This is a genomic window from Cupriavidus sp. DL-D2, assembly GCF_039710735.1.
Classification (GTDB): domain Bacteria; phylum Pseudomonadota; class Gammaproteobacteria; order Burkholderiales; family Burkholderiaceae; genus Cupriavidus.
In genome coordinates this window covers 115,344-169,578 of record NZ_JBDKXK010000015.1, presented here as the reverse complement: position 1 = coordinate 169,578, position 54,235 = coordinate 115,344, and the positions used below count along the sequence as shown (strand labels likewise).

Here is a 54,235-nt window from a genome sequence, read left to right as displayed (position 1 = left end):
CCCCCCCCGCGGTTCTAATTGCGTTATCGGCAAGCAGAGCTGCCCGCCCTCTCCCCCAGCCCCTCTCCCACTTTGTGGGAGAGGGGAGCAAACCAGCGGGAAAGCAAACCTGCTTCATGCCGCCTCCGCCAACTTCACCAGCTTCGCCTCAGCATCCCGCAGCGCGGTGCGCAAACCCTCTTCCACCACCGGGTGGTAGAACGGCATCGCCAGCATTTGCGCGATGGTGAGGTCCTGCTGATACGCCCAGGCCAACAGGTGGGCGATGTTCTCGGCGCGCGGGCCGAGCCATTCGGCGCCGAGGAAGCGGCCCGTGGCGCGGTCTGCGTACACATGCATCAGCCCCTTGTTCTTGAGCATGACGCGGCTGCGGCCCTGGTCCTCGAAGCTGACTTCGCCAGTGACGAAGCTGCCGGGGGTCAGATCGGCGAAACGCTTGCCGACCATCGCGATCTGCGGGTCCGAGAACACCACGGCAATCGGGGCGCGTCGGGTCAGGTTTCGCACGTCCGGCCAGCGCGCCGCGTTCTCGCCCGCGATGCGGCCTTCGTCGGATGCTTCATGCAGCAGCGGCAGCACGTTGTTGGCATCGCCGGCGATGAACACCGGGGCATCGCCACACTGCAGCGTGATGGGGTCGAACACCGGCACGCCGCGCGCATCGAGTTTCAAGGCTGTGTTCTCGAGTGCGAGCTTGTCGACGTTCGGACGACGACCTGTAGCGGCCAGCACGTAGTCGAAGCGCTCCGTCGCTACATTGCCACTCGGCGTTTCGAACGCGATGACGGCTTCGTTGCCTTCGCGGCGCATGTCGGTCACACGGGCATCCGGCAACAACGGGAATTCCGCATTGAACGCTTCGGCTGCGTAGGCGCGGATCGCCGGATCGGACAACGGACCCACGCCGCCACCTACACCAAATACACGGACCCGCACGCCCAGCCGCGACAGCGCCTGACCCAGTTCGAGACCGATCACGCCAGGACCGAACACGGCCACGCTACGCGGCAGGTCTTCCCACGAGAACACATCGTCATTGATGATCAGGCGGTCGCCGAACACGTTGAACGACGGCGGCACGGCGGGACGCGAACCCGTGGCAATCACCACGCGGCTGGCGCGCACCACAGTGTCATCGCCCACTTGCAGGACCGTGTTGTCGATGAACTGCGCGAAGCCTCGCAGACGATCCGCCTCCGGAATGCTCTCGGTGCCGCGCACCACGAATCCGACAAAGCGGTCGCGCTCGTTGCGCACACGCTGCATGACCTCGCGGCCTTCGATACGCACCGGACCATCCACGTGCACGCCGAACGCTGCAGTGTGGCGCGCTTCGTGCGCGGCTTCGGCGGCAGCGATCAACAGCTTCGACGGCATGCAGCCCACACGGGCACACGTGGTGCCGTACTCGCCGCCCTCGATGATCACGGCGCGCTTGCCGGCGGCGCTGGCCGCGCGATACGCGGCCAGCCCTGCGGTGCCTGCGCCAATCACTGCCACGTCGGTCTGAATCGTTTTCATGATGCGTTTCCTGAATCGGGTGATGCTGCCTGCTACGGCTTGAAAAATTTCAATCGGCGGATGGGATGGCACCGGACCGCCTTGCAGCGTGCGGTGCCATCGGGTCCGGCGACTGCCGGGACGTTGCGGGGGAATAAGTGCCCAGGACACCGGTCGGGGGAACCGGGCCCGGGCGGGGGGAGGATCGTTGCGATCAGGCGATCAGGCGGCCAGATGCTGTTCGAGCGCTTCGGCGCCACCGATCAGCTTGCCGTTGATGAACACCTGCGGTGCAGTCATGCTGCCGGCCATGGCGCCCAGCACCTTGCCGCGGATCTTGTTGTCGAGCGGTACGTCGATGTACTCGAAGCCCTTGTCCGACAGCAGTTGCTTGGCCTTGGCACAGTGCGAGCAGCCCACCTTCGAGAACACCACCACCTGGTCCGGACGCTTGGCGTTCGGGGCGATGTAGTTCAGCATCGTGTCGGCGTCCGACACCTTGAACGGGTCGCCCGGCTCTTCCGGCTCGATGAACATCTTGTCCACGACGCCGTCGCGAACCACCATCGAATAGCGCCAGCTGCGCTTGCCAAAGCCCAGGTCGGCCTTGTCCACCAGCATGCCCATGCCGTCGGTGAATTCACCGTTGCCGTCGGGGATCATGACGATGTTCTCGGACTCCTGATCCTTGGCCCATTCGTTCATCACAAAAGTGTCGTTAACCGACACGCACAGGATGGTGTCCACGCCAGCGGCACGGAAGGCCGGGGCCAGTTCGTTGTAGCGCGGCAGGTGCGTCGACGAGCAGGTAGGGGTGAAGGCGCCGGGCAGCGAGAACACTGCAACCGTCTTGCCGTTGAACAGATCGGCCGTGGTCACGTCCTTCCACTCGTTGTTTTCACGGACGCGGAAAGTGACGTTGGGAACGCGTTGGCCTTCACGGTGTTGCAGCATGGGTATAGCTCCTTGGGTTGGTTGGGGCGCCACGTGTTGTGGCGATGGAGTGCATTCTCCCGGCGGGCATGTGATTTGTACAATTCATCGTTTCAACCATCCTCATTGGAAATTACTATTATCAATCGTCGAATTACGATTGATTTTGGCTATCGCGATGCCCTTCCACGCACGCGCCCCCATCGCTATCATTCGGGCACATCAAAAACACGAAGGGACAACAACCGATGACCCGCCTGACCGTAGTGCTGCCCGTGGCGACCCTGCTGGCTGCCGCACTGATTGCCACCGGCACCCCCGCCGCAATCGCCGCCCCGCTGGTGAAACCCGAACTGGATCAGATCGTGGCCCGCGCCACCGCCACGCCGCCTGCCAGCTTCGCGGCCTTTCTGGATGCCGCGGTCAAGGCCGATCCGAAACTCGCGCCATCGGTGCGCGCCTACCGCGCGAAGAAGCCGCTGAAGGGCGACGATCTGGTCAACATCGGCCGCTTGCTGGGCGTCTACAACCGCGTTCACAACCACCAGGCGGTGCTGGACAGCATCACGGAGATGGTGGCGCTGCGCACCGTGCGCGACGAGAAAGTGCCGCAGCACGAGAACCCGGCGATCATCGAGTTCGGCAAGGTCGTGGAGCGCATGGCGAAGGACTTCGGCCTGCAGTTCCGCAACGTCGACAACCGCGTGTTCGAGGTAACGCTGCCGGGCCAGGGCAAGGAAACGTTCGGCATCCTGACGCATGCGGACGTGGTGCCTGTGGTGGCCGACGAATGGGTGCTCGACGATGGCACGAAGCTCGACCCGTTCAAGGTCACGCGCGTGGGCGACTACCTCTACGGTCGTGGCACGATCGACGACAAGGGTTCGATTGCCGCTGCACTTTTCGCCATGAAGACGGTGCGCGACAGTGGTGTGCCGCTGGCACGCTCGATCCGCCTGATGATAGAGACCACCGAGGAAACCGGCGGCGACGGCATGAAGTACTACCGCGACAAGACCGCGCTGCCCGAGTACAACATCGTGCTCGACAGCAAGTACCCGGCGGTTGTTGCGGAGAAGGGGTCGGGCGCGCTGACGGTGCGCTTCCCGGTGCAGGCCACCGATGGCAAGCAGCCTGCCATCGTCGCCATGGCAGGCGCGGCATCGGCCAATGCGATTCCGCAGACCGCCACGGCACGCATCACGGGTGGCGATCTCGATGCCACGGCTGCCGCGCTCGATAAGGCGCGCGCCGGTTTCATCGCGCAGTACGCCGCGCAAGGCAAGTTCGCCATCGACATCGCGCGCAACGGCGACGGCATCGACGTGAAGGTGACGGGCTCATCCGCCCACGGCTCGCGCCCGGAAGAAGGCGTGAACCCGGTGCCACGGCTCGCACTGTTCCTGCAGGAATCGGGGGTGAAGTTCGCACAGAACCAGTACGCGCACGCGATTCGCTACCTGACCGACCTGTATGGCACGGGCTACCTCGGCGAGAAGCTCGACGTGGGGTATCGCGATGACTTCATGGGGCCGCTGACGATTTCACCGACGCTGATCCGCGAGCGCAACGGCAAGCTGGAAGTCACGGCCAACGTGCGCATGCCGCGCGGTTCCACACCCGACGCATTGCGCGCGAAGATCGCCGAGCGCGTTCAGGCATGGGCCGGCACGACGCACACCACGCTTGAAATCCAGCATGACCAGGGCGACTGGATGGCTCGCGATCCGAAGGGCGCATGGCTCTCCACGCTGCTGAATGTCTACGGCGATACCACGGGCCTCGAAGCCAAACCCGTTCCTACCGCCGGCAGCACCACGGCCAAGCTGATGCCCAACGCCATCAACTTCGGCCCGGCCATGCCCGGCAAGAAATACACCGCGCACAACGCCAAGGAATACAAGGAAGTCTCCGATCTGAACCTGGATATGCAGATGTTCACGGAGATGCTGGTGCGGGTGGGGAATTTGAAGGCGATGCAGTAGTTTTGCGCAACGCTTCCTTGTTCCCCTCTCCCGCTTGCGGGAGAGGGGTTAGGGGAGAGGGCAAGAGGTTCTGCTTGCCGACGTGTCGCAATTTAGACCGCTGGCCCTCTCCCCCGCCCCTCTCCCGCGCGCGGGAGAGGGGAGCACACCAAGGGTAAGTGAAACGGCTCAAAGCCCCAACTCACTCAACCCCGCATGATCATCCGGCCGGCGTCCCAGCGGCCAATGGAACTTGCGATCCGCCTCCTTGATCGGCGCATCGTTGATGCACGCAAAGCGACGCTGCATCAGGCCGTTCTCGTCGAACTCCCAGTTTTCGTTGCCATACGACCGGTACCAGTTGCCGGAGTCATCGCGCCACTCGTATGCGAAGCGCACCGCGATGCGGTTGCCGTCGTGTGCCCACAATTCCTTGATTAGCCGGTAGTCCAGTTCCTTCTGCCATTTGCGCGCAAGGAACGCTTCGATGTGTTCGCGACCGTTCACGAATTCGGCGCGGTTGCGCCATGCGCTGTCCACGGTGTACGCCAGCGCCACGCGCTTGGGATCGCGGGAATTCCAGCCGTCTTCGGCGGCGCGCACTTTTGCGGTGGCGGTTTCCAGGGTGAACGGCGGGAACGGCGGACGGGCTTCGGCTTGATTCGACATGCGTGATCTCCAGGAATGGATGAGGAACGAGAAACGTAGAACGTGATACAGATCTGTCTCGCCATTATTGGTAGACAGACCTGTCTCGTCAAGCACGAAATATAGGAACAAAAAAGCCGGTTTGGCCCGATGCGTATCAGAGGTGCTGCCGGTCGAAGCCCGATTCCCGCGCCAGCACGATAGCCTGCGAGCGATTCTCGACTTCGAGTTTCGAGAAAATGCTCGTAATGTGATTTCGCACGGTTTTCTCGCACAGGCCGAGCAGTGCCGCGATCTGCGCGTTGTCGCGGCCTTGCGCGATCAACACCACAATGTCGCGTTCTCGACGGGTCAGCGCCCCGAAGGCGGGATCTGCCGACGGCGCTGGCGGCGGGAGGAAGGCCCGCACCTCGTCGATCCAGCGATCCCAGGCGGACTCCGCTTCCAGCAGCAGATGGTTGCCACTGTCGAGCGGGACGAAGTGAGCATTGGGAATCATGCTCGCGATCAGGCGCCCTTCATCGAATGGCACACGCGCATCGCGCACGGCGTGCAGGACAAGCGTGGGACAAGTGACCAGCGGCAACAGCGTCACCACATCGATATCGTTGAAGATCCGCATGAAGCGCGCGGCATTGATCGGAGAGGTGGACACACGCTCCAGCTCGTTGAACCATCGATGCTGCTCCGCCGTACCGCCCGGAATGAACTGCGTGGTAAAAAACTGCCGGAACGCGGGGTTCTCCTGACCCCAGCCAATCTCCGCGAGCCGGATCATCAACTCGGCTTCCTCCTGCATCTCGGGACCGGGATTGCGCTTGAGCCGGCCCCGCGCATAACCGCCATGCAGGATCAGGTGGCTCACCCGTTCGGGATGTGCCACGGCATAGGCCACCGCAATCGATGCGCCCTGCGAGATGCCCAGCAGCGGAAAGCGATCCACGCCCATGGCATCGACAATGGTTTCGAGATCGCGCAGCCATGCATCGAATGACAGGTCATCGACATGGCGATCGGAGAGCCCGCAACCGCGCTCGTCATAGCGGATCAGCGTGTGCTGTTCGGACAGCGCGTAGAGCATGTGGCTCCAGACCGGACTGCCGACATCGAACTCCAGATGGCTCATCCAGTTGGCCGCCTTGACGAGCGGCGGCCCGCTACCCGTGATCGCATACGCCAGACGTACGCGGTCAGGGCTGGTGCATAGGCGAATCTGCTGCTTGAGCATCGGCATGGCGGCGTCGCGCGCGGGGCAGGATACGAGCGGACCGGCGTGCCTGCGGCCCGTATCGTTGCCGATACCGGGCAGAGGTTCACCGCGTGCGGTCGTGCCGGGCGACTCACCTATCTTAGACAACGTTCCCCATCGCGCGGACATCAGCGCCACATGCCGCCCGCGCAAAGTGCGGCAGGCGAAACGCAGTGCGTGCGGTACGCGGCGGATAAGGGACTCCACGTGTATTCACTCGCAAGGAAAAAAAGAAAACTGCCCGGTGCGCAGGGCATCCGGGCAGTGATTCAACGGGGCAATGCTCCGTCAGCGTGATTCACGCCGCGCGCGAGGCACAGGCGCCCTGCTGGCCGATGCTGCGCGCGCCGTCGGTGAACGCATCGCGCGGACCCTGACGATTGCCGCCGTCGCTATAGGCATCGCGCGGCCCGATCCGCATGCCTTCCGAATACGGATCGAATCCGCCGCGCTTGCAAACTGCCGCACTGGCGTGCTGCGTCGATGCCGTCGATGGGATGAATACCTCGCTCCAGGCGCCGGCGTGTGCGGCGGTGCTCAGCCCGAGGGTCAGTGCGGAAGCGGTGAAAAGGGTCTTTGCTGCGTTCAACATCGTGATTACTCCAACTTGAAACTCCGGAAAAAGCGGATGGCGATGGCCAATCCGTAGGAGCCATTGTGGAGATCGATGCCGTGCCTGACATGAGGCGAGAGTCCCGGGTCAATCGGGACAGTTGGGGAAAACGCGGAGGATTGAGCGGGACGGGTGTCCTGTGGAGAGTTGTTTCATTTTGGCAAGACCATACTCCCGCTTCCGGTGTGCTCCCCTCTCCCGCGCGCGGGAGAGGGGAGCAAAACAAGCGCGGGAGAGAGAATCAGCGCTCAACCACGCGCCACAGCCCTCGCCTCCACCTCCGCCAAATACTTATGAATCTGCGACACCACAGCCGCCCCTTCACCCACCGCGGCCGCCACGCGCTTCGTCGATCCCGATCGCACGTCGCCAATCGCAAACACACCCGGCACGCTGGTCTCCAGCGTGTAATCGGCCCGATCCGTGCATGACTGGTGGGCGTCATAGCCCGTCAGGATGAAGCCCTTGTCATCGGTCGCGACATTGCAAGAGCGCAGCCATTCGGTGTTGGGTGCGGCGCCGATGAACAGGAAGACATGGCGCATCGGTATCGCCACGCATTCGGGGCCCCGCGCGCGCTCCTTGTAACGCACGGTCGATAGCCAGCCCTCGCCTTCCATGGCCGTGATCTGTGCGTGCGTATGGAGATGCACGTTGTCCAGGCTCTTCAGGCGATCGATCAGGTAGCGCGACATCGTGGCCTCCAGCCCCTCGCCACGCACCAGCATGTGCACCTCTGCCGCGTGCGAGGCAAGGTACACCGCCGCCTGCCCGGCGGAGTTGCCGCCACCGACCAGCATCGCGTGCTCGTCCTTGCACAGCTTGGCCTCCACCGGCGACGCCCAGTAGTACACGCCACGGCCCTCGTAACGATCCAGCGCGTCGATCTCCGCGCGGCGATATTGCGCGCCGCTGGCCACCACCACGGTGCGCGTGGGAATGCGCCGGCCATCGTCCAGTTCGAGTTCGATAGGGTTCGCGCCGCAATGGAGCTTGCGGGCTTCGAGCGGAATGGCGAGGTGCGCGCCGAATTTGAGCGCCTGCACGAACGCGCGTCCCGCCAGCGCCTGGCCCGAGATTCCCGTGGGAAAGCCCAGATAGTTTTCGATGCGCGCACTCGCACCCGCCTGGCCGCCCGGCGAGCGGCAATCGAGCACCGCGACCGACAGCCCTTCGGACGCCGCATAGACCGCAGTGGCCAACCCGGCTGGGCCTGCGCCGACCACGATCACGTCATAGACGTGGTCCGGGTCGAACTCCGGCACCAACCCGAGGCAACTGGCAAGCTGGCCTTCGTCGGGGGCGCGCAGCACGCTGCCGTCCGGACAGATCACCAGCGGAAAATCACTCTGCGGTGCATGGCTGAAATCGAGCAGACAGGTGCAGTCGCGCTCGGTTTCGATATCGATGACGCGATGGGGATGGCCATTGCGGCGCAGGAACGCCTGCAGCGAGAGCAGCAGCGGCTCCGTACCCTTGCCGACCAGGATCGGGCCACCGCCGCGCTCGATCAGCCCGACGCGGCGCAGGATCAGCGCGCGCATGATGCGCTCGCCCAGATCGGCCTCGGCCACCAGCAGCGCGCGCAGATTGACCGGCGCGATCACCAGGATGGTGCAATCTTCCAGCGCCAGCGCATCGACCAGCGCCGGCTTGCCGGTGAGCTGGCCTACCTCCGCCAGGAACTGCCCCGGACCTTCCTCGGTAATCGGATGGCGATCGCCAAACCCGTCGAGCTGGTCGATGCGCACGCGGCCGGACAACACGACATGCATGCCACGCCCGGTATCGCCAGTCACGAAGATCATCTCGCCTGCCCGCCACGTCTGCACGGTGCCGAAGCGGCGGATCCGATCGATTTCCGCCCCCGTCAGCGTGGGAAACATCTGGTGGCGGCGCGATTCCAGATTCGAGAACGGCGCGTCGAGCGGCGCATCTTGCCCAGGGTCCGGTGCGGCTTCTGGATCGGCTTCGGACATCGACGTCACCTGCGATATTTCCATGCTGCGCTCCCCTTCTCGTGAAATCACTATTCAGGACATCGAACACTGGTCTGGATAGTAATCCCGCCAAGATGAAATGCGCATGAAGTTTTGCTGGATGCGGCCGTTCGCGCCAGCGTGTTGATGGCGTGTTCCTGTTGTGTTAACCGCTTGCGCGGGATCACGACGCGTCTGAATGCGCTTGGGTATGGTGGCGGCACCTTCCGAACGACGCCGCATGGCGCCCTCCTCTATGAAAAAACCGACTGGCACCCAGTGCTTTAAATCATGGTGAGAATATTAAGCGCTGGCTACACTGTGCCTCGCGCCTCCAAGACGCAACGTTCGTCACGGACCCACGAGGCCCCTGGCGGCATATCAGACAGCCCCCAGCAAGGAGACTAGATGTACCGCGATCGCATTCGCCTGGCCGCACTCCAGGACCGGATCATGTCGGCCGACCAGGCTGCAACGCTGATCCAGGACGGCATGACAGTCGGCATGAGCGGCTTCACCCGTGCCGGCGACTGCAAGGCCGTGCCCATGGCCCTGGCGCGCCGCGCGGCCACCGACCCTTTGCAGATCACCCTCATCACCGGCGCCTCGCTGGGGCACGACACCGACAAGATCCTCGCCGAAAGCCATGTGCTGGCGCGTCGCATGCCGTTCCAGTCCGACGCCACGCTGCGCCGCAAGATCAACGCTGGCGAAGTCATGTTCATCGACCAGCATCTCGGCGAGACCGTCGAGCAGCTGCGCGGCGGCCAGATCGCCCCGGTGGATATCGCCGTGATCGAAGCCGCAGCCATCACCGAATCGGGCGGCATCGTGCCGACCACCTCGGTTGGCAACTCGGCCAGTTTTGCGAAGATGGCCCGCAAGATCATCGTCGAGCTGAACCTGAACATGCCCGTGGGTCTGGAAGGGCTGCACGACATCGCCTTTCCGGTGCAGCGCCCGTATCGTCAGCCGATTCCGCTGATCGCCGTGGAGCAGCGCATCGGCCTGCCCTACATTCCGGTCGATCCCTCGCGTATCGCCGCCATCGTGATTACCCAGCGCGACGACAGCCCGTCGAATGCGCTCCCGCCCGATGCCGGGACGCGCCAGATCGCCGGACACCTGAATGCCTTGCTGGAACGCGAAGTCCGCGCCGGGCGCCTGTCGCCGTCGCTGCAGCCGCTGCAGGCCGGCATCGGCACCATCGCCAATGCGGTGCTGCACGGGCTGGCCGATTCGCCGTTCCATGACCTGACGATGTATTCGGAGGTCCTGCAGGACAGCACCATCGAACTGATCGACGCTGGCCGCCTGCGCTTTGCCTCGGCCTCGTCGATGACGCTCTCCGCCCCCGTGTACCGCCGCGTACTGGACGATATCGAGCGCTACAAGCACAAGCTCGTGCTGCGTCCGCAGGAAATCAGCAACCATCCGGAAGTGCTGCGCCGCCTGGGTCTTATCACGATCAACACCGCGCTCGAATGCGACATCTACGGCAACGTGAACTCCACGCACGTGGGCGGCACGCACATGATGAACGGCATCGGCGGCTCGGGCGATTTCGCACGCAACGCGCATCTTTCCGTGTTCGTGACCAAGTCAGTGGCCAAGGACGGCCGGATCTCCAGCATCGTGCCGATGGTGTCGCACGTGGACAATAGCGAGCATGACGTGGACATCCTCGTCACCGAACACGGCCTGGCCGACCTGCGCGGCCTGGCCCCACGCGAGCGCGCATTGCAGGTGATCCGCAACTGCGCCGACCCCGCCTACCGCGACGGACTGATGGACTACTACCGCCGCGCCTGCCTGCGCGGTGGCCAGACGCCACACCTGCTCGAAGAAGCCTTCGCGTGGCACATCAACTACCGTGATCACGGCTCGATGCTGCCCAACACCTCCCCCGCCGCCAACGATGTACTGGCCGCCTGATCTGGCCGCCTTCCTCTCGCTCAAGCGTCACCCCAAAGTCCGTAGCCAACCGCTACGGACTTTTTTTATCGCTCCGCTTCCTGCTGGCCGACAACACTGATGCGCGGAAGGCTTGGCGGTTAATTGCCATTTCCATATCGACAAAAATTGAAGCCTCCGGGTTTCGGCCCTCTTTTTGCCGACGCCAAAGTGGCCTATCCTCTCCGCACGACGACACACAACGAATCTGGCGGGGGACCGGGCCCCGTGACACGACCATGGAAAAGACTGCATTCGTATTCGCCGGCGGCGGCAGCCTGGGCGCGGTTGAGGTTGGCATGCTGCGCGAACTGGTGAAATGGGGCGTCAAGCCCGACTTTGTCATCGGCGCGTCCGCCGGGGCGATCAATGGCGCCTACTTCGCCAACAATCCCGATGTGGAAGGCACGGCCAGACTGGAGAGCCTGTGGCGCAGTATCACGCGTGCCGAGATCCTGCCCTGGTCCTGGCGCAGCATGCTGGGGATGATCGTCGGCAATCGCGGCCATCTTGTCGAGTCATTCGGACTGAAGCGACTACTGACCCGGCATTTCGGCGATGCACGCATCGAGAATTCGTCCATCCCGCTGCATGTGGTGGCAACCGACATGCATACCGGCGCCGAGGTGCTGCTCTCGTCCGGCAACATGGTCAGTGCCGTCCTCGCCAGCGCCGCCATTCCCGGCGTGTTTCCCCCTGTGGATGTCGAGGGACGCAAACTCATCGATGGCGGCGTGGCGAACAACACGCCGGTCTCCACGGCCATCCGCCTCGGCGCCACGCGCGTCGTGGTGCTGCCTGCCGGCTTTGCCTGCGACGAGCGGCGCCCGCCGCGCGGTGCGATGGAGCATGCATTCAACGCCCTATCGCTGCTGGTGGCCCGGCAACTCGTGCACGACCTGGAGCGTTGGGGCGATCAGGCGCACATTGCCGTGGTGCCGCCGCTTTGCCCACTCGATGTCTCGCCGTACGACTACACGCGCTGCGGCGAACTGATCGATCGCGCTGCGGCGGCTACGCTGGCGTGGCTGCGTTCGGGTGGTCTGGAGAGCCGACGCGTACCCGGTGCATTGGAACCACATGAACACGACGAGGAACACCCGACGTGCAGCGCGGATATCCAGATGCCACCGCCCGGCCAAGTGCATGTGGACCATCCCGGCCATCAGCATCCGGGCGCGCATTGATTTGTTGATCATCTGACTCGGCGCAACGTGTTGGGTCAGGCCCAACCGTCTGCCCGACCAGTGTTGGTGGACGCCACGTCTTCCGCCCGTTTTTCCTATTCCGAAGTGCTGCATCCCCCTCGCCCGTCGCCTTCTGACGGGTGGCATGTTCTCTGCGATTAGACGCATCGAGCGCGGCGCCACGCTCGACCCTAACCGGAGCCTCGGGCTCCCTCGGAGAACTGCCATGTTGATCCCGCCACAACTGCGGCCGGGCGTCGTCGCGCCGCCACGTCCGCATCATCCCCCGGTCATTCGCTACCGCATTCGCGGCATCGTGTTGCTGCTGCGCTTGCTGATGCTCTGCCTGCATACGGCCGCGCTGGCCGACAGCGTCTTGCCACCTCCCTCGGTGCAGCGTCCCGGATTCCTGGAGGACACGGCTGCCCATTACGCTCACAGCGATATCTTCAACGCCGTGGAGGGCATCGCGCCTGTGCGGCCGGGGCGGATGGAACGCAGCGAGCCTTCTGCCGCTCAGCCGGTTCGTCCAGCGTCCCCCACGCCTCCCACCGCCACCACGCTTGCCCCGGCACCGGCGAACGTGCGCCGGGTGAAGGCGCCGTAACCCGTACGTAGCCGGACGTTCCCGTTCCTTCGACAGGAAGTCTTTACACGCAACCGCGCAATGGTTGCATGGCGTCTTGTCCACCCATTGCCGCCAACCCACGGTGCGACAAGGGCTGGGAGGCGCGGTACGGAATTTGCGCTGTTTCCGGAATTGCCAGACGTGCAAGGCGTTGCTGCCAAGTGACGCGTGGCAAACCCGCAACCTTCTGGAACAGGAGCGCAACATGGCCGATTACCATTCCGAGCGTGATCGCCGGGGCAACACCTGGCGCGCAACCGAAAACCTTCGTGACGATGATCTGGGTGACCCCTGGGACGACAATGCCGGCACACGCTCGATGGGTCAGGACGACTGGCTGCCCGAATCCTCCGACAACCGCTGGGAGAATGCCCGCCAGCGCCAGCGGCTGGCACCGGGTCAACTCAGCGACGGTGGGCCTGCACCGAGCGGCTACCGTGGCAGCGATGACGGGGATCTGCGATATCAGGGCAGCGACCTGCGATATGGTCTGAACGGCGGCTATGGCAGGCTTCCGGAAGATGACCAGTCGTGGCGCACGCGCCAACAGTACGAGAGCCGCCGCTATGCAAGCGAGTACGGCGACTACGGCGATGTTGGCGATGACCGGCAGCAGTCATACGGCGGGCATCAAGGACGACGCGATAGCGGCTTCGGCAACGCCGACCAGGAATGGCTCCGCCGCGCCGAGCAACGCGGGCCGCAACATGGCTACGCGTCAGGCCAGCGACGGGGCACCTATTTCAACGATTTGCGCAGCGATACCCGCTACTGGACCGAACCTGTCGACGAGTGGGGAGAGGGCCGCCCCTCACGCGCCCAATCGTATGGCCGCGACTATCTCGGCGGGCGCGACAACGGTGACGATCAGCGCGGATATGCCACGCGTGGCGGCACCTGGCGCGAGGCGGGAGACGATCAACGTTACGGCCGGGATGAACGCTATGACCGCGACGACGATGACGACCACGGTGTGCTCTACAACCTCGGCCACCGCATCGGAGAAGTCTTCAACGACTGGTTCGGCACCGATGACGGAGAAAAGCGCACGGGCCCGCGCGGCTACACCCGCACCGACGACCGCATCCGCGACGAGATCTGCGAGCGGCTGACGTTCGCCAGCGGCGTGGATGTGAGCGAGGTGACGGTGGATGTGGCAAACGGCAAGGTGACGCTGGGCGGCACGGTGCATCGCCGCAGCCAGAAGTTCGATATCGAGGATCTTGCTGATAATACGTTCGGCGTGACGGAGGTTGAGAACAACATTCGTGTTGCGCACTAGGCGACGACCGTCGCTATGCGCTCCCCTCTCCCGTGTTAGCGGGAGAGGGGAGCAAAACAAGCGTGACAAGAAACGCTTTGCTGTCGGCTACACCCCCAACCTGAAAACACTCACCGACCTTTCCATCCTTTCCGCCTGCTCTCGCAGCGCCTGCGCGGCTGCCGCGGCTTCTTCCACCAGTGCGGCGTTCTGCTGCGTCACCTGATCCATCTGCGTCACCGCCTGATTGACCTGTGCGATGCCGCTGCTTTGCTCGTGCGAGGCGCGGCTGATGTCGTCCATCACCGATGTCACGCGCTGCACCGCCGTTACCACGTTGCCGATGGTGGAAGCCGCATCGATGGCCAGTGCCGTGCCACTTGCTATGCGATCCGCTGACTGCGAGATCAGCAAACGAATCTCTTTCGCCGAGTTCGCCGCGCGTTGCGCCAGCGTGCGCACTTCCCCCGCCACCACGGCAAAGCCCCGCCCCGCTTCCCCTGCGCGCGCGGCTTCCACAGCAGCATTCAACGCCAGGATATTGGTCTGGAAAGCAATGCTGTCGATGACCGCGATGATGTCGACGATGCGGCGCGAATCGGTCTCGATGTCCGTCATGGTCTCCTGCATGCGGGACACGGCGTGCCCGCCTTCTGTTGCAATGCGCACGGCATCGCCCGCCAGTGCCATGGCTTCCGTAGCATTGCCCGCGTTCTGCTGCACGATCGAGGTCAGCTCCTCCATGCTCGCCGCCGTCTGCTCCAGCGACGATGCCTGTTCCTCGGTGCGCTGCGACAAGTCCGTATTGCCTTGTGCAATCTGTTCGGCTGCCACCAGCACGTTCTCGGCGCCTTCTTTCGTCTCACCGATGAGGCCGCGCCACGACGCCACCAGTGCCATCAGGTGCCGCTTCACATCGCTGAATTCATCGCGCCCGTGCGCATCGATATGCACGCTCAGGTCGCCATCGTGAATACGGGCCACCAGATGCGCCACGTCATGCACGTCGTCGCGCATGCCTCGGCTGAAACCGGCGAACAGGTACAGCGCGCCGCCCACGGTCATCGCCGCCACCACGATCAATGCCGCCAACTTTCGCTTGTGCGCGGCGATCCGTTCTTCGAGCATCTCGCCGGCCAGTGACGTGAATTCCCGATTGACCGCCGAGACGGCATCGATGGCGGCCGTACCTTCTGCGAAATACGTCTTGGCATCGATGTTGATTCCGCTCGACCCCAGCATGTTCACTTTGAGCGTGCGATAGAAGTTGTCCATCGCCGCCAGTTGCTTGCCCGCAGCCTCCACGCGGCCACGATAGGCGGGCGTGTCGACCAGCACGCGCGCGATGTCGCGGCGCACGGTCTCCAGTCCATCCTGGATCTGTTCGGCCAGCGCAGCCAATTCGGCCTGCTGCGCGGCATCGGAGTAGCCACCTTGCGCGATGATGCCCGCGCCACGCCCGCGCGCCAGCGCACCCAACTCCGCCAGCTTGGGCATCGGGCCCACCATGAGGTTGATCAGGTAATAGGAGCCTGCCTCCGGATCGAGCGCGAGTGTCGAGTGGTCGGCCACGTCACCGATAAACAGCCGCGTGTGCTTGACCAGCGTGGTATGGCGCTCGAACAGCGGACCGGCAGGCGTATCGAGTCCGAGCTTGCGGATCTGCTGCCATGCCTCGTCGAGCTTCTTCGCATCGGGCACCACGTCGAACGCGGTCACTGTTGATGCGTCGGCGAGCAGCGCGGAAAGATGCTGCGCGGCCTTGCCATCGGCAGCATCGAACGTAGCCTTGAAGCTGGTGTTGCCGAGCAGCACGCCATTGGCCGCGCCACGACGCACCTGCGTCTCGCGCATGAAATCGAGTGCCTGCGAGACGAGCTTCAATCCGAGTACTTCATTACGCGTATCGCGCATCGACTGCACGGACTGCTGCATCACGGCGAACAGTGCGCCGCACAGTGGAATCAGGAACAGCACGGACAACAGCACCAGCTTGCGCGTGATGGTCAGGCGTGCCATCAACCGTACGGCAGGAGTCAGGAAAGCGGCCACGATGGTCCTTTGGAGAGGTGTCTTTTTTTGCGAGTCTGGTGATAGGTCCCAATGCTCGCTGTATCGACGCCAATCCGCAGAAATAAAGCGGTTTTCCTGGCTATTTCCCGTTATTTTTCATGCCGCACAAAGGCAGTGCGAACGGCGCACGATGACGGTGCGCCGCGCACGTTTTTCGCGCGAGCTTTCACGCGAGTTTCCACCCGTGCCTCAGGCCGTGGCGCCACCATCCACGCCAATCGTCTGCCCGGAGATATAGCGTCCTGCCGGCGAGGCCAGCAGTACTGCAAGGCCCGCTACATCGCTGGCTTCGGCAATGCGTCGCAACGGAATCCCTGCGGACAGCATCTTTTCGCGCTCGGGGTCGCCCCACAGCGCGTCGCGCGAAAAGTCCGTGCGAACCGGCCCCGGGTTGATGCTGTTCACGTTGATGTTGTACGGCCCGAGCGTCTGCGCGAGATTGCGCATGGCCAGATCCGTCGCACCCTTCGAGATGCTGTACAGCGCCAGCATGGCCGAGCCACGTCGGGCGGCAATGCTCGACATGAACAGGATCGAGCCATCGCGCCGCTCGATCATCTGTGGCGCCAGCGCGTTCACGAGCACGAGATTGCCGCGCACGTTACCGGCCATCACTTCATCGAAGGCTTCCGGCCCCTGATCGAGCATCGAGCCGACAGCCGCGGAGCCGGCAGCGTTGAGCACCAGCGCATCCACCCGGCCGAACTTCGCGAGCACGTCTTTCGCAAAGGCGCGCACGCTGTCGGTGTCGACGATATCGCACGCAATGCCTGTGGCGTCGATACCTTCCTCGCCCAGCCGCGCCGCCACCTGCGCAGAGACCGCGGCATCGCGCCCCGACACCACCACGCGAGCGCCGGCTTGCCCCAGTGCGCGCGCCATTTCGAGGCCCATGCCTTTGGTTGAGCCAGTGACAACGGCCACGCGGCCGGACATATCGAACAGTTTGAACATGACAGGTTTTCCTCGAGAGTGATGGAAGTCGTACAGCCACAACATGAATGCCGATCGCCTTATACATGATGACCGTCATTTATTGCTTAAATTATGGTTGTCATCTAAACTGCGGTCAAGGTCAATTTTGCGGATCGCACGGAGCAGGGAGTCAACATGGCGCGCGCATCACGAGTCGTCGCAGAACAGCATAGGACAGCCATCGAGAAGGCATCGGCCCGATTATTCAGGCAGCACGGCCTGCATGGCGTATCGGTGGCGCAGGTCATGGCCGAAGCCGGACTCACGCATGGCGGCTTCTATGGACACTTTGCGTCGAAGGATGAACTCGCAGCCGTAGGATGTGCGCGCGCGTTCACAGATGCGAATGCGCGCTGGCAGGAAACCGTGGCGCAGGCGAGCGATTCGGCCACCGCACGGCATGAACTGGTGAGCCGCTACCTCAGCGAAGCGCATCGCGATGCGGCTGGACACGGCTGTCCCGCCTCCGCACTCGCCATCGATGTCGCGCGCGAACCGGCGGGCAAGCCCGTGCACGAGGCCTATGTCGATGGCATCGGCCAATTGCTCGATACGTGGAAGACGACGGCAGAACACCCCGGCCCCGAAGCCGATCGCATGGCGCTCGTACAGATGGCGACGCTGGTGGGTGCGATCACGCTGGCGCGTGCCACGGCTGGCCATGCGATTTCCGACGACATCCTCGATGCCGCACGCCGTTGGCTGACCGATGTCCCTTCCCACAACACCGTCGCCTGATTTTTCACCTCCCACTTCTCAGATAACGCCCCATGTTCGCGCAAGCCTTCTCCCGCCAGCTGGACCGGCGCGGTATCCACTACGCGTGGATCGTCGCCGCCATCACGTTCTGCGTGATGCTCACTACCTCCGCCGCGCTCGGTCTGCCCGGCGCCTTCCTGAAACCCATGAGTACCGAGATGGGGTGGAGCACGGACAAGGTCTCCTCGATCCTGGCGTTCCGCTTTGCGTTGTTCGGCATCATGGCACCGTTCTCGGCCATCCTGATGGAGCGCTTCGGCGTGCGCAACGTGGTGTGTGCCGCGCTCGCACTGATCGCGGGCGGCATGGCGCTGGCAACAGTCTCCACGGAACTCTGGCAACTGTTTGTGGCGTGGGGCCTGATGCTCGGCGTAGGTTCGGGACTCACCGCACTGGTGCTGGCCGCCGTAGTGGCCAATCGCTGGTTCACCGCGCGGCGCGGGCTGGTGATCGGCGTGCTGACAGCCAGCTCCGCAACAGGACAACTGGCCTTCCTGCCCGTGGCCGCCTGGCTCATCGAACATATGGGATGGCGCGTGGCCGTGCTGCCGGTGCTGGTAGCCTGCGCTGCGCTGGCCTTCGTCGTGTTCGGCTTCATGCGCAGCCGTCCGTCCGATGTAGGTCTGGTGGCGTTTGGCGACCTGCCGGGCACAGTGCCCGCTGCGCCGGCCCCTGCTGCTCCGCTCTCGTGGCGCGGACCGTTCACGGTGCTGCGCGACGCTGCGCGCACGCAGACGTTCTGGATTCTCGCCGGTACGTTCTTCATCTGCGGCCTCTCGACCAACGGCCTGATCCAGACGCACTTCATCTCGCTGTGCGCGGACTACGGCATGTCCGCAGTGCCCGCCGCCTCGGCACTGGCCATGATGGGCGCGTTCGACTTCGTCGGCACCATCCTCTCCGGCTGGCTTTCGGATCGCTACGACAGCCGCAAGCTGCTGTTCTGGTACTACGGGCTGCGCGGCTTGTCGCTGTTCTGGCTGCCGCATTCGGAATTCACGCTCTACGGCCTGTCGATCTTCGCGATGTTCTACGGTCTCGACTGGATCGCGACGGTGCCGCCAACGATCAAGCTGGCGGCCACCACGTTTGGCCGCGAGCGCGCGCCGATGGTCTTTGGCTGGATCTTCGCCGCCCACCAGATCGGCGCGGCAACAGCGGCCTTTGGTGCAGGGATGTCGCGCACGTTCTGGCTCACCTATTCCCCGGCGCTCTACATTGCTGGCACGGCTTGTCTGCTGGCCGCACTGCTGGCGCTGATGGTGCGCCGGCCCGCGCAGCAGCCTGCGCCGCAACCGGCCCAGGCGTGATCCATCGCTAGCGTTCGGCGCTCACCGCCACGAACGCGTCGATCAGTGCGGCAGCAGGTGCGCGTTTAAGCGCCGACTGCCGCACCAGCACCCCGATCTCCCGCACCAGCGGCGCGCCCGGCATCGCGATCTCGACGATGCCAGGCGTCTGCCGCAACGGCACCAGCGCCGAAGGAATGATTGCGCAGCCCAACCCCTCGGCCACCATCTGCAGGATCACGGCGGGTTCGTCCAGTTCCATGCCCTCGCGCACCCAGTAGCGGTGGCGCTTCAGATAGCGGTCCACCAGTTGGCCACCCGTGGAGTGACGGTTGTAGCGGATGAACGGCACGGTCTCCAGCACCGTCTTCAAATCGCCGGTTGTTCCCATTGGCGCCACGGCGACGAACGGTTCCTGAATCAGCGTCACCCACTTCAATTCCTGCGGAATGCCCAGGCGTGGCTTGACCAGCACCGCGATGTCGAGTTCGCGCGCATCCACCTGCGTGAGCAGTTGCGTGGACATGCCCGGCACGATGTTCACGTGCGTATCGGGATGCGCCATGCGGAAGCGCTGCATCGCACGCGGCAACAACGTGGACTGCACCGTGGATACCGCGCCCAGATCCAGCGGCGCCAGGTCCTGTTGCGAGCGCGCGCCCTTCATCGATTCGTAGATCGATACCAGACGGGCCACCTCCGGCAGCCTCTGCCGCCCCTCCTCGCTCAGCGTCACCGATTTACCCGACCGGTCGAACAACGTGCAGCCGAGATCCTCCTCCAACCGGCGGATCTGCGTGCTTACCGCCGATTGGGTCAGGCCCAGACGCGCACCCGCTGCGGAAAACGAACTGGTCTCGGCGGCAGTGAGAAAGGTCTTGAAATAGCGGATCACGGGGAGGAAGGGATGAAAGAACTGCGGAACACGGTCGAAACCAAGCATCGAGATTTTCGATACTCAGCCAAGAAATGATTCGTTTCATATTACGAGTCTTGCTGATTACAATCAACGACACCCAACCCGTACCCCATACAAGAGACCACGCCATGAGCGCCATGCCCCTGTTCCACCTCGCCTTTCCCGTTCACGACCTTGCGGCCGCGCGCCAGTTCTACGGCGATCTGCTTGGCTGTCCGGAAGGCCGCAGTTCCGATGCCTGGGTCGATTTCGATTTCTACGGTCATCAGGTCGTGGCGCATCTCTCGCCCGACGAGTGCGGCCATCGCGCCACCAGCGCCGTGGATGGCGACAACGTTCCGGTGCGGCATTTCGGCGCGATCCTGTCGATGACGCAGTGGGAGCAACTAGCCGAAAAGCTGCGCGCTGCCGGCACGAAGTTCGTGATCGAACCGCATGTGCGCTTCAAGGGACAAGTGGGCGAGCAGGCAACGATGTTCTTCCTCGATCCGTCGGGCAATGCACTGGAATTCAAGGCGTTCGGCGACCTGAGCCAGGTGTTTGCGAAGTAAAGCCCCGCAACCCTGCTCCATCGTTTTTTCTTTAGTTTCAGCAAGTTAGCGCTCTGATCGAGCCAATATCCGGCCGATCTAGAGCGCTTCCTCCACCTTGTACATCGGAATTTCTCCAAATTCTCCTTGCGTATCTATCTAGTAGTAGATAATATTAGAGCCATGGACGACGCACTGCGGTAGCAAAAAAGCCAAAAGCGCGACGCGCCACGCAATACAGGTTGTTTGTTGTCAGTACCGGGAGCCGGTCTTTTTTTAGGAACGCTTCTCTATCTAGCAGTAGATAGCAGTTAGCAGGGACCGACGGATTGCCACACAGAAATCGGCCGCGACGAGCCTCCACACAAACCGGAGCGTCGGGCCAAAGCCAGGAGAGCATCATGACCGCCACCAAGACCCTGATCACCGCCGCCGCCCTCGCCGCCGCTTTCGTTGCAGGCGCTGCGCAAGCCGCCCCCGCCGCCCAGAAGGCTGGCGAAGTCTACGGTTACAGCTATCGCGTACAAGACAGCCGCAGCGCCTTCACCGATGGCGCACGCACCGGCAAGTTCGATTCGTTCACCGAAGGCGCACGCGTTGGCAAGGCTGACCCGTACACCGATGGCGCAAAGATCGGCAAGTTCGACCCGTACACCGATGGTGCCCGCACCGTGGCCGGCCTGGACCGGACCGGTGTCTCGGCTGAACCGTCGCGCACCTTCGACCCGTACACCGACGGTGCCAAGGCTGCTCCGTTCGACCCGTACAGCGGTGGTGCCCGCACCGTCGCCGGCCTGGATCGCACTGGCGTCTCTTCCGAACCGCAACGCAGCGTTGACGTCTACACCGACGGCGCGCTGGCCTGACCCCGCACCGGCGGCCGCCCTCCTGCGCAGTAACCAGGGCGGCCACCGGGCCAGACATACGGAGTTTCCATCATGAACTTGCGTGACGGCGCCCTGATCGTGGGCGGATGGGTGTTGCTGTGCTTCGGGACCGGAGCGTTGTATTCACTCGTCGCGCAGTCGTTGTCCATTTAGCCACGAGGACAGCGGCGAAACTGGAGGGTCCGCGGCTCACGAGGCCAAGGACAGATGTCATGAAAACGCAATCCACGCAAGCCGCGCAGTCCGTGCGCGACCAGTTGCTCGAGCATGCCTCCGTGCTGATCCGGCAACGCGGTTACAACGGATTCAGCTATCGCGACCTGGCGGAACTGGTGGGTGTGAAGACGTCGAGTATTCATTACCACTTTCCCGCCAAGGACGATCTGGTGCAGGAAGTGGTGAAGCTGTACCGCGAACGTTCGCAGGCCCGACTGTCCGCCATCGACCCGGCACTGTCGCTCTGTGAGCAGGCGTGGCAGTACATCCGCCCGCTGCGCAACGACATCGAGCTGAACCAGATCTGCCTGGCTGGCATGCTGTCCGCCGAAGTGCTGGCGTTGCCCGATGCCATCCGCATCCCGCTGCAGGCGCACTACCGCATGCACGAGGAATGGATTGCCCGCCTGCTGCGCCGCGCCGAGATTGAACGTGGCGAGCCGTATCCGGTGCCGCCGATGGCATTGGCCAGTGTGCTGTATGGCGCGATCCAGAACGGGATCATCACGGCGCGGATGTCGGGTTCGACCGATCGGCTGGATGCCGCGGCAGACATGCTGATGGGCGCCGTGGGTGGCTCGATGCATGAAGTGCGCGCACATGAGGCACGCGAGGCATTCGAGGCTGTGCCGGCCTGAAAGGTCGATTAGTGGCCGATTGAACAATTTCTGTGGCCCCTGACCCGTAGTCAGGTTCAGGTGCCCGACGTCCGCCGTCCCGCTCTCGCGGTGGACGTCCCTGTTTTCTCCGACGCCGGGATTTTCCCGGCGGTTTTTTTTGGTGCGGCCTGTTTGGTAGCGACCTTCTTTGCGGCAACCTTCTTTGCTGCGACCTTCTTTGCTGCGACCTTCTTTGCTGCGACCTTCTTTGCCACGCCCCTGCCGGTATCGATCACCACCCACGTCGGTGCATGATCGCTCGCCTTTTCTTCGCCGCGCACCCATCGGTCCACGCCTGCATCGTGCAGTTGCACACCCGGCCCCAGCAGCAGGTGGTCGATACGCAGCCCTGAGTTGGTTTGCCAGTGCTGGCGGAAGTAGTCCCAGAAGGTGTAGATGCGCTCGTCCGGATGCTGCGTGCGCAGCGCATCGACCCATCCTTGTGCCAGCAGACGCCGATAGCACTCTCGGCTCTCGGGTTGCAGCAGCGCGTCCTTGAGCCACGAGCGCGTGTTGTAGATATCGTCATCGGTCGGCACGACGTTGAAATCCCCGGCGATCACTACTGGATGGCCGCTGTCGTACAGCGTCTGCGCATGGGCGATCAATCGCTCGAACCACGCCAGCTTGTAGTCGAACTTGGGACCGGGCTGCGGGTTGCCGTTGGGCAAGTAGAGGCAGGCCACCAGCACGCCTTCGATGGCGGCTTCGAGATAGCGGCTCTGGGTATCGGGATCAGCGCCACCCTCGCCACCCGGCAAACCCCGCCGTACCTCCACAGGATCAACGCCACGCGCCAGGATCGCCACGCCATTCCACGATTTCTGCCCATGCCAGATCGCGCCATAACCGGCCGCGCGGATCTCGTCGATGGGGAAGCCTTCGTCCACGGTCTTGAGTTCCTGCAGGCAGGCCACGTCGGGCTTCTCGCGCTCCAGCCATTTGAGCAACGCGGCCAGGCGCGTGCGCACACCGTTGATGTTGAACGTGGCGATCTTCATCGAAGTCATCGGCGGGGCTCCAGTCCAGTCGAACGTGGTGTTCATCATAAATTCCCGCGTGAAGATTTCCTGTCGGTGTCCGATCACTGTATATTCATACAGTCCTTCGATCCTTCGGCGATTTGCGCCTTGTCCGACACCTCCCCCACTCCTGTCATCGAAACGCCCCGGTATACGGTAGCCGTGCGCACGTTATGCGAATTCACGGCCAAGGCGGGCGATCTCGACTTGCGTTTCACACCCTCGCCCACCTCACAGGAAGGCGTGGCCGGACATGGCGTGGTCACGAGCCGGCGCGGCTCGGGCTATGAGTCCGAGGTATCGCTGGCGGGCGAGTTTGAAGGCTTGCGCGTGCGGGGCCGCGCCGATGGCTACGATCCGGTGGCCAATCGCGTGGAGGAAATCAAGACGGTGCGCGGCGAGAAGATCGAGATCCCGGAGAATCATCAGGCGCTGCACTGGGCGCAGGCCAAGATCTACGGCTGGCTGCTGTGTGAATCGCGCAATCTCGAAAAGATCGAAGTGGCGCTGGTCTATTTCGACATCGTGAGCCAGCGCGAGCGCATGCTGAAGGCGCGATTCGATGCGGCCACGTTGCGCGAATTTTTCGAGGATAGCTGCCGGCGCTTCAAGGTCTGGGCCGAACGCGAACTCGCGCATCGCAGTGCGCGCGATACGGGGTTGCAGGCGCTGGCGTTTCCGCATGGCACGTTTCGCGAAGGGCAGCGGCTGCTGGCCGAATCGGTCTACAAGGCCAACGTCTCCGCGCGCACGCTGCTGGCACAGGCGCCCACTGGCATCGGCAAGTCCATCGGCACCGTGTTCCCGGCGCTCAAGGCCATGCCGACGCAGCGCATCGACAAGCTATTCTTTCTTTCGGCACGTTCTACCGGTCGCGCGGTGGCTTTGCACGCTACGGCGCAATTGCGCCGCAACGCTACCGATACTCCGCTGCGTGTGCTGGAACTGACGGCGCGCGACAAGACTTGCGAGCATCCCGATCTCGCCTGCCATGGGGAATCGTGTCCGCTGGCGCAGGGGTTCTACGATCGGCTGCCCGCCGCACGCGAAGCGGCGAGTCACGCGCCGTTGCTCGATCGTCAGACCACGCGCGACATTGCACGCGCGCATCAGGTGTGTCCGTACTACCTCGCCCAGGAAATGATTCGCTGGAGCGATCTGGTGGTGGCGGACTACAACTACTATTTCGATCGCAGCGCACTGCTGTTCGCGCTGACGGTGATGAACGAATGGCGCGTGAGCGTGCTGGTGGATGAAGCGCACAACCTCGTGGATCGTGGGCGCGCGATGTACACATCCACGCTGGATCATGCGGCGTTTCGTGGCGTGCGACTGTCCGCACCGGCGGTGCTGAAGAAGCCGATGGATCGCGTGTATCGGCAATGGAATGCGCTGGCGAAATCCAGCGAGGCCGAGTACGAGACACGCGACGAGGAGCCCGCAGCGTTCGTCGAGGCGCTGGTGCAGCTTTGCACGGCGATCATCGACGACATGAGCGAGCATCCGCAGCGGCATGATGCCCTGCTTGAGCGCTTCTATTTCGATGCCATGCACTTCCTGCGTCTGGCCGAGCAACTGACCGAGTACGGCGGCAAGCATTCGCTGTTCGATATCACGCGCACACCGCGTCTGCGTGCAGGGGTGGATGCATCGCTATGCGTGCGTAACCTGTTGCCCGCGCCCTACCTCGCCACGCGTTTTGGCGCGGCGCACTCCACCACGTTGTTCTCGGCCACGCTGCAACCCGCTGATTACTACGGGAATCTGCTGGGCCTGCCGGATAGCGCGGTGTGGGTCGAGGTGCCATCGCCGTTTCGTGCGGAGCAGTTGGACGTGCATGTGGCGCGGCATATCTCCACGCGTTATGCACAGCGGCAACGGTCATTGCCTGCCATTGTCGCGTTGATGGCCGCGCAGTTTGCGCAGCGGCCCGGCAACTACCTGGCGTTCTTCAGCAGCCACGACTATCTGCAGCAGGCGGCGGCTCTGCTGGCGGAAGGTCATCCGGATATTCCGACCTGGGCTCAGGCACGCGGCATGAACGAGGCCGGCCAGTCGGCTTTTCTGGATGCATTTGTGGCGGGTGGCCGAGGCATCGGCTTTGCGGTGTTGGGCGGCGTGTTTTCCGAAGGCGTGGACTTGCCCGGCGACCGCCTGATTGGCGCGTTCGTGGCGACGCTGGGCTTGCCGCAGGTGAACCCGATTAACGAGCAATTGCGTGATCGGATGGAGAAAGCGTTCGGGCAGGGATATGACTACGCGTATCTGTATCCGGGGCTGCGCAAGGTGGTGCAGGCCGCGGGGCGGGTGATTCGCACGCAGGAGGATCGCGGGGTCGTGTGGCTGATCGACGATCGGTATGGGAGGTCGGAGGTGAAGGAATTGCTGCCGGGGTGGTGGGAGATTTCGGCGGGGCCGAACTTGCAACGGCATGCAGGTTCTGACACCCGAAGCTATGCGCTCCCCTCTCCCGCCCCGGCGGGAGAGGGGTGGGGGTGAGGGCGGGGCGTCGCTATGTCGAAGCGTTGTTCGCGCTTGAGACGCCGGCCCTCACCCCTAGCCCCTCTCCCGCAAGCGGGAGAGGGGAACAAACCGTGCGGGAGCGATACGTGTTTTCGCCACCACTGGCAAAATGCCCCCAAACACCCAAGGACCCACCCCATGCCCATGACCACCACCTTCGCCGCCACCGAACCCAAGCGTGCCGACATCGATTCCCGTCCCGGTTCGCTCGTCATTGAATTCGGCACGCCGTGGTGCGGTTTCTGCCAACGCGCGCAGCCGCTGATCGAAACCGCGTTCCGCGAGCATGCCGACCTTGATCACATCAAGGTGGAAGATGGCAGTGGACGTCCGCTGGGCCGCTCGTTCCGCGTGAAGCTCTGGCCTACGCTCATCTTCATGCGCGATGGTCAGGAAGTGGCGCGGCTTGTGCGCCCGGAGTCGGCCAGTGACATCGCCGATGCCATGGCGAAACTCGGCTAGATATCCAGCGGCATCGCACTCGTGCATTTGATTTCGTCGAGGCACACGCTCGACTTCACGCCGCTCACGCCGGGGATGCGCATCAACGTATCGAGCAAAAAGTCTGACAGCGACTTCAGATCCTTCGCTACCACCTTCAGCACGTAGTCGATATCGCCGGTCACGGAGAAACACTCCTGGATCTGCGCGAGCTCCGCCACCAGTCCCTTGAACTTGGACAGGTCGCGAATATGGCCGCGCTCCATCGTCACGTGGATGAACGCTGTCACGCCAAACCCCAGCGCCGCGCTATCGAGCCGGGCCTCGTAGCGCTTGATGATGCCGCTTTCCTCCAGGCGGCGATGACGTCGCAATGTCTGGGCCGGCGACAGGTTGATCGCCTCGGCCAGTTCCAGATTGGACACACGGCCATGTTCCTGCAGCATGCCAAGCAAGCGCCGGTCGGTGCGGTCGAGGTCGTTTTGCTGCATTTTCATTTCCTGAGGAGTGAGTGCGGCGAAATTTTATCTCACATCCAAGGGTTTCCCTGCGGCCTTTACGAAATCCTATTTAGCGCGGCGAGTTCTACAATTTCTCCACGTTGCAGCGCGCCGCAAGCGTCGCCCAAAGCACCTGAGAAAGCCGCCTGGCTTTACTACGATTTCACCCCACACTCGCCCCCGAGCGCACCGACCATGGCCGATCTCTTTGAAAACCCGATGCAACTGCAAGGCTTCGAGTTCGTCGAATTCGCCTCGCCCACGCCTAACGTGCTGGAGCCGTTGTTCGAAAAGATGGGCTTCACCCTCGTGGCCCGCCACCGTTCCAAGGACGTGCTGCTGTTCCGCCAGGGCGACATCAACTTCATCGTCAACAACGAGCCGCACAGCGAAGCGGCCTATTTCGCCGCCGAGCACGGCCCGAGCGCCTGCGGCATGGCCTTCCGTGTGAAGGATTCGCACAAGGCGTACAACCGCGCGCTGATGCTGGGCGCCCAGCCGATCGAGATCGCCACGGGTCCGATGGAACTGCGTCTGCCTGCCATCAAGGGCATTGGTGGTGCGCCGCTGTACCTGATCGACCGTTTCGAAGATGGCAAGTCGATCTATGACATCGACTTCGAATTCATCGAAGGTGTGGACCGTCGTCCAAAGGGTCACGGCCTCAAGCTCGTGGATCACCTGACGCACAACGTCTACCGTGGCCGCATGGCGTACTGGGCGAACTTCTACGAACGCCTGTTCAACTTCCGCGAGATCCGCTACTTCGACATCCAGGGCGAGTACACCGGCCTGACCTCCAAGGCGATGACCGCGCCGGACGGCATGATCCGCATTCCGCTGAACGAGGAATCGTCGAAGGGTGCCGGCCAGATCGAAGAATTCCTGATGGCGTTCAATGGCGAAGGCATCCAGCACATCGCCTTCCTGGTGGACGACCTGATCGAAGTCATCGACAGCCTGCAACTGTCGGGCGTGGAACTGATGACCGCGCCGAACGACTACTACTACGAGGCACTGGACACCCGCCTGCCCGGCCACAACCAACCGGTGGATCAACTCAAGGCGCGCGGCATCCTGGTGGATGGCACCACCGAGAACGGCAAGCCCCGTCTGCTGCTGCAGATTTTCTCGAAAGGTGTGCTCGGTCCCGTGTTCTTCGAGTTCATCCAGCGCGCCGGTGACGATGGCTTCGGCGAAGGCAACTTCAAGGCGCTGTTCGAGTCACTCGAACGCGACCAGATCGAACGCGGCACGCTGAAAGTGTGACGCCGGCGCCCGGATTCCCGTCCGGGTCGCCCTAAACCCCTGCTTTTCCAACCGTGTACCGGTATCCTCTCGGGCTGCCGGCGCGGACCCCTGCGCGCCGGCGCTACCCGCGTCGGCGTTTTTTTCAAGCGCCCGTTGATAGAGGCGCGCGCCATTCCACAAGAATGGGTAGAGGAAAGACAACTCCATGCATGCAACCGACAGCCAGGGCACGCTCCAGCGTGGCCTGAAGAATCGCCACATCCAATTGATTGCGCTCGGTGGCGCCATCGGCACCGGCCTGTTCCTGGGCATCGGCCCCGCCATCAAGCTTGCAGGCCCTTCTGTCCTGCTCGGCTACGCCCTCGCCGGCATCGTCGCCTTCTTCATCATGCGCCAGCTGGGCGAGATGGTCGTCGATGAACCCGTGGCCGGATCGTTCAGCCACTTCGCCAACAAGTACTGCGGCCACTTCGCCGGCTTCATGTCTGGCTGGAACTACTGGGTGCTCTACATCCTGGTCAGCATGGCCGAACTGTCCGCCGTGGGCCTCTATGTCCAGTACTGGTGGCCCGATGTCCCCACATGGGTCTCGGCGCTGGGCTTCTTCGTGATCATCAACGCCATCAACCTTGCCAGCGTGAAATCGTTCGGCGAGATGGAATTCTGGTTCTCGATCATCAAGGTCGTGGCCATCGTGGGCATGATCGTCTTCGGCGCCTACCTGCTGGCTACCGGCGGTGCGGGTCCTGAAGCCGGCGTGGCCAACCTGTGGCAGCACAACGGCTTCTTCCCCAATGGACTGGGCGGCATGGTGATGGCGATGGCCGTGATCATGTTCTCCTTCGGCGGACTCGAACTGGTGGGCATTACCGCCGCCGAGGCCGACAACCCGAGCCAGAGCATTCCCAAGGCCACCAACCAGGTGATCTATCGCATCCTGATTTTCTACGTGGGTGCACTGGCCGTGCTGCTGTCGCTCTATCCGTGGCAGAAGGTGGTCACCGGCGGCAGCCCGTTCGTGCTGATCTTCCACGCGCTGAACAGCGATATCGTGGCAACCGTGCTGAACGTGGTGGTGCTCACCGCTGCACTGTCGGTCTATAACAGTGGCGTCTACTGCAACAGCCGCATGCTGCTGGGCCTGGCGCAACAGGGCAACGCCCCGCGCGCCCTGCTGAAAGTAAACCGTCGCGGCATTCCGCTGGCTGCACTGGCTGTGTCCGCCATTGCCACCGGTTTCTGCGTACTGGTCAACTACCTGATGCCCGGCGAAGCATTCGAGCTGCTGATGGGTCTGGTGGTATCGGCACTCATCATCAACTGGGCGATGATCAGCATCATTCACCTGATGTTCCGCCGCGCCAAGCGCAAGGCTGGCGAGACCACGTCGTTCCGCAGCCTCGGCTATCCGCTGACCAACTACCTGACGCTGGCGTTCCTGGCCGGCATCCTGGTGGTGATGTTCATGACGCCGGGCCTGCGCCTGTCTGTGTATCTGATCCCTGTCTGGCTGGCCGTACTTGGCGTAAGCTATCGCCTCCGGCAAAAGAACGCCGGCGCGGCCCTGCCCGTCGCCAGCGCCCAGATCCAGTGATCCGGCGCGGGCGGCATCGCATCGAAGCCGCCCGCCCCCTGAACCAGAAGAAGCCTCCCATGTTCGAACACATCGAGTCATTCCCCGGCGACCCCATCCTCTCGCTGAACGAAGATTTCCAGCAAGATCCGCGCACCAGCAAGGTCAACCTCAGCATCGGCATCTACTTCGACGATCAAGGCCGCCTGCCCGTGATGCAGGCCGTGGCCGAAGCCGAAGCCGCACTGCTGGCCGACATGGGTCCGCGCCCTTACCTGCCGATGGCTGGCATGGCCGCATACCGCCAAGCCGTGCAGGCGCTGGTGTTTGGCGAAGACAGCGCCGCGCGCGCCGAAGGCCGCATCGCCACGCTGCAGACGCTGGGTGGCTCGGGCGCGCTGCGCGTGGGTGCCGATTTCCTGCGCCGCTACTTCCCCACGGCCAAGATGTGGATCAGCGACCCGAGCTGGGAGAACCATCGCGTGGTCTTCGAGCGCGCCGGGTTCAAAGTGGAAAGCTATCCGTACTACGACGCTGAAACCGGCGGCCTGAAGTTCGACGCGATGCTCGCGGCTATCGAAGCCATTCCGCAGGGCGACGTGGTACTGCTGCATGCCTGCTGCCACAACCCGACCGGCGTGGATCTGAACGAAGACCAGTGGCGCCAGGTGATCGGCGTACTGAAGGCGCGCAAGCTGCTGCCGTTCGTCGACATGGCCTACCAGGGCTTCGGCACGGGGCTCGATGACGATGCCTTCGCCGTGCGTGAACTGGCTCGCCAGAACGTGCCGGCACTGGTGGCGAACTCGTTCTCCAAGAATTTCTCGCTGTACGGCGAGCGCTGCGGCGGCCTGAGCGTGATCTGCCAGAGCGCCGACGAAGCCAGCCGCGTGCTGGGTCAGTTGACCGGCGCCGTGCGCGCCAACTACAGCAACCCGCCGACGCACGGCGCCCGCGTGGTGGCGCGTGTGCTGACCACCCCGGCACTGCGCAAGAGCTGGGAAGAAGAACTGGCCGCGATGTGCCAGCGCATCGCCCGCATGCGTCAGGCCATCCACGATCAACTGCGCGAACATGTGAGCGGCGAGAAGCTGTCGCGCTACGTGAAGCAGCGCGGCATGTTCACGTACACGGGGCTCTCGGCCGAGCAAGTCGATCGCCTGCGCAACGAGCACGGCGTCTACATCCTGCGCTCGGGCCGCATGTGCGTGGCCGGGTTGAACGATAGCAATGTCGGCGTGGTAGCCAATGCGATTGGCGTGGTGCTGAAGGGCTGATCGGTCTGGTGTGGATTTGAAGGACAAAAGCCACCCTGCGGGGTGGCTTTTTTTTTGTGTTGCTGCTACCTGTCGCTATGCGCTCCCCTCTCCCGCTTGCGGGAGAGGAGAGTAAAAACAATGGCGGAATCCGCCTTACTTTCCCCCATTCGTCGCCGATTCCACAATCCCCAGCGCTTCCGCCTTCAGCACGAAATCCGCGAGCGACCTGGCGCCCATTTTCTTCATGCCTTGTGCGCGGTGGATCTTGACGGTGATCTCGCTGAGGTCCAGTTCGGCGGCGATCTGCTTGTTCAGCAGGCCGCGGGCCACGTAGCCCATGACTTCCTTCTCGCGTGGCGTCAGTTCGGCGTAGCGCACGCGGAGGTCCGATTCGGTGCGGTCCAGCTCGCGTCGGGCTGCATCGCGGGCCAGGGCGCTTTCCACGGCGTCGAGCATGTCCTGGTCGCGGAAGGGCTTGGCGAGGAAATCCATGGCGCCGGCCTTCATGGCCTTGACCGACATCGCGATATCGCCGTGCGCGGTCATGAAGATGATCGGAATCTGCATCTTGCTGGCGGCGAACTGTTCCTGCACGGCCAGGCCGCTCTGGCCCTTGAGGCGCACGTCGAGAATCAGGCAGCTGGGCACGTCCTGCATGGGCGCGGCCAGGAAGTCCGTAGCCGATGCGTAGGCCTCCACCTGGTAGCCGACGGAGCGCAGCAGCATCATCACGGCCTTGCGCATCGACTCGTCGTCATCGACCACGTAGACCATGGAGGGCCCGTTATCGGTTGAGACTGCTGAATTCATGATTCCCCTTCCCTCCGGAGCGGCAGTTCCACATGGAAGCTGGCCCCGGGATTGCCCGAGGTGGCCCAGATCTGGCCGCCATGCGCTTCCACGATGGACCTGCATATCGACAACCCCATGCCCACCCCGTCTTTTTTTGTTGTATGAAAAGCCCGGAAAATGCGCTCGGCATCGCCGTCCGCAAACCCTGGGCCGGTGTCGCTGACCACGATCCGGACATGCGATGCATCGGCCAGCAAGGTACTCACCCGCAGCACGCGCCGTTCGCTGCCCGCTTCGGACATGGCCTGCATGGCGTTGACCAGCAGATTCACCATGACTTGTTGCAACTGCACCGGATCGCCCGGAACGACCCACGCCTCCTCCGGCAACTGTACATCGAGCTGCACCTGATGCGTGGCACACTCGCGCGCCAGCAGCGACAGGGCTTCGCGCACGAGCGCGTTGACCTGTACCGCCGCCCATTGCGGCTCACGCTTCTGCGCCATGCCGCGAATCTGCTTGATGATCTCGGACGCCCGCTGCGCGTCGCGGATCATCTGCTCCACGGATTGCCTGGCTTCCGGCACGTCGGGGTCGGGCCGATCCATCCACCGCAGCGCCGAATCCCCGCACGTCACGATGGCCGCAATCGGCTGCGTCACTTCGTGGGCCATCGTTGTCGCCAGCCCGCCAAGTGTAGTCAGTCTCGACACATGTGCCAACTCCGTCAGTGATCGTTGCAGCGCCTCCTGTGCGGCCACGGCTGCCGTGATGTCCATGACCGCGCCCACGTATTCCGTCCGCTGGCCGGGCCGTTCGTTGATCCGCGCCACGAAATGCACGTGCTTGACCTCGCCGTCGGGCATCAGCAGGCGGTGCTTGCCGTCGATGTGGGGCTCGCCCCGGCGGATCGCGGCGTCCATGCCCTTCACAACGTCCATGTCGTCCGGATGCGTGCGCGCCAACACACGTTCGAAACGGGGGATTTCCTCCGTGCCGTAGCCGAGGATGCGGAATGCCTCGTCCGACCAGTTCATCTCGGTGGAATCGCGAAACCGCTGGATACTGCCGGTCTTGCTCAGGCGCTGGGCGTCGGCCAGAAAGGCTTCGTTGCGCGCCAGCTCCATCTCCGCACGGCGCCTTTCGGTGATGTCGTTGTTCGTGGCCATCAACGCGATGGCACGCCCCTGGCTGTCGCGCCACAACGCGATACGGCTCGCCACGATCAGGCCGTGTCCATCGCGATGGCGGCGTTCCACCTCGCCCTCCCAGCGGCCCTGGCGGGACAGCATCTCGTAGACCACATCGTGTGGCTGCGGAAAACGCGAATCGGTCAGGGTGTGGAAATCCGTGCCAACCGCCATGTCGGCGGGCCAGCCATACAGTATCTCGGCGCCGCGGTTCCAGAACGTGACCACGCCATGCATGTCATAGATCACGATGGCGTCGTGCGACAAGTTGAGCAGTTCGATCTGCTCGCGCATGCGGCGGTCCGTGCGAAGGTGCCGCATGGACAGCGCCGTGGCCGCGGCAATCGCCAGCAGGCTCACCAGGCAGCGCCCCAGCGCGCCCATCGTACTGGCCGGTTCATGCGTCAGCACGAACGCCGCCAGCGTCAACACCACGCACGCCAGGCTGGCGATCACGGTCAGCCTGGCCGAACCCGACACCGCCACCAGTTGCACCACCAGCACGTACAGCACGGCCACTGCCACCTGGTAGTGCGTAAAGGCATCGAACGAAAACACCGCCAGCGCAATGACCACGGCCAGCACCAGCATCCAGCGAAAGGTGGCGGCCGGATCGGGCACGACGGAGGCACCGAACGGGAGCGGTGAAGCGGAATGAAGGAAATCCGGCATGCGGCGCGTGCTCAGGCTGGTCAGGCAGATCGGAAGACCGCCACGCTAGGCGCGGGGCGGCTGGGAAGCATCGGCGCCCACGGCATGTGCGGCGACGGCATCCAGGTGTCGCTGGATTTCGGCGCCATTCACGGGCTTGCAGAGGAAGGCCAGAGCGCCGGCGCGCAGCGCCTCGCGCCGGATGGATTCGGTACAGAAAGCCGTGATGAAGATCACGGGTACGGTACTGCCCTGCGCCTTCAGCAGGCGCAGCATTTCGATCCCGCTCATCTCCGGCATCTGCACGTCCGAGACGATGCACGTCACGGACGTGGCATCGGCGGCAAGAAACGCTTTGGCGCACGGGTAGGTATGCACTTCCCACCCCAGCGATCGAACCAGTCGGGAAGTGGCAGTGCGGATGGATTCGTCGTCATCGACAATCGCGACGACCTGTTTCGTAGCCAAGCTGGCACCTCACTTCAATCTCATGGCGCTCATGTTAGCGAGTCAGGACAGCCATTAACACTATGCCTTCGTATAGTGAATCCGCCGGATACGAAAAGAACGGCAAACCGCCGCTTTCCCTTGTACGGCTTGGCTTACGGCGTGCTTTCAGCGCCCCTCTGCACAGGTCCGTGCGGTTGCGAAAACGGCGTCCATACCGCGAAAAGACCGCTTCACGCGCACGCATAGGCTCAAGCTTCCCTCCACCCTTCCTGCTGCACGGCACAGGAGATCGTCATGAAAACCACACTCGTTCGCACTGCCCGCGTCCTGCTGGCTGCTACCTGCCTCATCGGGGGCGCCGCCCATGCCGCCGACGACCCGGCCACCAGCCCGTTTGCTGCCGATCGCTATGACTACAGCGTGTTCCCGCCGGCCTCTGCAAACGCCAGCGCCAAGGCTTCGGTCAAACCGGCCCGCCCCGTGCATTGCCCCGCTGCCGCGACCGCATGCCAGCCGTCCCGCTGAGTGCGCTGCCGCGCGTCACGCATGGTGGCGTGGCGCTGATGGGACTGGCCCTGGGATGCGCCACCGGTGTCGACTTCGTCGCCACGGCCATCCTGGCCACTGCCGCCGTGCAGATCCGGGCGGGTGTCTACGCCACGCCCGACGAATTTCTCTGGTGCTTCACCGCCTATGCCGCCGCCGCCATCGTCGCCAACCTGATGTTGCGCCGGCTGGCCGAATACCTCAGCTATCGCGGCGTGTCGATCGCCGGCCTGTGGATCGCCATCGCCGGCAGCCTGCTTTGCGCCGCCTCGAACAACATTACCCAGCTTTCGCTGGCGCTTGCCGTACAGGGACTTGGCGCCGGCGGGCTGTTTGCTGCAGCGCGCACGCTGATCCAGCTCATCGCCACGCCCACCGAGCGCCCGCGCCTGCTGTGGCCCTTTGTGGTCGGCGCGCTGGGCATGCTGGCTGCCGCCCCATGGGTCACGGCCGTCCTGATGCTCGATGCCGGATGGCGCACGATCTTCGTGGTGCAGGCCATCGCCTCGGCCGCCACGCTGCTGCTGGTCTCGGTCACCTACCCGCACCGCGTGACGCCGCCGCGCGCGCCTGACCTCGACACGCTCGCCGCCATGGACTGGCTCACCGTGATCCTGCTCGGTGCCGGGGCACTGGCACTGGTGCATGGCCTGGCCGATCTCCGGCTATACACGGCGTCGGATGCACTCGACGTGGTGGCCTGGCCGCTGGCCGGCGCCGCGCTGATGGTGCTGGCCTTCATCCGCCTGCACCTGCGTCCCGATCCCTGGCTGAACACCCACCGGCTCGGCGGCAAGCGCTACCTCGTCGGGCTGGCCTTCTTCGCCATCTATTCGTTCACGGCCGGCCTGTGGAACTACCTGATGCCGATCCTGATGCAGCTCGGCCTCGGGTTTCCGTTCGAGACCACGGGCATGATCACCACCATCAGCAGCGCGTTCGGCATGGTCGCCGCCGTGCTGTTCGTGCTGTACGGCAGCAAGCTGCCGGGCACGCGCCGCTATCTCGCGCTGGGCTACGTGATGATCGCGGTAGCGGCATGGCTGCTGGCCACGCGCATCATGTCGGACCTGTCGGTGGACCGCATGCTGCAGGCGCTGGTGTTGCAGAGTGTGGCCGTACCGTTCGCCCTGGTGCTGGTGGCCAAGCTCTCGTTCATGGAAACGTCGCTCGACGATTTCTCGCACACCTACCAGTTCAAGAACATCGTGCGGCAAGTGGCGTCGGCGGCGGGCACGGGCACGGCGGCGCAATGCCTGCAGTACGGCGAGGCCGTGGCACGCACGCATCTTGTGGGACGCATCGATCCCTACCTGGCCTATCACCTGCCGCCTGGCCTGACGCTGGTCAGCCTCTCGCAGGAAATCGACCAGCAGGCCGTGCTGCTGGCGGGGTCGAACCTGCTGGCCATCGTGGCGCCGGCCTGCCTGCTCGTGGCAGGTTTTGCGGCGTGGCAGCGCTGGCTGCGCTGAAACGCCGCATTCGCGACGCCCTTCCCCTCCGTCAAAGATTGGCCGCGATGATCCGGGCGATGCTCGCATCGGCATCGCGGCCCACCGCCGCGTAGACATCCGTGGATAGCGGCGTCACCGTTGGCAGCTTGCCGAGCGAGGCGCCGCCGTGATCGTGCACATCCACCGTGGCCCGCATCGACAAGCCCAGCCGCAGCGGATGCGCGGCCAGTTCGGCGGGGTCCAGCGCGATGCGCACCGGCAGGCGCTGCACCACCTTGATCCAGTTGCCCGTGGCGTTCTGCGCCGGCAGCACCGAGAACGCGGCACCGGTGCCGGCCGAGAAGCCTGCCACCTTGCCGCTGTACTGCACGTGCGAGCCGTAGAAGTCCGAATAGAGCGTGACGGGCTGGCCCACGCGCATATCGGCCATCTGGTTTTCCTTGAAGTTCGCGTCCACCCAGATCTGGTTCAGCGGCACCACGCCCATCAGCGGCTCGCCGGGTGCCACGCGCTGGCCCACTTGCACCGCGCGCCGCGCCACGAACCCCGTGACCGGGGCCGGCAACGTGGAGCGGGCATGGGTCAGGTAGGCCGCGCGATAGAGCGCGGCGGCCTTCATCACCTCGGGGTGCGCCGCCACGGTGGAGTGGTCGGTCAATGCCTGGTTCGATACCAGCCGTTCCTGCGCCGCGCGCAACGCCGACTGTGCCGCCTTGAGGGTGGACTGCGCATGATCGACATCTTCCTTCGATACGGCGCCGGTCCCATCGACCGACATCCGCCTGCGCAGATCGTCACGGGCGTTCTCCATATTGGCGACGCGCTGGGCGATATCCGCCTGCAGCGTGCCGTTGTTGGCGTACAGCGTGCGCACCTGCCGCACGGTCTCCGCCAGTTGCGCGGCGGCCTGCTGCAGCGCCACCTCGCTATCGGTCGGATCGAGTCCGATCAGTTGACCGCCCTGCGTGACTCGCTGCGTGTCGTCCGCCGCGATCGACACCACGGTGCCGGGCACCAGCGAGGTCACCTGCACGATGTTGCCTCCCACATAGGCGTCGTCGGTGGACGCCTGGAAGCGGCCATCGTCGACCCACCACGTGGCCGAGGCGATGCCTGCGGCGGCGACCAGCGCTGCCACGGCAATCAGGCGGCGGCGCGGGACGGCACGAGGATTGGCGGCCACCTCGGCGGGTGCGGGCGTGGCCGGAGGAGCGGCCGGAGGAGCGGCCGGAGGAACGGACGGCGGATTGGGGGAAGTCTGTGCGGTCATGGTGTATTGGCCGATGCCGGTTCGTTGAGCGATGCCACGGGCGGATGTCCTTCGTAGCCGCCGCCGAGCGTCCAGATCAGTCGGAATTGAAGATCGAGCCGCTGGCCCTGCAATTGCGCCACGTCACGGCGCCGGGCCAGCAATTCGGACTGCGCGGCGAGTACCGCCAGTTGGTTGACGAGTCCGGCCTGCCAGCGGCGGGCGGCGAGCTGGTAAGCGTGATCGGCCAGTTGCAGCGCCTGTTGCCGCTGGGCGATCTCGGTTGCCGTGGACTGCAGGCCATCCACGGTGTCGGCGGTGTCGCGCAGCGCCTGTGTCAGTGTCTGGTTGTAGTCGGCCACTGCGGCGTCGTAGGCGGCATAGCGGCCGTGCAGATCCGCGCGCAGCCGGCCGCCTTCGAACACGGGCAGGTGCAGCGATGGGCCGAAGGCAAACGCGCGGCTCGCACCGAGCAGGAAATCGGCGGGAGTGATCGTGGTGAGGCCCGCCATGGCGTTGAGCGTGACATCGGGCAGGAACGCGGTGCGCGCCACCTCGATGTCCTTCGAGGCCGCCTCCACGCGCCAGCGGGCTGCCACCAGGTCCGGACGGCGGGACAGCAGGCCGATATGGGCATCGTCGGGCAGCCTGGCCACGGGCTGGCTGGCCGACATCGACAAAAGCACGGGCCGCGCGATGGCGAGCCCACGGTCGGGACCCTTGCCTAGCAAGGCGGCGATCTGGTGGCGGGCCACGGCGATGTCGTCGTCCAGGCGGGTCAGGTCGGCCTCGGCACCGGCCAGGTCGGCGTCCTGCAGCGTCGTGCCGACCTGCGTATCGAGCCCCGCCACAAGCCGCTCCCGGCCCAGCGTGGCCAACTCCCGCCGCTGGTCGATAGTCTGCGTGGTGACATCGCGCAAGGCGTACAGCGTGGCCAGCCGGGTATAGACGCGGGCCACGCCGGTGGTCAGCACCAGCTTTGCCGACTCGGCTTCCGCCTCGGCCTCGCTCACGCCGGACAGTGCGGCCTGCAGCTCGGCACGATGGCGCCCCCAGAAATCCAGGTCATACGAGAGTGCGCCAGACAGTTGCGCCTGATCCACCCATCGTCCTGCCAGCGGCGTGCCGCGCAGCGTATCGGTCTCGGAAATCCGCTCGCGGGTGAACCCGCCCTGGATGCCGATCTCCGGATACAGACCGCTGCGCGCGCCATCCGCCAGCGCACGCGCCGACGCCAGGCGCGCCAATGCGGCCTGCAGCGTGGGGCTGCCCGCCACCGCCTCCCGCGTCAGCGCACCCAGTTGGGGATCGCCGAACTGGTCTGCCCAGTCCTGCGCCGGCCACTGGCCGTGCATGGCCGGCAGGCTATGCGCCGTGCCGGATACGGCCGCGAGGTGCCGAGTGGGTCGCGCATCGCCGAATCCGGCACAGCCGGCAAGCGCCCCCAAGGTCAATGCAACGGCGGCGAGCGAGGCGCACCGCACTTCCAGAACGCCACGCATGGCTGCCCCATCCGAAGGTTTCGATGGACGGATAGTGGCGTGTAGCCACGCTTTACGTGATCGTGTTTGCAGACATTGTGTCGGGATTGCACGGCAAGCCTGCCGGGGCGCTTGTTTCGTTTGTTTGCGCCCCTCTGCTTGCTCTTTTCTCCCTCTCCCGCCCGGTTTGCTCCCCTCTCCCGCACGCGGGAGAGGGGTTGGGGGTGAGGGCGGGCCTTTCGGCACCGATCACGGATCTCGCATAGCCACCGCTTGCCCTCACCCCCGCCCCTCTCTCGCAAGCGGGAGAGGGGAGCAAACCAAAGGGGAGAAAACCGGGAGGTACGAGCAAACCCACTCCCCGGCACAAGAAACCCACCCGGAAAGCCCTAGGTCTTTCCGTAAAGAACCATCCTCATCCCTCCCCGCCTTATCCATCCGCCCATCCGTCACCTACGAAAAGGTGAGTGCGATTTGGCAAACCTATACCAACGTTTAACCCTACCTCATCCACTCGCCAATTGAGACCACCCATGGGCGGCTCCTACGATTCATCCCAGCCAGACACCGACTCGCCGAGGAGCCAGCCAGCATGAAATCCCGTCTCTTTCCCATCTCGATACTGTCCATCGCCGCCGTCGTGGCGATTGGACTGGCCGGTGCGGGTGTGTACCGGATGTGGGCGCAGGCCATTGCTCCTGTCCACCATGCCACCCAGGAGAACAACCAATGAGCCCACGCACCGCCGAGACCGATGTGCACCATGACAGTGCCCTCGACGAACGGGAAAGCCTGATGCTGATGTACGGCTGGATCGTGCTGGCCGTCATGAACCTGATCCTCATTGCCGTGGCGTTCCTTCGCTACGCCGCCTGACCCCCCTCTTACGGATATACGGAACGCCACGCCATGAAAGACCTCTCAACCAACGTCCTCGAACTGCCCGAAGCCACCCGCCCCCCGATGCCGCCCTCGCCGCGCGTCGAGGCAGCCCGTGCGCCGGCCCTTGTCTATCGTGAAGAGCAATGGCGCCAGCCGCCCGATGCCGAGACGCTGCAGGCCCGCCGCCCGGACAGCATCGTGATCTCGCGCTGGACCTGCGATGGCAACGATCCTGTCTCCGTGTCCCACGATGGCGACGGCGCGCACCACTGCATCTCGCTGGCGCTGCGCTCCGGTTCGGTGCGGTTGCTCTGCGGCGGCATGCCGGTGTTCGATGGCCGCATCACTGCCGGTTCCGTGCAGGTGACGGCGCCCGGCGTGGCGTCCCGTGCGGAATACGGTTCGGCCTGCGACCTGCTGCACCTGTTCGTGCCGCAAGCCGTGCTGGCCGCCTGCTACGAAGACCAGTTCGGCCATGCGCACCCCGGCGAGCTGCTGCTCGACGATCCGTTCGTGCATACCGATCCGGCGCTCGAACGACTGGGCCAGGCACTGGCCGTGGCACACACGCAGGACCCGGGCCTTGGCCGGATGTTTGCCGATAGCGTGGCGCTGGCCATCGTGGCCCGCGTGGTGGCGAATCACTTCCAGCGCGCCGCCACCAACCATCGCACGCAGACCGCGTTGCCGCAGTGGCGCCTGCGCCGGGCCATCGCGTTCATCGACGACAACCTGGCCGCACCGATTGGCCTGGCCGATATCGCCAGCAGCACCGGCCTCACCCGCATGTACTTTGCCGCGCAATTCCGTCGCGCCACCGGCATGCGTCCGCACGAATACCTCGTACGCCGCCGCATCGAGCACGCGCAGGATCTGCTGCGCCGCGGTCAAGGCAGCGTGCTGGAAGTGGCCATGCGCAGCGGTTTCCGCTCGCAGGCCCATTTCACCACCGTTTTCAAGCGCTTCGTCGGTGACACGCCTTACTGCTGGCGTGTCAAGGTCACCTCTACTCCAGGGAGCTCCCATGTTTGATGCCACTGAAGTTTTGCAACCGGCTGCTACCGATAGCCGCGATACGTTCGATGCACCCGATGCGCCCTTCGATCACTCGTGCGACGCGTGGCTGAGCACCATCGCCCTGCTGAATCCGCAAGCCCCTGCGCCCACGACCTACACCGCCGACGACCATGCGCATCGTGCCCACGCACCGATCGTCACCGTCATCGAGCGGCCCAGCAGTGCCATGGCCGTGGTGAGCTGGCGCGATGCCACGCACTGCCGCTATGGCGAGCAGATCTGGACCATCGGCATCGCCCGCCAGGCGGGCACCTGCGCACTGACCGGGCAGCCCATCGGCAAGATGGCCGCCGTCTATCAGCCGCAGCGCTCGCGCACCCCGGCCCTCAATGCCGACGCGATGATCCTGGCCTCGGCCATGGAAAACACCTGCGGCGTGACAGAGCCGGCGCGCGAGCCCGAAGCCGAGCCCGCCATCCGCTACCGTTCCCGGTGATCCGCCATGGCCATCGACAACGTTCTTGACCTCTCGCGCGCCCAGTTCGCATTCACGGCGATCTTCCACATCCTCTGGCCCATCCTGACCATCAGTCTGGCGGCCTGGCTCTTCATCGTGGAAGCGCTCTGGGTGCGCACCGGCGACCTCGGGTGGTACCGCCACGCGCGTTTCTGGGGCAAGCTGCTGCTGTTGAACTTCGCCGTGGGCGTGGTCAGCGGCATCCCGATGGAATTCGAGTTCGGCACCAACTGGAGCAGCTTCTCGCAGTTCACGGGCCAGTTCTTCGGCAACATCCTCGGCTTCGAAGGCGCCATGGCGTTCATGCTCGAAGCCGGCTTCATCGGCATCATGATGTTCGGCTGGGACCGCGTGTCGAAGGGGGTCCACCTGTTCGCCACCGGCATGGTCGCGCTCGGTTCGTCGCTCTCCGCGTTCTGGATCATGGTGGCGAATTCGTGGATGCAGACGCCAGCCGGCGTGGCGGTGGTCGACGGCAAGATCGTCGTGACCGACTACCTGCGTGCAATCTTCAATCCCGATGCGGTCTGGGGCATCACCCATATGTGGCTGGCTGCGCTGGAAACCGGGTTCGTGGTCGTGGCCGGCATCTCCGCGTGGTATCTGTTCAAGCGCCGCAATCCCGAGTTCTTTGCCAAGTCGTTCCGGCTGGCGATGCTGCTGCTCGTCATCGTGGCGCCCATCCAGGTCTGGCTGGGCGACGGCAGCGGCGTGGACGTGTTCCGCACGCAGCCCGCCAAGGGTGCTGCCATCGAGGGCCACTGGCATACCAATGCACCGGGCACTGCCGCGTCGTGGTCACTGCTCGCATGGCCCGACCAGGCAGCGCAGCGCAATAGCTGGTCCGTCGAAGTGCCGGGCATGCTGAGCCTGCTGGCCACGCACAAGGTAGATGGCACCGTCACGGGCCTCGCAGACATTCCGCGTGCCGACCAGCCGCCGATGCTCCCGCTGCTCTACTACTCGTTCCGGGTGATGGCCGGCATCGGCTTCCTGCTGGTACTGCTGGCCCTGCGCACCGCGCATGTGGTGTATCGCACGCGGCGCAACCCCGATGCCCTGGCCCAACACCGCTGGCTGATGCTCGCCTGGGTGCTGGCGATTCCGCTGCCCTACCTCGCGGTGGAGTGCGGATGGATCGTGCGCGAGGTGGGACGCCAGCCGTGGCTGGTCTATGGCCTGCTGCGCACCGAGGCCGGTGTTTCCACGGCCATCTCCACGCTCGACGTGACCAGCAGCATCGCGATGTTCGCCGCCTTCTACCTCGTTCTGCTCGCTACGTTCGCCTGGCTGGCCTCGCGCTGGTTGCGAAAAGGGCCTGACCTGACACTGGCCGCGCCGATGCAGGGCCTTGCCGCACGCACGGCACCCGTTGCCGGTGGCGGCACCTACTGATATCCGAGGCAAAGACCATGGAAACCTCTCCCCATACCCTGCTTGTCACGCTGTGGTTCGGCATTCTCGGCCTGATGCTGGCGTGCTACGTTGTCACCGATGGCTTCGACCTGGGCATCGGCATCCTGAGCCTGTTCGCGCCGGAACGCAGTGCGCGCGACGCGATGATCGGATCGATCGCCCACGTCTGGGATGCCAACGAAACTTGGCTCGTGGTGCTCGGCGGCGGCCTGTTCGGCGCGTTTCCCGCAGCCTACGCGCTGTTGCTGCCCCACCTGTATGTACCGCTGATGGCGTTGATCGCCGGGCTGATCATGCGCGGCGCGGCCATCGAGTTCCGTCACGCCGCAGAGCGCAACGTGCTGTGGGATCGCGTCTTCGGACTCGGCAGCCTCGTTGCAGCCGTGTCGCAAGGGGTGATCCTGGGCCGCGTCATCACCGGCCTGAACCCTGGGGCGTGGAACGCCGTCTTCACGCTCTTCGCCGCGATCGGCGTGGCGGCAGGCTATGCGCTGCTGGGCGCGACCTACCTGATCAAGAAGACACCGTATCCGGTGGAGAACGCCGCGCGCAACTGGACGCTGCTGATGCTGCCGGTCACCGTGGTCAGCGCGCTGGTCCTGTCCTTTGCCACGCTGCGCCTGAGCCTGATCGGCACCGAGCGCTGGCACGAGCATGGCGTGCTCGCCGTCCTGCTGGCGCTGGGTGTGATCGCGGCAGGCGCCGTGGCGTGGATCGCGGCAACAACCTGGACCGGCAGCCGCCGTGCGCCGTTCCGCGCCACCGTGCTGCTGTTCCTGGTGTCGTTCGGCGGGCTGGCCATCAGCCTGTTCCCCGATGTCGTGCCCGGCAAGCTGTCCTTGATGGCCGCTGCCTCCGACGACCGCACGCTGGTGTTCATGCTGATAGGTATCGGCCTGATGTTGCCGGTGATGCTGGGGTACAACCTGTACCAGTACCACGTGTTCCGGGGGAAGGTGGCGGCTTGAATTCTGCTTACTCCCTGTTTCTCCCCTCTCCCATGGAATGGGAGAGGGGTTGGGGGTGAGGGCATGGCAGTTCAAATCGCGGCTATCGTGTCCTGAACCGCCAGCCCTCCCCTCGCCCCTCCGCTTGCCTCCCAGTTCTACTTCGCCCTGCCTTCATCCTTTTTATTTACGAGCAGGGACAGAACTCAGATTTAATCAAATCAGAATAAGAGCAAAATAATAACAGTCTGTCTTTCCAAGACAAGAAACAGACATCCTCAATATCTGCACGGCACCGCAAACATAATATCCCCGTCATTACACCCGTTCGGGCGATGCGAGACACTGCCGTTTGCACCACACTGCTTTTCAAGAAACGACTATTTCGCCCCTTCCCGTCGTGCGCCGGGAGGGCGGGACAAACACGGCCATTGTCACAGTCCTGCGCAGCGCACATTTCCCGATTTCAAAAACTAGTAAATCAGCTATTAAACGGGCGTCCATCCGTTCATAGACTTCAGGCGTTACAGGTTGATTCAAGGTCGCGCGGCGATTACCACCCACGCAATATTCCAATCAGCCTGAGCGCCCCCGTCATTACGGCGGCTTCATTCACTAGATATAGAGAGAAGTCAAAATGAAAACCATTCGCCAAACCCTGATAGCTGGCCTTCTTGTCGCCGCCGCTGTGCTGCCGGGTGCCGCTTTTGCCTCGGACGGCACCATCACCTTCACTGGCCGCGTATCGTCGCAGACCTGCACGATCGGCGGTAACGGTGGCACTTCCAGCAGCTTCACCGTGACGTTGCCGGCTGTATCGACTTCCGCACTGAGCGGGACAGGCACCGCTGCCGGCCGCACGCCCTTCAGCATCCGCCTGTCGGGCTGTTCCACCGCCACGGGCAATGCCGCGGTCTATTTCGAACCGGGCGCCACCATCGACGCGGCCACGGGACGGCTGATCAACGGTGCCTCCAGCACGCCGGCCGGTAACGTCCAGATCGCGCTGCGCAACGCGGATATGTCGGCGATTACGCTCGGCGCGGCTGCCGGCTCGCAGAACTCGCAACAGGTTGCACTGGCCTCGGGTGCTGCCACGTTGAACTACAGCGCCGAGTATGTGGCAACAGGCACCGTGACGTCCGGCAACGTATCGACCTCTGTCGTCTATTCCGTCGTGTACCCCTGACCGGCTGCCCGCCGGTTGCGTGAGGGAGAGCCCCTGGCGGGCTCTCCGTATGTTCAACCACTGCCTGCGGAGCGTCCATGCCGAATTTTCAAACCGCTTGTCGTGCCACGGCGGTGGCATTGTTGCTGTGGGCCGGCATCTCGCCGGCCTTCGCGTCGGTGGTACTCAACGGCACGCGCGTCATCTACCAGGAGCCCCAGCGCGAGGTGTCGTTGCGGGCGACGAACGACGGCACCACGCCGTCGCTCGTGCAGGCCTGGATCGATGCGGGCAACCCCGACGCGCCTCCCGACGACGCAGCCGTTCCGTTCCTGCTCACTCCGCCGCTGTTCCGCGTCAATCCCGGCGACGGACAAACCATGCGGATCATTCTTGCAGGAGACCCCCTGCCGACTGGCCGCGAAACGCTTTACTGGGTCAATGTCCTTGAGGTTCCATCCGTGGTCGCCTCTGACGATGCGCCACGCAACTCTCTGAATTTCGCGTTCCGCACCCGTATCAAGCTCTTCTACCGCCCGGCATCGCTCGATGCCAATGGCGCCGCCGCGGCGGCACAAAGCGTGACGTGGAGCTTTCGTCGGAAAGACGACGGCTATGCACTGGAGGGCAGTAACCCCACGCCCTATCACATCACGTTCGGCAGCGTGAAGGCCACGGCGGGCGGCGAGTCGTTCGCCAACAGCGGTGGCGGAATGATCGCCCCGGGCGGCACGCTGGAACTTGATATCGGCAAGCCCGCCACGGTGCCCGCCGCCACGCCGGAGCGTGTCGAGTTCAGCTTTATCAACGACTATGGAGGTGCCACGGAAGGGTCCATGGACAAGGCTGTCAATTCCGGACGATGACGCCATGGCGAGCATGGACAAGCGGTGTCGCCGTAGCCCGCTCTGGTGGGCCGTTGCCTCCCTGCTGCAGGCCGCCACGGTACAGGCGCAGGACAAGCCGGACGTGCGGTTCCTTGATGATCTGCTGCGTCGGTCCAGCGGCAACCCGATCGACATCACGCCGTTCTCGCGCGCCAACGCCATCGTCCCCGGCGACTACATCGTCGATGTCTTCGTCAACGGCGAGTGGTCCGGCCGCGAGGCGGTGCGTTTCGATGCTACGGATGGCGACGTGGCGCCCTGCATCACGCGGCCCCTGGCCACGCGCATGAAACTCGACCTCGAAGCGCTATCGCCACAAGGCCGCACCGTGCTGGCCGGCACCACACCCGACTCATGCGCGTCGTTGGCAGCCATTGCCGCGGAGGCGACCTGGACGTTCAACATGGGTGACCTGCGGCTGGACCTGAGCGTGCCCCAGGCCCTGCAGCAGCATCAGCCACGAGGGTACGTGCCACCGGAGTTCTGGGATGCGGGCATCCCGTCGGCCACGGTGGGCTACACGTTCAACTCGTATCACACCACCGGCGCCAATGCTTCCACGACGAGCTTCCTGGGTATCGACGCCGGCGTAAACGTGGGATCGTGGCACCTGCGGCAGCGCTCTTCGATGACCTGGATGCCCGCCGGACAGGGTGGCTTCGACTACCAGAACATCGCCACGTATCTGCAGCACGACATCCCCTCGTGGCGCAGCCAGCTCACGCTGGGCGACGCCTTCACCGACGGGGCAATCTTCGACAGCTACTCGATTCGCGGCCTCAACGTCGCCACTGACGACCGCATGCTGCCGGATTCCAGCCGGGGCTACGCGCCGGTGGTGCGCGGTGTGGCGCGCAGCAACGCGCGCGTGTCGATCTCCCAGAATGGCATCCGTCTGCGCGAAACCACCGTGGCGCCCGGACCGTTCGAGATCGACGATCTCTACGCCACAGGCTATGGCGGCGAACTGCTGGTCACCGTGACCGAAGCCGACGGTTCGTCGCACACGTTCACGGTGCCTTATGCATCGGTGGTGCAGCTGCTGCGGCCGGGCAGTGCGCGCTACTCCTTCACGGCTGGCGACTATCGCGACACGCGCGTCACGCAGAGCGAAAAGCTCATGCAGGCCACCCTTCAGTATGGCCTCTCCAACCTGGTCACCGGCTATGGCGGGCTGGTCTACGCCAACAGCTATCAGGCGGCGTTGCTGGGCGCGGCACTGAACACTTCGATGGGTGCCTTCGCGCTCGACATCACGCAGGCCCATGCCGACGTGCCCCGTCCCGGCTCCAACTCCGGCCAGAGCTATCGGGTCAGCTACAGCAACGTGGTGCCATCCACGCGCACCAACCTTACGGTGGCGGCCTATCGCTACGCGTCAAGCGGGTTCTGGCAGATGAGGGATGCCTTCCTGGCCCGTTCCTACGCCGACAGCGAAAACGGACCCACCGTGCTGCGCCGGCGCACCCAGTTCCAGGTGACGGTGAACCAGCAACTTCCCGGTCCATGGGGCAACCTTTACCTCACGGGCAGTTCGCTGGACTACTGGGACCGCGACGGCACCGCGAACCAGTTCCAGATCGGCTACAACAACGTGGCACGGATGCTGGGCGTGTCCTTCACCTACAACTTCTCGGTCTCGCGCACGATCGATGGTACGACCGGCCGGCTCGGCACCCAGATCTTTGCTGGCTTTACGGTGCCGCTGGGCCGCAGTCCGCGCATGCCGACACTGTCGTTCGGCTACACCAGCGACCGCGCCAGCGGCGATTCGCAGCAACTGCTGATCACCGGCACCGCGCTGGAGGACAGCGCACTCAGCTACGGCATCGGCGGCACCCGCTCCAGCGCCACGTCAACCGGTAGCGGCAACATCCAGTACCGCAGCCCCTACACCACGTTATCCGGGTCGGCCTCGGCCAGCGAGCATACATCGCAGTTCTCGGTGGGCTTGCAAGGTGCCCTGGTGGCGCACAGCGGTGGCGTCACGCTGGCGAACTACGTTGCCGATACCGTGGCGCTGGTCGAGGCCAAGTCCGCACGCGGCGCACGCGTACTCAATATGCCGGGCGTGCGGGTGGACCGCTTCGGCTATGCCGTGGTGCCGTACCTCGTGCCATATGGGCTGAATGCCATCGAGATCGACCCACGCGGCATGCCGGCCGACATCGAGTTCCGCGCCACCAGCAGGCAGGTGGTGCCCCGTGCCAATGCCGTGGTCCGCGTCCAGTTCGAGACGCTGAGCGGCCGCACGGCCATCCTGGTAAGCCGCGCGCCGGACGGGTCGGCGCTGCCGTTCGGCGCAGCCGTGGTGAACGAGGCCGGCCACGACGTCGGGATTGTCGGCCAGGCTGGCCGGATTTTCGTACGGGGTGTGGAAGACAGCGGCACGCTCACGGTGCGTTGGGGTTCGCCCAGCACGGACCAGTGCCGAATCCCTTATCAGTTGCCACCTCACGATGCGGTGCTCAAGCGCCATGTTGTCGTGGAAGCGCCTTGCGAGCCGATTGACGCCACGGTATCGGGCCGTGCGCCGCGCCGGGCTACTCCCTGACCTGAACGAAGGACCCGTGCCATGACCCAACGCTTCGCTTCCTTTCACCGTGCCTGGAGAATCGCTCGCGCGGCGCTGTGGCTGGTCAGCATGGCGATGGCACCGGCCGCGTATGGCCAGTCGGTTCCGCAATGCACGATGTCAACCACGCCCGCCACCATCTCGTTCAGCGCCATCACCGTTGCCCGGGATGCCCCATCGGGCACCGCGCTGAGCGAGGTGGTCTCCACGACCACCACGGTGAGATGCCCATTCAACGACTTCGTGACAGGCAACAGCTTCTATCTCCAGTACCTTCCGCTCTTGTCGGTATCGTCCGTTGTCCCGGACGTCTGGCAGACCTCCCTTCCCGGAATCGGCGTACGCGTCATCAGCGTGAACTACGGCAACAAGGTCCTGTCACACATCAGTTCCGGCCAGTGGGATTCGTTCGCACCGAACGTCACCTCGCCAAACCCCACCACGAACAACTACTCGTTCACCTATCAGTTGATCAAGACCGGACAGGTGACCACGAGCGGCACGGTGAGCGTTCCGGTCATGTTCAATATGATCAGCCACAACGTACCCTATAACACCTCATCGTCGCCGCTATCACAAGTCGGCATGGGGGCTTCTCAGGTCACAGCCAGGTCCTGCACGGTCACCACGCCCAATATCGGTGTCACGCTGCCAACCGTCGTTCTGTCCATGCTGACTCCCGTGGGCGCCACGGCTGGCGAAACCGGATTCCAGATCGGCCTGACCTGCGATGCGGGGTCCACGGTCTATCTCACGCTGTCCGACGCCACCACACCTGGCAACCAGACCGACCTGCTCACGCTGACAGCCGCCTCCACCGCGCGGAACGTGCAATTGCGCATCACCCGTGCCACCGGCGAAACGATCAGTTTCGGGCCGGACTCGCCCATGGCCGGCACCGTGAACCAGATCCTGATCGGGCCATCGAGCACCACCAGCAACATTGCGCTGCGCGTGCGCTACATCTCCACCGGTACTGTGACGCCCGGCACGGTCAACGCACTGGCCACGTTCACGATGAGCTATCAATGACCGCCTGTCAGAGCACGACGCCCCGCGCCGCCTCCGGCTCCGGCGCATCACAGGGCTCGCCCAGCACGTCCATGAGTTCGCGTTCGATCCTGCGGCAGATCTGCGCCATCGGCACGTCGTTCGCATTGCCCTCGAAGGGATTCTCCGTACTCTCGCCCACCTGCTCCAGGGCCAGGTACATCCACGAGATCATCGCGCTGAAGGGAATCACCAGCCAGATCATGTGCCCATGCATGAAGCCCGACACGCTGGCGTTGAGCTTCTCGAACTCCGTCAGGATGCCGAATGGCAGAAGCAGGCAGAACGTGCGGACAAAGATCTTGTTGACGATGGCGTACTGGCGCGGATAGGGATAGTCCTTGATTCGCTCCGCCCGGCCCTGCTGGTTGAAGAAGCCCCGGATCGATCCGCCCAGCTCCATGTAGAAGCTACTGGAGATCTCGCCGGCATCGAGCAGGCGCTTGAGGGTGGCGGACTGGTTGCCCAGCAGCCGCGAGGTCTTGTGATCGGCGTTCACGATCGAGGCCAGTTCCTCCGGCTGGAGATACTTTGCGAGTGCCTTGTCGAGCGGTACTTCCCATTCCGGAATGCTGTAGTACTGCTGGTACTCCACGTTGGACACCTTGCCCGCGTTCTCCCAGATCTTCGGCACTCTGAGTTGGTAGCGCAGCGCGGTCAGCCATGCGCAGTGGCGAAGCATCAATTCGCGCCGGGCCGCCGGATGCGCAAGGAAATCCCGGCTCATGACGCCCAGGCACCGGCTGCCGTTCAGGATCTCGGTCCAGACCTGCAGCGCATCCTGCGCGCGGGTGTAGGTCTGCACATTCCGGAAACCCACGATGAACGACGTGGCCGTTCCCAGCAGCACTGCCACGGCGGTGGGGATCGACAGCCACTTCACCTCGAAAAACTGATAGAGGATGACGGGCAGCGTCCCGCAGGCCAGCGCGGCGTAGATCTTCCGCCTCGACCAGAACGTGAACTCGGGTATTGAGTACGATTTCCCCAGGTGCATGGCGCGCTCTCACGGCAGATTGACGGGCGCCAGCCAATCACGGCGCCCGGTGCGATGTGAAGGCGATCATACTGCCGTGCCCAGGGGGCAGGTCGAGACATCGATTCGTACAATTGACAAACCGCCCGCGACAGGGCGGGCGGTGTTTTGCAGCGATACAGCCGCGGTGCAGCCTTACTTCACCGATTCCGCCAGGAACCACGCGCGGCGCTGTGCTTCATCGATCCAGTTCTCCAGCAGGCTGGCGGTGGCCACGTCCGCGTGGTCGTCGCAGACAGCATGGGCGTCGAGCATGGCTTCCACCAGCTTGAGGTTGTCTGCGTGCAGTTCGCGCAGCATGTCCTTGGCCGAGACGGCTTCCTGGTCGTTATCGCGCAGCCGCTGCAGGCGAGCGATGTTGCCGATGGAGCGCAGGGTAGTGCCGCCGATCTTGCGCACGCGCTCGGCCACGTCGTCGGTCATGGCGAAGATCTGCGCCGATTGTTCGTCCAGCATCAGGTGGTAGTCCCGGAAATGCGGACCGGACATATGCCAGTGGAAGTTCTTGGTCTTCAGGTACAGCGCAAAGACATCGGCCAGCAACTGGTTCAGGTGATCGGAAATCTCGGTGACGGCCAGGCCGGCATCGGTGTCGAGGGAAGTGATGGTCATGGCGACTCCTGGAAATGCATCCACGGCTGGCGGGTGGCGATGCACCGTAAAAGTGCGCAGCCAGACGCCAGGATTTGGGGGGTGACGGTTCAACGGCCCGACGGTTCAGGGGGAGAACTCGCTGCCATGATGGCGTGGATGCGGCCACGGGCCTTGTGCAGGGCGCCCAGGGATTGCCGTTTCGCATGGCAAACAGGCCACCATACCTTTATATGATTTCCCAAGCAGTCATTCGGCATTAGTATCGGCGTCGGGCCATGCTGCTGATAGAGCGCCCTACCGTCAATCCGCCTGGACTGGGCATGTACAACTCGACCATCAACCGGCTGCTGAAAGGCACCGCCGGCTCGCTTGCGCTGGGCGTCTTCCTGATCGACGCATTCACGCCACTGGATTTCGCCATCGCGGTGCTGTACGTGGTGGTGATCCTGCTTGTGGCGCTGACCGGTTCCATCGGCGCCACGCGCGTGGCCGCCTGGGCATCGCTGCTGCTGACGCTGACGGCCTATATCGTCTCGCCCAGCGCCGAAGATGAAGGTGGCCAACTGGCCCGCTGCATATTCGCGCTGCTGGCCATCGGCACCACCACCCTGCTGGCCCTGCGCAACCTGGCCGACATGGACCGGCGCTGCCAGGCCGAAGCCGCACTGGCGCGCAGCGAATCGTTCCTGGCGGAGGCACAGAAACTCAGCAAGACCGGCAGTATCGCCATCCGCGTGCCCGCTGGCACCATGGTCTGGTCCGACGAGGCGCACCGGATCTTCGGCTATGCGCGCGGCGGTCCGGTGCATCTTGGGCTGGTGATGGCGCGGGTCCATCCCGATGACCTGGCCGCTGCGCATCGCACTCATGCCGATATGCTCAACGGTGCGCCGCTCGTGGAGTTACAGCATCGGCTGCTGATGCCCGACGGCGCCATTCGATATGTGCATCTGGTAGCGCGCCGCAGTACGTCCGATGGCGACAACCACGAGTATGTGGGCGCCCTGATGGACGTCACCGACGCCACGCTGACGCAACAGGCGCTGCATCGCACCATGGACGAACTGGCCCATGTGGCGCGCGTGACCACGCTCGGACAACTTGCGGCGTCCATCGCACACGAGGTGACGCAGCCCATCGCGGCCATCGTCACCTGCGGCGAGTCGGCGCAGCGCTGGCTGCAGCGCACGCCGCCCGATATCGAGGAAACGCGCGACTCCATCGACCAGATCATTCGCGATGCCACGCGAGCCAGCGACATCATTCGCCAGATCCGCTCGATGGCGCAGAAGGCCGAGCCCAAGTACATCGATATCGCCGTGGACCACCTGCTGGCAGACACCGTGGAACTGGTGCGCCGCGAAATGCAGGATCACCAGATCGCGGCCGTCACCGAACTCGACGCCGGCACCGCGCACATTCTTGGCGACTGGACGCAGTTGCAGCAGGTACTGGTGAACCTGATGATCAATGCGATCCAGGCGATGTCCGAGACCGCTGGCCGGCGCCGCCTGACCGTGGCCAGCCGCGAGATTCCGGGCAATGCGGTGCTGCTGATCATCAGCGACACCGGCCCCGGCATTCCGGCGCAGGCCATGGGCCAGCTATTCAATGCGTTCTATACGACCAAGCCGGACGGCATGGGCATGGGCCTGTCGATCTGCCGCAATATCGTGGAGTCCCACGGTGGCAGCATCGAGGCCGAATCGCCACCCGAAGGCGGCGCGAAGATGATCGTCCGGCTGCCGCTGAGGACAGCCGCCGTAGAGGCCGTGGAGGCAGCGGCCTGAACGCAACCTGAACCGGGCGCGGTTCCATCACACGCCCGCCCAGGCCACCGTCGCAAACGCCATGCCGGCACTCGCCGCGCAGATGCAGAGCCAGGCCAGCAGCGGCCCGACCTGCGCATACGACACACCCGAAGATGGCATGGTGGTCTCTCCGATGGGGGCGCGAGCGGCAATCATGCCGGTGCGCCGCCCGGAGGGGCCGAAACGCCTGTCAGGTCACGGCCCACGAGAATGAAGCGCCCCTCGTCGGCAGGCGACACCTGGTAACGCGCACCGTCGGTGAACGGATCGCGCTGGCGGTCGATGTTGTAGACGGGATGGCCCTTCTTCTGCACGGGCGGCTGTGCGGCGTCGGCCATACCCGACGCCAGCGCGCTGACAGCGGCCAGACCGCATGCCACGACGATGGGAACGATGTGCTTTGCAACCATGTTCGGCTCCTTCTAAGCTTCGAATGCGCAGGCACACCGTCTGGTGTCCCGCCCTGGGCCTGCACCGCAAGCCCGCCATCGAATGGTAGGCAGCCGTGCCGCGAAGCGCATCTGTACACCGGGGTCGTGCGGTAGCCAATTTGTTGCGGCGTCCTATCCTTTGGTCTGATGACCGGATACGGCGCCGTGCGAACCGGCAATCGGTCGGTATGCAAGGAAGGGTGCCGCCTCCTCAGCCACTACGCTGCGGTCACGACATCATCCGAACAGGCAGGAGCACGCGTCATGGCACAACGGTCCAAACCCCGAATCGAACCCTATACCCACGCGGCAGCGGGCTGGGGGGCGCTGAAGTACGTCGCCATCAACCTGCTCAAGGAGCGTGTGGCGGGCCGTGACTACCGCATGCTGTTCCGGCAGAACCAGCCCGATGGCTTCGACTGCCCTGGCTGCGCATGGCCAGACCGCGAACACGCCTCCACGTTCGAGTTCTGCGAGAACGGCGTCAAGGCCGTGGCGGCAGAATCCACCAGCAAGCGCGTGACGCCGGCGTTCCTCGCGCAGAACACGGTAGCATCGCTGATGGCGCAGACCGATTACGAGCTGGAGCAACACGGCCGCCTCACCGATCCCGTCATCTACGATCCACTTTCCGACACCTACCAGGCTATTTCCTGGAACGATGCATTCGCGACGATCGGCGCGCGGCTGCGTGCGTTGCGCGATCCCAATCAGGCTGCGTTCTATACCTCGGGGCGCGCCAGCAACGAGGCCGCGTTCCTCTACCAGCTGTTCGCGCGCATGGTGGGCACCAACAATTTTCCCGACTGCTCGAACATGTGTCACGAGGCCACCAGCCGGGGCATGCCGCTGACGGTTGGCGTGGGCAAGGGCACCGTGACGCTCGACGACTTCGAGCATTGCGACACCATCCTGCTGTTCGGCCAGAACCCCGCCACCAACCACCCGCGCATGCTGGGCGAGTTGCGCGATTGCGCCAAGCGGGGCGCCACGCTGGTGTCGATCAATCCGCTGCGCGAGCGCGGACTGGAGCGCTTCACGAGTCCGCAGAGTCCGATGGAAATGCTGACAAATGGAAGCACCGAGATCTGCTCGGTCTTCGTGCGTCCCACGCTGGGCGGCGATTTCGCATTGATCCGTGGTGTGGCCAAGCACGTGCTGGAACTCGACGACGATGCCGTAGCCGCCAGCCAGCCGCGCGTGCTCGACACCGAGTTCATCGCCACGCATACGCGCGGCTTCGACGCCTTCGCCGCCGACCTGCGCGCCGAACCCTGGGACGTCATCGAACGCGAATCCG

The 54,235-nt window shown here is 64.2% G+C and carries 48 protein-coding genes (1 of these 48 running past the window's edge); 29 read left to right on the top strand and 19 right to left on the bottom strand.

Going from position 1 to position 54,235, the window contains the following annotated elements; all coding sequences use genetic code 11:
- Positions 1 to 114: 114 nt before the first annotated feature.
- Both ABDB81_RS11960 and ABDB81_RS11955 read right to left on the bottom strand, forming a co-directional pair.
- Positions 115 to 1,521: a dihydrolipoyl dehydrogenase gene (locus ABDB81_RS11960; protein ID WP_346811267.1), complete on the bottom strand. Its 1,407-nt coding sequence runs from the start codon at positions 1,519 to 1,521 to the stop codon at positions 115 to 117.
- Between the two features lie 201 nt (positions 1,522 to 1,722).
- Positions 1,723 to 2,454: a glutathione peroxidase gene (locus ABDB81_RS11955; protein WP_137927323.1), complete on the bottom strand. Its 732-nt coding sequence runs from the start codon at positions 2,452 to 2,454 to the stop codon at positions 1,723 to 1,725.
- Between the two features lie 227 nt (positions 2,455 to 2,681).
- Between ABDB81_RS11955 and ABDB81_RS11950 the strand changes: the two genes are divergently transcribed.
- Complete coding sequence (locus tag ABDB81_RS11950; protein WP_160473520.1) at positions 2,682 to 4,418, top strand: dipeptidase; 1,737 nt, start codon at positions 2,682 to 2,684, stop codon at positions 4,416 to 4,418.
- Between the two features lie 168 nt (positions 4,419 to 4,586).
- On the opposite strand, the gene ABDB81_RS11945 is transcribed toward ABDB81_RS11950, so the two are convergent.
- From ABDB81_RS11945 to ABDB81_RS11930, 4 genes are all read right to left on the bottom strand, one after another.
- Complete coding sequence (locus tag ABDB81_RS11945; protein WP_160473519.1) at positions 4,587 to 5,066, bottom strand: nuclear transport factor 2 family protein; 480 nt, start codon at positions 5,064 to 5,066, stop codon at positions 4,587 to 4,589.
- Between the two features lie 136 nt (positions 5,067 to 5,202).
- The gene (locus tag ABDB81_RS11940) at positions 5,203 to 6,279 is read right to left on the bottom strand and encodes an alpha/beta fold hydrolase (protein ID WP_137927329.1); all 1,077 of its coding nucleotides are present in this window, start codon (positions 6,277 to 6,279) and stop codon (positions 5,203 to 5,205) included.
- Positions 6,280 to 6,592: 313 nt separating this feature from the next.
- Positions 6,593 to 6,886: a hypothetical protein gene (locus ABDB81_RS11935; RefSeq protein WP_137927326.1), complete on the bottom strand. Its 294-nt coding sequence runs from the start codon at positions 6,884 to 6,886 to the stop codon at positions 6,593 to 6,595.
- Positions 6,887 to 7,155: 269 nt separating this feature from the next.
- Positions 7,156 to 8,910, bottom strand: coding sequence for an FAD-dependent oxidoreductase (locus ABDB81_RS11930; RefSeq protein ID WP_346811265.1), 1,755 nt, complete (start codon positions 8,908 to 8,910; stop codon positions 7,156 to 7,158).
- A gap of 384 nt (positions 8,911 to 9,294) precedes the next feature.
- On the opposite strand from ABDB81_RS11930, the gene ABDB81_RS11925 reads away from it, so the two are divergent.
- The 4 genes from ABDB81_RS11925 to ABDB81_RS11910 all read left to right on the top strand — a co-directional run bounded on the left by ABDB81_RS11925 (position 9,295) and on the right by ABDB81_RS11910 (position 13,936).
- Entirely contained in the window at positions 9,295 to 10,821 is a 1,527-nt protein-coding gene (locus ABDB81_RS11925) for an acetyl-CoA hydrolase/transferase family protein (protein WP_137928533.1), read from the top strand.
- 257 nt (positions 10,822 to 11,078) lie between these two features.
- Positions 11,079 to 12,026, top strand: a complete 948-nt coding sequence (locus ABDB81_RS11920; RefSeq protein ID WP_346811263.1) for a patatin-like phospholipase family protein — start codon at positions 11,079 to 11,081, stop codon at positions 12,024 to 12,026.
- Between the two features lie 226 nt (positions 12,027 to 12,252).
- Positions 12,253 to 12,633 carry a hypothetical protein gene (locus ABDB81_RS11915; RefSeq protein ID WP_160473516.1) on the top strand — a complete coding sequence of 127 codons (381 nt, stop codon included), beginning with the start codon at positions 12,253 to 12,255 and terminating at the stop codon, positions 12,631 to 12,633.
- 226 nt (positions 12,634 to 12,859) lie between these two features.
- Complete coding sequence (locus ABDB81_RS11910; protein WP_346811261.1) at positions 12,860 to 13,936, top strand: BON domain-containing protein; 1,077 nt, start codon at positions 12,860 to 12,862, stop codon at positions 13,934 to 13,936.
- Positions 13,937 to 14,023: 87 nt separating this feature from the next.
- Here the strand turns inward: ABDB81_RS11910 and ABDB81_RS11905 are convergent, their stop codons facing one another.
- Positions 14,024 to 15,967 (bottom strand): methyl-accepting chemotaxis protein, encoded by a 1,944-nt coding sequence (locus ABDB81_RS11905; RefSeq protein ID WP_346811260.1) that lies wholly within the window; start codon positions 15,965 to 15,967, stop codon positions 14,024 to 14,026.
- A 210-nt stretch (positions 15,968 to 16,177) separates the two neighbouring features.
- Entirely contained in the window at positions 16,178 to 16,942 is a 765-nt protein-coding gene (locus ABDB81_RS11900; RefSeq protein ID WP_346811258.1) for an SDR family oxidoreductase, read from the bottom strand.
- Between the two features lie 156 nt (positions 16,943 to 17,098).
- On the opposite strand from ABDB81_RS11900, the gene ABDB81_RS11895 reads away from it, so the two are divergent.
- Both ABDB81_RS11895 and ABDB81_RS11890 read left to right on the top strand, forming a co-directional pair.
- The gene (locus tag ABDB81_RS11895) at positions 17,099 to 17,701 is read left to right on the top strand and encodes a TetR/AcrR family transcriptional regulator (protein ID WP_137928454.1); all 603 of its coding nucleotides are present in this window, start codon (positions 17,099 to 17,101) and stop codon (positions 17,699 to 17,701) included.
- 32 nt (positions 17,702 to 17,733) lie between these two features.
- The gene (locus ABDB81_RS11890; protein ID WP_160473514.1) at positions 17,734 to 19,032 is read left to right on the top strand and encodes an MFS transporter; all 1,299 of its coding nucleotides are present in this window, start codon (positions 17,734 to 17,736) and stop codon (positions 19,030 to 19,032) included.
- A gap of 7 nt (positions 19,033 to 19,039) precedes the next feature.
- Here the strand turns inward: ABDB81_RS11890 and ABDB81_RS11885 are convergent, their stop codons facing one another.
- Complete coding sequence (locus ABDB81_RS11885; protein WP_137928461.1) at positions 19,040 to 19,906, bottom strand: LysR family transcriptional regulator; 867 nt, start codon at positions 19,904 to 19,906, stop codon at positions 19,040 to 19,042.
- A 152-nt stretch (positions 19,907 to 20,058) separates the two neighbouring features.
- Between ABDB81_RS11885 and ABDB81_RS11880 the strand changes: the two genes are divergently transcribed.
- From ABDB81_RS11880 to ABDB81_RS11870, 3 genes are all read left to right on the top strand, one after another.
- Positions 20,059 to 20,481, top strand: a complete 423-nt coding sequence (locus ABDB81_RS11880; protein WP_137928456.1) for a VOC family protein — start codon at positions 20,059 to 20,061, stop codon at positions 20,479 to 20,481.
- A 380-nt stretch (positions 20,482 to 20,861) separates the two neighbouring features.
- Positions 20,862 to 21,326: a copper resistance protein CopQ gene (locus tag ABDB81_RS11875; RefSeq protein WP_137928457.1), complete on the top strand. Its 465-nt coding sequence runs from the start codon at positions 20,862 to 20,864 to the stop codon at positions 21,324 to 21,326.
- Between the two features lie 233 nt (positions 21,327 to 21,559).
- Positions 21,560 to 22,201, top strand: coding sequence for a TetR/AcrR family transcriptional regulator (locus ABDB81_RS11870; protein ID WP_137928458.1), 642 nt, complete (start codon positions 21,560 to 21,562; stop codon positions 22,199 to 22,201).
- Positions 22,202 to 22,257: 56 nt separating this feature from the next.
- Here the strand turns inward: ABDB81_RS11870 and xth are convergent, their stop codons facing one another.
- On the bottom strand, positions 22,258 to 23,232 hold the full coding sequence (gene xth, locus ABDB81_RS11865; RefSeq protein ID WP_346811254.1) for an exodeoxyribonuclease III: 975 nt from the start codon (positions 23,230 to 23,232) through the stop codon (positions 22,258 to 22,260).
- A gap of 120 nt (positions 23,233 to 23,352) precedes the next feature.
- Between xth and ABDB81_RS11860 the strand changes: the two genes are divergently transcribed.
- Positions 23,353 to 25,743 (top strand): ATP-dependent DNA helicase, encoded by a 2,391-nt coding sequence (locus ABDB81_RS11860; RefSeq protein WP_346811253.1) that lies wholly within the window; start codon positions 23,353 to 23,355, stop codon positions 25,741 to 25,743.
- Positions 25,744 to 25,905: 162 nt separating this feature from the next.
- Positions 25,906 to 26,229, top strand: coding sequence for a thioredoxin family protein (locus tag ABDB81_RS11855; protein WP_346811251.1), 324 nt, complete (start codon positions 25,906 to 25,908; stop codon positions 26,227 to 26,229).
- Here ABDB81_RS11855 and ABDB81_RS11850 read toward each other — a convergent pair.
- Positions 26,226 to 26,699: an Lrp/AsnC family transcriptional regulator gene (locus ABDB81_RS11850; RefSeq protein ID WP_137928399.1), complete on the bottom strand. Its 474-nt coding sequence runs from the start codon at positions 26,697 to 26,699 to the stop codon at positions 26,226 to 26,228. The two genes, ABDB81_RS11855 and ABDB81_RS11850, sit on opposite strands and share 4 nt — an antisense overlap.
- A 204-nt stretch (positions 26,700 to 26,903) precedes the next feature.
- Here ABDB81_RS11850 and hppD point away from each other — a divergent pair, with 204 nt between their 5' ends.
- The 3 genes from hppD to ABDB81_RS11835 all read left to right on the top strand — a co-directional run bounded on the left by hppD (position 26,904) and on the right by ABDB81_RS11835 (position 30,809).
- A complete protein-coding gene (gene hppD / locus ABDB81_RS11845) occupies positions 26,904 to 27,977 on the top strand; it encodes a 4-hydroxyphenylpyruvate dioxygenase (protein ID WP_137928400.1) in 1,074 nt (357 codons plus the stop codon).
- Positions 27,978 to 28,164: 187 nt separating this feature from the next.
- Entirely contained in the window at positions 28,165 to 29,553 is a 1,389-nt protein-coding gene (locus ABDB81_RS11840) for an amino acid permease (protein ID WP_160473510.1), read from the top strand.
- A gap of 59 nt (positions 29,554 to 29,612) precedes the next feature.
- Positions 29,613 to 30,809 (top strand): amino acid aminotransferase, encoded by a 1,197-nt coding sequence (locus tag ABDB81_RS11835; RefSeq protein WP_137928402.1) that lies wholly within the window; start codon positions 29,613 to 29,615, stop codon positions 30,807 to 30,809.
- 135 nt (positions 30,810 to 30,944) lie between these two features.
- Here ABDB81_RS11835 and ABDB81_RS11830 read toward each other — a convergent pair whose 3' ends face one another.
- From ABDB81_RS11830 to ABDB81_RS11820, 3 genes are read right to left on the bottom strand one after another with little or no spacing between them, the layout of a single operon-like run.
- Positions 30,945 to 31,601, bottom strand: coding sequence for a response regulator transcription factor (locus ABDB81_RS11830; RefSeq protein WP_137928403.1), 657 nt, complete (start codon positions 31,599 to 31,601; stop codon positions 30,945 to 30,947).
- Positions 31,598 to 33,445: a PAS domain S-box protein gene (locus ABDB81_RS11825; RefSeq protein WP_237380451.1), complete on the bottom strand. Its 1,848-nt coding sequence runs from the start codon at positions 33,443 to 33,445 to the stop codon at positions 31,598 to 31,600. The genes ABDB81_RS11830 and ABDB81_RS11825 overlap by 4 nt, the downstream gene beginning before the upstream one ends.
- Before the next feature lie 45 nt (positions 33,446 to 33,490).
- Complete coding sequence (locus ABDB81_RS11820; RefSeq protein ID WP_137928404.1) at positions 33,491 to 33,892, bottom strand: response regulator; 402 nt, start codon at positions 33,890 to 33,892, stop codon at positions 33,491 to 33,493.
- 276 nt (positions 33,893 to 34,168) lie between these two features.
- Here ABDB81_RS11820 and ABDB81_RS11815 point away from each other — a divergent pair, with 276 nt between their 5' ends.
- Positions 34,169 to 34,399, top strand: coding sequence for a hypothetical protein (locus ABDB81_RS11815; RefSeq protein ID WP_137928405.1), 231 nt, complete (start codon positions 34,169 to 34,171; stop codon positions 34,397 to 34,399).
- Positions 34,381 to 35,892: an MFS transporter gene (locus tag ABDB81_RS11810; RefSeq protein ID WP_346811246.1), complete on the top strand. Its 1,512-nt coding sequence runs from the start codon at positions 34,381 to 34,383 to the stop codon at positions 35,890 to 35,892. The genes ABDB81_RS11815 and ABDB81_RS11810 overlap by 19 nt, the downstream gene beginning before the upstream one ends.
- A gap of 31 nt (positions 35,893 to 35,923) precedes the next feature.
- On the opposite strand, the gene ABDB81_RS11805 is transcribed toward ABDB81_RS11810, so the two are convergent.
- Positions 35,924 to 37,144, bottom strand: a complete 1,221-nt coding sequence (locus tag ABDB81_RS11805) for an HlyD family efflux transporter periplasmic adaptor subunit (RefSeq protein ID WP_346811244.1) — start codon at positions 37,142 to 37,144, stop codon at positions 35,924 to 35,926.
- Positions 37,141 to 38,625 (bottom strand): efflux transporter outer membrane subunit, encoded by a 1,485-nt coding sequence (locus ABDB81_RS11800; RefSeq protein WP_171020529.1) that lies wholly within the window; start codon positions 38,623 to 38,625, stop codon positions 37,141 to 37,143. The genes ABDB81_RS11805 and ABDB81_RS11800 overlap by 4 nt, the downstream gene beginning before the upstream one ends.
- Positions 38,626 to 39,196: 571 nt before the next feature.
- Between ABDB81_RS11800 and ABDB81_RS11795 the strand changes: the two genes are divergently transcribed.
- The 10 genes from ABDB81_RS11795 to ABDB81_RS11750 all read left to right on the top strand — a co-directional run bounded on the left by ABDB81_RS11795 (position 39,197) and on the right by ABDB81_RS11750 (position 49,045).
- Entirely contained in the window at positions 39,197 to 39,337 is a 141-nt protein-coding gene (locus ABDB81_RS11795; protein WP_346811242.1) for a hypothetical protein, read from the top strand.
- On the top strand, positions 39,334 to 39,480 hold the full coding sequence (locus ABDB81_RS11790) for a hypothetical protein (RefSeq protein ID WP_160473504.1): 147 nt from the start codon (positions 39,334 to 39,336) through the stop codon (positions 39,478 to 39,480). The genes ABDB81_RS11795 and ABDB81_RS11790 overlap by 4 nt, the downstream gene beginning before the upstream one ends.
- A gap of 33 nt (positions 39,481 to 39,513) precedes the next feature.
- A complete protein-coding gene (locus ABDB81_RS11785) occupies positions 39,514 to 40,518 on the top strand; it encodes an AraC family transcriptional regulator (protein WP_346811240.1) in 1,005 nt (334 codons plus the stop codon).
- Positions 40,511 to 40,999, top strand: a complete 489-nt coding sequence (locus ABDB81_RS11780) for a DUF3331 domain-containing protein (protein WP_137924832.1) — start codon at positions 40,511 to 40,513, stop codon at positions 40,997 to 40,999. The genes ABDB81_RS11785 and ABDB81_RS11780 overlap by 8 nt, the downstream gene beginning before the upstream one ends.
- A gap of 6 nt (positions 41,000 to 41,005) precedes the next feature.
- Entirely contained in the window at positions 41,006 to 42,415 is a 1,410-nt protein-coding gene (locus tag ABDB81_RS11775; RefSeq protein WP_160473503.1) for a cytochrome ubiquinol oxidase subunit I, read from the top strand.
- A gap of 17 nt (positions 42,416 to 42,432) precedes the next feature.
- A complete protein-coding gene (locus tag ABDB81_RS11770; protein ID WP_137924830.1) occupies positions 42,433 to 43,404 on the top strand; it encodes a cytochrome d ubiquinol oxidase subunit II in 972 nt (323 codons plus the stop codon).
- Positions 43,405 to 44,020: 616 nt separating this feature from the next.
- Positions 44,021 to 44,572, top strand: coding sequence for a fimbrial protein (locus ABDB81_RS11765; RefSeq protein ID WP_137924829.1), 552 nt, complete (start codon positions 44,021 to 44,023; stop codon positions 44,570 to 44,572).
- A 77-nt stretch (positions 44,573 to 44,649) separates the two neighbouring features.
- Positions 44,650 to 45,417 (top strand): molecular chaperone, encoded by a 768-nt coding sequence (locus tag ABDB81_RS11760; RefSeq protein ID WP_346811239.1) that lies wholly within the window; start codon positions 44,650 to 44,652, stop codon positions 45,415 to 45,417.
- A gap of 4 nt (positions 45,418 to 45,421) precedes the next feature.
- On the top strand, positions 45,422 to 47,992 hold the full coding sequence (locus ABDB81_RS11755) for a fimbria/pilus outer membrane usher protein (protein ID WP_346811237.1): 2,571 nt from the start codon (positions 45,422 to 45,424) through the stop codon (positions 47,990 to 47,992).
- Positions 47,993 to 48,013: 21 nt separating this feature from the next.
- Positions 48,014 to 49,045, top strand: coding sequence for a fimbrial protein (locus ABDB81_RS11750; protein ID WP_137924827.1), 1,032 nt, complete (start codon positions 48,014 to 48,016; stop codon positions 49,043 to 49,045).
- A gap of 7 nt (positions 49,046 to 49,052) precedes the next feature.
- Here ABDB81_RS11750 and ABDB81_RS11745 read toward each other — a convergent pair whose 3' ends face one another.
- Entirely contained in the window at positions 49,053 to 50,060 is a 1,008-nt protein-coding gene (locus ABDB81_RS11745; protein WP_137924826.1) for a bestrophin family ion channel, read from the bottom strand.
- 174 nt (positions 50,061 to 50,234) lie between these two features.
- Positions 50,235 to 50,711: a DNA starvation/stationary phase protection protein gene (locus ABDB81_RS11740; protein WP_137924825.1), complete on the bottom strand. Its 477-nt coding sequence runs from the start codon at positions 50,709 to 50,711 to the stop codon at positions 50,235 to 50,237.
- Positions 50,712 to 50,968: 257 nt separating this feature from the next.
- Between ABDB81_RS11740 and ABDB81_RS11735 the strand changes: the two genes are divergently transcribed.
- Positions 50,969 to 52,483, top strand: a complete 1,515-nt coding sequence (locus tag ABDB81_RS11735; RefSeq protein WP_237380446.1) for an ATP-binding protein — start codon at positions 50,969 to 50,971, stop codon at positions 52,481 to 52,483.
- Positions 52,484 to 52,656: 173 nt separating this feature from the next.
- Here the strand turns inward: ABDB81_RS11735 and ABDB81_RS11730 are convergent, their stop codons facing one another.
- Positions 52,657 to 52,914, bottom strand: a complete 258-nt coding sequence (locus tag ABDB81_RS11730) for a hypothetical protein (protein WP_137924824.1) — start codon at positions 52,912 to 52,914, stop codon at positions 52,657 to 52,659.
- A 285-nt stretch (positions 52,915 to 53,199) separates the two neighbouring features.
- On the opposite strand from ABDB81_RS11730, the gene ABDB81_RS11725 reads away from it, so the two are divergent.
- On the top strand, positions 53,200 to 54,235 hold the beginning of the coding sequence (locus ABDB81_RS11725) for an FdhF/YdeP family oxidoreductase (protein ID WP_160473500.1). It continues 1,286 nt past the right edge of the window; 1,036 of the gene's 2,322 nt are visible here — the first part of the coding sequence; its start codon is at positions 53,200 to 53,202; its stop codon lies off the right edge, out of view.

Coding starts and splice junctions, on each gene's coding strand:
- ABDB81_RS11960 (WP_346811267.1), bottom strand. CDS start 1,521: ATGAAAACGATTCAGACCGACGTGGCAGTGATTGGCGCAGGCACCGCA.
- ABDB81_RS11955 (WP_137927323.1), bottom strand. CDS start 2,454: ATGCTGCAACACCGTGAAGGCCAACGCGTTCCCAACGTCACTTTCCGC.
- ABDB81_RS11950 (WP_160473520.1), top strand. CDS start 2,682: ATGACCCGCCTGACCGTAGTGCTGCCCGTGGCGACCCTGCTGGCTGCC.
- ABDB81_RS11945 (WP_160473519.1), bottom strand. CDS start 5,066: ATGTCGAATCAAGCCGAAGCCCGTCCGCCGTTCCCGCCGTTCACCCTG.
- ABDB81_RS11940 (WP_137927329.1), bottom strand. CDS start 6,279: ATGCCGATGCTCAAGCAGCAGATTCGCCTATGCACCAGCCCTGACCGC.
- ABDB81_RS11935 (WP_137927326.1), bottom strand. CDS start 6,886: ATGTTGAACGCAGCAAAGACCCTTTTCACCGCTTCCGCACTGACCCTC.
- ABDB81_RS11930 (WP_346811265.1), bottom strand. CDS start 8,910: ATGGAAATATCGCAGGTGACGTCGATGTCCGAAGCCGATCCAGAAGCC.
- ABDB81_RS11925 (WP_137928533.1), top strand. CDS start 9,295: ATGTACCGCGATCGCATTCGCCTGGCCGCACTCCAGGACCGGATCATG.
- ABDB81_RS11920 (WP_346811263.1), top strand. CDS start 11,079: ATGGAAAAGACTGCATTCGTATTCGCCGGCGGCGGCAGCCTGGGCGCG.
- ABDB81_RS11915 (WP_160473516.1), top strand. CDS start 12,253: ATGTTGATCCCGCCACAACTGCGGCCGGGCGTCGTCGCGCCGCCACGT.
- ABDB81_RS11910 (WP_346811261.1), top strand. CDS start 12,860: ATGGCCGATTACCATTCCGAGCGTGATCGCCGGGGCAACACCTGGCGC.
- ABDB81_RS11900 (WP_346811258.1), bottom strand. CDS start 16,942: ATGTTCAAACTGTTCGATATGTCCGGCCGCGTGGCCGTTGTCACTGGC.
- ABDB81_RS11895 (WP_137928454.1), top strand. CDS start 17,099: ATGGCGCGCGCATCACGAGTCGTCGCAGAACAGCATAGGACAGCCATC.
- ABDB81_RS11890 (WP_160473514.1), top strand. CDS start 17,734: ATGTTCGCGCAAGCCTTCTCCCGCCAGCTGGACCGGCGCGGTATCCAC.
- ABDB81_RS11880 (WP_137928456.1), top strand. CDS start 20,059: ATGAGCGCCATGCCCCTGTTCCACCTCGCCTTTCCCGTTCACGACCTT.
- ABDB81_RS11875 (WP_137928457.1), top strand. CDS start 20,862: ATGACCGCCACCAAGACCCTGATCACCGCCGCCGCCCTCGCCGCCGCT.
- ABDB81_RS11870 (WP_137928458.1), top strand. CDS start 21,560: ATGAAAACGCAATCCACGCAAGCCGCGCAGTCCGTGCGCGACCAGTTG.
- xth (WP_346811254.1), bottom strand. CDS start 23,232: ATGACTTCGATGAAGATCGCCACGTTCAACATCAACGGTGTGCGCACG.
- ABDB81_RS11855 (WP_346811251.1), top strand. CDS start 25,906: ATGCCCATGACCACCACCTTCGCCGCCACCGAACCCAAGCGTGCCGAC.
- ABDB81_RS11850 (WP_137928399.1), bottom strand. CDS start 26,699: ATGCAGCAAAACGACCTCGACCGCACCGACCGGCGCTTGCTTGGCATG.
- hppD (WP_137928400.1), top strand. CDS start 26,904: ATGGCCGATCTCTTTGAAAACCCGATGCAACTGCAAGGCTTCGAGTTC.
- ABDB81_RS11840 (WP_160473510.1), top strand. CDS start 28,165: ATGCATGCAACCGACAGCCAGGGCACGCTCCAGCGTGGCCTGAAGAAT.
- ABDB81_RS11835 (WP_137928402.1), top strand. CDS start 29,613: ATGTTCGAACACATCGAGTCATTCCCCGGCGACCCCATCCTCTCGCTG.
- ABDB81_RS11830 (WP_137928403.1), bottom strand. CDS start 31,601: ATGAATTCAGCAGTCTCAACCGATAACGGGCCCTCCATGGTCTACGTG.
- ABDB81_RS11825 (WP_237380451.1), bottom strand. CDS start 33,445: ATGCCGGATTTCCTTCATTCCGCTTCACCGCTCCCGTTCGGTGCCTCC.
- ABDB81_RS11815 (WP_137928405.1), top strand. CDS start 34,169: ATGAAAACCACACTCGTTCGCACTGCCCGCGTCCTGCTGGCTGCTACC.
- ABDB81_RS11810 (WP_346811246.1), top strand. CDS start 34,381: ATGCCAGCCGTCCCGCTGAGTGCGCTGCCGCGCGTCACGCATGGTGGC.
- ABDB81_RS11805 (WP_346811244.1), bottom strand. CDS start 37,144: ATGACCGCACAGACTTCCCCCAATCCGCCGTCCGTTCCTCCGGCCGCT.
- ABDB81_RS11800 (WP_171020529.1), bottom strand. CDS start 38,625: ATGCGTGGCGTTCTGGAAGTGCGGTGCGCCTCGCTCGCCGCCGTTGCA.
- ABDB81_RS11795 (WP_346811242.1), top strand. CDS start 39,197: ATGAAATCCCGTCTCTTTCCCATCTCGATACTGTCCATCGCCGCCGTC.
- ABDB81_RS11790 (WP_160473504.1), top strand. CDS start 39,334: ATGAGCCCACGCACCGCCGAGACCGATGTGCACCATGACAGTGCCCTC.
- ABDB81_RS11785 (WP_346811240.1), top strand. CDS start 39,514: ATGAAAGACCTCTCAACCAACGTCCTCGAACTGCCCGAAGCCACCCGC.
- ABDB81_RS11780 (WP_137924832.1), top strand. CDS start 40,511: ATGTTTGATGCCACTGAAGTTTTGCAACCGGCTGCTACCGATAGCCGC.
- ABDB81_RS11775 (WP_160473503.1), top strand. CDS start 41,006: ATGGCCATCGACAACGTTCTTGACCTCTCGCGCGCCCAGTTCGCATTC.
- ABDB81_RS11770 (WP_137924830.1), top strand. CDS start 42,433: ATGGAAACCTCTCCCCATACCCTGCTTGTCACGCTGTGGTTCGGCATT.
- ABDB81_RS11765 (WP_137924829.1), top strand. CDS start 44,021: ATGAAAACCATTCGCCAAACCCTGATAGCTGGCCTTCTTGTCGCCGCC.
- ABDB81_RS11760 (WP_346811239.1), top strand. CDS start 44,650: ATGCCGAATTTTCAAACCGCTTGTCGTGCCACGGCGGTGGCATTGTTG.
- ABDB81_RS11755 (WP_346811237.1), top strand. CDS start 45,422: ATGGCGAGCATGGACAAGCGGTGTCGCCGTAGCCCGCTCTGGTGGGCC.
- ABDB81_RS11750 (WP_137924827.1), top strand. CDS start 48,014: ATGACCCAACGCTTCGCTTCCTTTCACCGTGCCTGGAGAATCGCTCGC.
- ABDB81_RS11745 (WP_137924826.1), bottom strand. CDS start 50,060: ATGCACCTGGGGAAATCGTACTCAATACCCGAGTTCACGTTCTGGTCG.
- ABDB81_RS11740 (WP_137924825.1), bottom strand. CDS start 50,711: ATGACCATCACTTCCCTCGACACCGATGCCGGCCTGGCCGTCACCGAG.
- ABDB81_RS11735 (WP_237380446.1), top strand. CDS start 50,969: ATGCTGCTGATAGAGCGCCCTACCGTCAATCCGCCTGGACTGGGCATG.
- ABDB81_RS11730 (WP_137924824.1), bottom strand. CDS start 52,914: ATGGTTGCAAAGCACATCGTTCCCATCGTCGTGGCATGCGGTCTGGCC.